The sequence below is a fragment of the Acinetobacter sp. FL genome (assembly GCF_040744925.1).
Classification (GTDB): Bacteria; Pseudomonadota; Gammaproteobacteria; order Pseudomonadales; family Moraxellaceae; genus Acinetobacter; species Acinetobacter radioresistens.
In genome coordinates this window covers 1,672,473-1,730,143 of record NZ_CP160437.1, presented here as the reverse complement: position 1 = coordinate 1,730,143, position 57,671 = coordinate 1,672,473, and the positions used below count along the sequence as shown (strand labels likewise).

The 57,671-nt window shown below is 41.8% G+C and carries 55 protein-coding genes and 1 pseudogene (1 of these 56 only partly in view); 28 read left to right on the top strand and 28 right to left on the bottom strand.

The genetic code is table 11. The features are described from left to right. Positions 1-20: 20 nt before the first annotated feature. From leuE to ABZP31_RS08120, 3 genes are all read right to left on the bottom strand, one after another. Complete coding sequence (gene leuE, locus ABZP31_RS08130) at positions 21-674, bottom strand: leucine efflux protein LeuE (RefSeq protein WP_075040676.1); 654 nt, start codon at positions 672-674, stop codon at positions 21-23. 78 nt (positions 675-752) lie between these two features. Then, positions 753-1,742 (bottom strand): transaldolase, encoded by a 990-nt coding sequence (tal, locus tag ABZP31_RS08125; protein WP_248134523.1) that lies wholly within the window; start codon positions 1,740-1,742, stop codon positions 753-755. Positions 1,743-1,834: 92 nt separating this feature from the next. After that, positions 1,835-2,722, bottom strand: a complete 888-nt coding sequence (locus ABZP31_RS08120; protein WP_248134525.1) for a LysR family transcriptional regulator — start codon at positions 2,720-2,722, stop codon at positions 1,835-1,837. 87 nt (positions 2,723-2,809) lie between these two features. On the opposite strand from ABZP31_RS08120, the gene aceI reads away from it, so the two are divergent. Beyond that, positions 2,810-3,232, top strand: a complete 423-nt coding sequence (gene aceI / locus ABZP31_RS08115) for a chlorhexidine efflux PACE transporter AceI (RefSeq protein WP_367156780.1) — start codon at positions 2,810-2,812, stop codon at positions 3,230-3,232. Between the two features lie 231 nt (positions 3,233-3,463). Here aceI and ABZP31_RS08110 read toward each other — a convergent pair whose 3' ends face one another. Continuing rightward, complete coding sequence (locus ABZP31_RS08110; protein ID WP_248134527.1) at positions 3,464-4,954, bottom strand: acetyl-CoA C-acetyltransferase; 1,491 nt, start codon at positions 4,952-4,954, stop codon at positions 3,464-3,466. 239 nt (positions 4,955-5,193) lie between these two features. On the opposite strand from ABZP31_RS08110, the gene ABZP31_RS08105 reads away from it, so the two are divergent. The 5 genes from ABZP31_RS08105 to dnaX all read left to right on the top strand — a co-directional run bounded on the left by ABZP31_RS08105 (position 5,194) and on the right by dnaX (position 12,253). Beyond that, complete coding sequence (locus tag ABZP31_RS08105) at positions 5,194-6,585, top strand: 3-oxoacyl-ACP reductase (RefSeq protein WP_248134529.1); 1,392 nt, start codon at positions 5,194-5,196, stop codon at positions 6,583-6,585. Positions 6,586-6,721: 136 nt separating this feature from the next. Next, entirely contained in the window at positions 6,722-7,576 is an 855-nt protein-coding gene (locus tag ABZP31_RS08100) for a MaoC/PaaZ C-terminal domain-containing protein (RefSeq protein WP_005406250.1), read from the top strand. A gap of 84 nt (positions 7,577-7,660) precedes the next feature. Continuing rightward, complete coding sequence (locus ABZP31_RS08095; RefSeq protein WP_248134531.1) at positions 7,661-8,923, top strand: serine hydrolase; 1,263 nt, start codon at positions 7,661-7,663, stop codon at positions 8,921-8,923. A gap of 25 nt (positions 8,924-8,948) precedes the next feature. After that, complete coding sequence (locus ABZP31_RS08090; protein ID WP_111281447.1) at positions 8,949-9,908, top strand: class I SAM-dependent methyltransferase; 960 nt, start codon at positions 8,949-8,951, stop codon at positions 9,906-9,908. 179 nt (positions 9,909-10,087) lie between these two features. Next, the gene (gene dnaX, locus ABZP31_RS08085) at positions 10,088-12,253 is read left to right on the top strand and encodes a DNA polymerase III subunit gamma/tau (RefSeq protein WP_248134533.1); all 2,166 of its coding nucleotides are present in this window, start codon (positions 10,088-10,090) and stop codon (positions 12,251-12,253) included. Positions 12,254-12,258: 5 nt separating this feature from the next. Here the strand turns inward: dnaX and ABZP31_RS08080 are convergent, their stop codons facing one another. Both ABZP31_RS08080 and ABZP31_RS08075 read right to left on the bottom strand, forming a co-directional pair. Continuing rightward, on the bottom strand, positions 12,259-12,693 hold the full coding sequence (locus tag ABZP31_RS08080; RefSeq protein ID WP_248134535.1) for a thioesterase family protein: 435 nt from the start codon (positions 12,691-12,693) through the stop codon (positions 12,259-12,261). After that, entirely contained in the window at positions 12,690-13,850 is a 1,161-nt protein-coding gene (locus ABZP31_RS08075; RefSeq protein WP_248134537.1) for an iron-containing alcohol dehydrogenase, read from the bottom strand. The genes ABZP31_RS08080 and ABZP31_RS08075 overlap by 4 nt, the downstream gene beginning before the upstream one ends. 116 nt (positions 13,851-13,966) lie before the next feature. Between ABZP31_RS08075 and ABZP31_RS08070 the strand changes: the two genes are divergently transcribed. From ABZP31_RS08070 to ABZP31_RS08055, 4 genes are read left to right on the top strand one after another with little or no spacing between them, the layout of a single operon-like run. Next, the gene (locus ABZP31_RS08070) at positions 13,967-14,476 is read left to right on the top strand and encodes a low molecular weight protein-tyrosine-phosphatase (RefSeq protein ID WP_248134539.1); all 510 of its coding nucleotides are present in this window, start codon (positions 13,967-13,969) and stop codon (positions 14,474-14,476) included. Next, on the top strand, positions 14,448-15,530 hold the full coding sequence (gene murB / locus ABZP31_RS08065) for a UDP-N-acetylmuramate dehydrogenase (protein WP_248134541.1): 1,083 nt from the start codon (positions 14,448-14,450) through the stop codon (positions 15,528-15,530). Before ABZP31_RS08070 ends, murB begins: the two co-directional genes overlap by 29 nt. 7 nt (positions 15,531-15,537) lie before the next feature. Further along, complete coding sequence (locus ABZP31_RS08060) at positions 15,538-16,677, top strand: YdcF family protein (RefSeq protein WP_248134543.1); 1,140 nt, start codon at positions 15,538-15,540, stop codon at positions 16,675-16,677. Then, positions 16,677-17,708, top strand: a complete 1,032-nt coding sequence (locus ABZP31_RS08055; protein WP_005026265.1) for an alpha/beta hydrolase — start codon at positions 16,677-16,679, stop codon at positions 17,706-17,708. Before ABZP31_RS08060 ends, ABZP31_RS08055 begins: the two co-directional genes overlap by 1 nt. 115 nt (positions 17,709-17,823) lie before the next feature. Here the strand turns inward: ABZP31_RS08055 and tehB are convergent, their stop codons facing one another. The 5 genes from tehB to ABZP31_RS08030 form a co-directional block, all read right to left on the bottom strand. Further along, positions 17,824-18,693 (bottom strand): SAM-dependent methyltransferase TehB, encoded by an 870-nt coding sequence (tehB, locus tag ABZP31_RS08050; RefSeq protein WP_248114916.1) that lies wholly within the window; start codon positions 18,691-18,693, stop codon positions 17,824-17,826. A 76-nt stretch (positions 18,694-18,769) separates the two neighbouring features. Beyond that, positions 18,770-20,440, bottom strand: coding sequence for an FMN-binding glutamate synthase family protein (locus ABZP31_RS08045; protein WP_005406265.1), 1,671 nt, complete (start codon positions 20,438-20,440; stop codon positions 18,770-18,772). A gap of 169 nt (positions 20,441-20,609) precedes the next feature. Then, a complete protein-coding gene (locus ABZP31_RS08040) occupies positions 20,610-21,782 on the bottom strand; it encodes a cupin domain-containing protein (protein ID WP_248134545.1) in 1,173 nt (390 codons plus the stop codon). A 31-nt stretch (positions 21,783-21,813) separates the two neighbouring features. Then, the gene (locus ABZP31_RS08035) at positions 21,814-22,407 is read right to left on the bottom strand and encodes a nucleoside triphosphate pyrophosphatase (protein WP_005019983.1); all 594 of its coding nucleotides are present in this window, start codon (positions 22,405-22,407) and stop codon (positions 21,814-21,816) included. Beyond that, complete coding sequence (locus tag ABZP31_RS08030; RefSeq protein ID WP_005026254.1) at positions 22,407-22,790, bottom strand: DUF2237 domain-containing protein; 384 nt, start codon at positions 22,788-22,790, stop codon at positions 22,407-22,409. The genes ABZP31_RS08035 and ABZP31_RS08030 overlap by 1 nt, the downstream gene beginning before the upstream one ends. Positions 22,791-22,929: 139 nt before the next feature. Here ABZP31_RS08030 and ABZP31_RS08025 point away from each other — a divergent pair, with 139 nt between their 5' ends. From ABZP31_RS08025 to ABZP31_RS08005, 5 genes are all read left to right on the top strand, one after another. Continuing rightward, positions 22,930-24,117: a phosphoglycerate kinase gene (locus ABZP31_RS08025; protein ID WP_005019986.1), complete on the top strand. Its 1,188-nt coding sequence runs from the start codon at positions 22,930-22,932 to the stop codon at positions 24,115-24,117. Between the two features lie 139 nt (positions 24,118-24,256). After that, a complete protein-coding gene (locus ABZP31_RS08020) occupies positions 24,257-24,556 on the top strand; it encodes a hypothetical protein (RefSeq protein ID WP_138000759.1) in 300 nt (99 codons plus the stop codon). Between the two features lie 121 nt (positions 24,557-24,677). Beyond that, positions 24,678-25,715 (top strand): class II fructose-bisphosphate aldolase, encoded by a 1,038-nt coding sequence (fba, locus tag ABZP31_RS08015; RefSeq protein ID WP_005019989.1) that lies wholly within the window; start codon positions 24,678-24,680, stop codon positions 25,713-25,715. A gap of 88 nt (positions 25,716-25,803) precedes the next feature. After that, on the top strand, positions 25,804-26,658 hold the full coding sequence (locus ABZP31_RS08010) for a DMT family transporter (protein ID WP_248134547.1): 855 nt from the start codon (positions 25,804-25,806) through the stop codon (positions 26,656-26,658). Between the two features lie 39 nt (positions 26,659-26,697). After that, positions 26,698-26,826, top strand: coding sequence for a hypothetical protein (locus ABZP31_RS08005; protein ID WP_005406365.1), 129 nt, complete (start codon positions 26,698-26,700; stop codon positions 26,824-26,826). A gap of 137 nt (positions 26,827-26,963) precedes the next feature. On the opposite strand, the gene nfsB is transcribed toward ABZP31_RS08005, so the two are convergent. From nfsB to ABZP31_RS07990, 3 genes are all read right to left on the bottom strand, one after another. Continuing rightward, positions 26,964-27,617: an oxygen-insensitive NAD(P)H nitroreductase gene (gene nfsB / locus ABZP31_RS08000; protein WP_005406443.1), complete on the bottom strand. Its 654-nt coding sequence runs from the start codon at positions 27,615-27,617 to the stop codon at positions 26,964-26,966. A 121-nt stretch (positions 27,618-27,738) separates the two neighbouring features. Next, the gene (locus ABZP31_RS07995; RefSeq protein WP_248134549.1) at positions 27,739-28,458 is read right to left on the bottom strand and encodes a UDP-2,3-diacylglucosamine diphosphatase; all 720 of its coding nucleotides are present in this window, start codon (positions 28,456-28,458) and stop codon (positions 27,739-27,741) included. A gap of 18 nt (positions 28,459-28,476) precedes the next feature. After that, positions 28,477-28,986, bottom strand: a complete 510-nt coding sequence (locus ABZP31_RS07990) for a peptidylprolyl isomerase (protein WP_005019994.1) — start codon at positions 28,984-28,986, stop codon at positions 28,477-28,479. A 167-nt stretch (positions 28,987-29,153) separates the two neighbouring features. Here ABZP31_RS07990 and ABZP31_RS07985 point away from each other — a divergent pair, with 167 nt between their 5' ends. Both ABZP31_RS07985 and ABZP31_RS07980 read left to right on the top strand, forming a co-directional pair. Next, positions 29,154-30,878, top strand: a complete 1,725-nt coding sequence (locus ABZP31_RS07985) for a glutamine--tRNA ligase/YqeY domain fusion protein (protein ID WP_248134552.1) — start codon at positions 29,154-29,156, stop codon at positions 30,876-30,878. A gap of 81 nt (positions 30,879-30,959) precedes the next feature. Continuing rightward, the gene (locus ABZP31_RS07980) at positions 30,960-31,703 is read left to right on the top strand and encodes a hypothetical protein (RefSeq protein ID WP_228143414.1); all 744 of its coding nucleotides are present in this window, start codon (positions 30,960-30,962) and stop codon (positions 31,701-31,703) included. Positions 31,704-31,720: 17 nt separating this feature from the next. On the opposite strand, the gene ABZP31_RS07975 is transcribed toward ABZP31_RS07980, so the two are convergent. Next, entirely contained in the window at positions 31,721-32,254 is a 534-nt protein-coding gene (locus tag ABZP31_RS07975; RefSeq protein ID WP_005019997.1) for a lecithin retinol acyltransferase family protein, read from the bottom strand. A gap of 280 nt (positions 32,255-32,534) precedes the next feature. Between ABZP31_RS07975 and rutD the strand changes: the two genes are divergently transcribed. The 8 genes from rutD (at position 32,535) to ABZP31_RS07935 (ending at position 40,030) form a co-directional block, all read left to right on the top strand. Beyond that, on the top strand, positions 32,535-33,317 hold the full coding sequence (gene rutD, locus ABZP31_RS07970; RefSeq protein WP_248134554.1) for a pyrimidine utilization protein D: 783 nt from the start codon (positions 32,535-32,537) through the stop codon (positions 33,315-33,317). Between the two features lie 20 nt (positions 33,318-33,337). Continuing rightward, on the top strand, positions 33,338-33,937 hold the full coding sequence (locus ABZP31_RS07965) for a malonic semialdehyde reductase (protein WP_248134556.1): 600 nt from the start codon (positions 33,338-33,340) through the stop codon (positions 33,935-33,937). A 785-nt stretch (positions 33,938-34,722) separates the two neighbouring features. Next, positions 34,723-35,835 (top strand): pyrimidine utilization protein A, encoded by a 1,113-nt coding sequence (rutA, locus tag ABZP31_RS07960; RefSeq protein ID WP_367156779.1) that lies wholly within the window; start codon positions 34,723-34,725, stop codon positions 35,833-35,835. Beyond that, on the top strand, positions 35,832-36,572 hold the full coding sequence (rutB, locus tag ABZP31_RS07955; protein WP_367156778.1) for a pyrimidine utilization protein B: 741 nt from the start codon (positions 35,832-35,834) through the stop codon (positions 36,570-36,572). The genes rutA and rutB overlap by 4 nt, the downstream gene beginning before the upstream one ends. A gap of 34 nt (positions 36,573-36,606) precedes the next feature. Beyond that, the gene (gene rutC, locus ABZP31_RS07950) at positions 36,607-36,990 is read left to right on the top strand and encodes a pyrimidine utilization protein C (RefSeq protein WP_005020003.1); all 384 of its coding nucleotides are present in this window, start codon (positions 36,607-36,609) and stop codon (positions 36,988-36,990) included. A gap of 156 nt (positions 36,991-37,146) precedes the next feature. Then, positions 37,147-37,674: an NADH-dependent FMN reductase RutF gene (gene rutF / locus ABZP31_RS07945; RefSeq protein ID WP_228127194.1), complete on the top strand. Its 528-nt coding sequence runs from the start codon at positions 37,147-37,149 to the stop codon at positions 37,672-37,674. A 41-nt stretch (positions 37,675-37,715) separates the two neighbouring features. Next, a complete protein-coding gene (locus ABZP31_RS07940) occupies positions 37,716-39,068 on the top strand; it encodes a solute carrier family 23 protein (protein ID WP_248134558.1) in 1,353 nt (450 codons plus the stop codon). A gap of 80 nt (positions 39,069-39,148) precedes the next feature. Next, entirely contained in the window at positions 39,149-40,030 is an 882-nt protein-coding gene (locus ABZP31_RS07935; RefSeq protein ID WP_017400598.1) for an NAD(P)-dependent oxidoreductase, read from the top strand. Between the two features lie 91 nt (positions 40,031-40,121). Here ABZP31_RS07935 and ABZP31_RS07930 read toward each other — a convergent pair whose 3' ends face one another. The 5 genes from ABZP31_RS07930 to ABZP31_RS07910 all read right to left on the bottom strand — a co-directional run bounded on the left by ABZP31_RS07930 (position 40,122) and on the right by ABZP31_RS07910 (position 45,205). Continuing rightward, a complete protein-coding gene (locus ABZP31_RS07930; protein WP_005020007.1) occupies positions 40,122-40,349 on the bottom strand; it encodes a hypothetical protein in 228 nt (75 codons plus the stop codon). A 240-nt stretch (positions 40,350-40,589) separates the two neighbouring features. Beyond that, a complete protein-coding gene (gene trmA / locus ABZP31_RS07925; protein WP_005406291.1) occupies positions 40,590-41,675 on the bottom strand; it encodes a tRNA (uridine(54)-C5)-methyltransferase TrmA in 1,086 nt (361 codons plus the stop codon). A 114-nt stretch (positions 41,676-41,789) separates the two neighbouring features. Next, positions 41,790-43,916 (bottom strand): TonB-dependent receptor, encoded by a 2,127-nt coding sequence (locus tag ABZP31_RS07920; RefSeq protein WP_248134560.1) that lies wholly within the window; start codon positions 43,914-43,916, stop codon positions 41,790-41,792. Between the two features lie 373 nt (positions 43,917-44,289). Then, on the bottom strand, positions 44,290-44,691 hold the full coding sequence (gene uraH / locus ABZP31_RS07915; RefSeq protein ID WP_005020012.1) for a hydroxyisourate hydrolase: 402 nt from the start codon (positions 44,689-44,691) through the stop codon (positions 44,290-44,292). 4 nt (positions 44,692-44,695) lie between these two features. Then, the gene (locus tag ABZP31_RS07910) at positions 44,696-45,205 is read right to left on the bottom strand and encodes a heme-binding protein (protein ID WP_111281409.1); all 510 of its coding nucleotides are present in this window, start codon (positions 45,203-45,205) and stop codon (positions 44,696-44,698) included. A 108-nt stretch (positions 45,206-45,313) separates the two neighbouring features. Here ABZP31_RS07910 and ABZP31_RS07905 point away from each other — a divergent pair, with 108 nt between their 5' ends. Further along, positions 45,314-45,985 (top strand): heavy metal response regulator transcription factor, encoded by a 672-nt coding sequence (locus tag ABZP31_RS07905; RefSeq protein ID WP_248134562.1) that lies wholly within the window; start codon positions 45,314-45,316, stop codon positions 45,983-45,985. Further along, positions 45,982-47,391: a heavy metal sensor histidine kinase gene (locus tag ABZP31_RS07900; RefSeq protein WP_248134564.1), complete on the top strand. Its 1,410-nt coding sequence runs from the start codon at positions 45,982-45,984 to the stop codon at positions 47,389-47,391. The genes ABZP31_RS07905 and ABZP31_RS07900 overlap by 4 nt, the downstream gene beginning before the upstream one ends. Before the next feature lie 19 nt (positions 47,392-47,410). Here the strand turns inward: ABZP31_RS07900 and ABZP31_RS07895 are convergent. Next, a pseudogene (locus ABZP31_RS07895) lies at positions 47,411-48,113 on the bottom strand (NAD-dependent deacetylase). Between the two features lie 75 nt (positions 48,114-48,188). Next, a complete protein-coding gene (locus tag ABZP31_RS07890; RefSeq protein WP_248134566.1) occupies positions 48,189-49,286 on the bottom strand; it encodes a catalase family protein in 1,098 nt (365 codons plus the stop codon). A gap of 247 nt (positions 49,287-49,533) precedes the next feature. Between ABZP31_RS07890 and ABZP31_RS07885 the strand changes: the two genes are divergently transcribed. Then, entirely contained in the window at positions 49,534-50,295 is a 762-nt protein-coding gene (locus tag ABZP31_RS07885; protein ID WP_005026198.1) for an alpha/beta fold hydrolase, read from the top strand. Positions 50,296-50,370: 75 nt separating this feature from the next. Here the strand turns inward: ABZP31_RS07885 and ABZP31_RS07880 are convergent, their stop codons facing one another. The 6 genes from ABZP31_RS07880 to ABZP31_RS07855 form a co-directional block, all read right to left on the bottom strand. Further along, positions 50,371-51,666 carry an MFS transporter gene (locus ABZP31_RS07880; protein ID WP_005406307.1) on the bottom strand — a complete coding sequence of 432 codons (1,296 nt, stop codon included), beginning with the start codon at positions 51,664-51,666 and terminating at the stop codon, positions 50,371-50,373. Between the two features lie 299 nt (positions 51,667-51,965). Continuing rightward, positions 51,966-53,378: an OprD family outer membrane porin gene (locus tag ABZP31_RS07875; RefSeq protein ID WP_248134568.1), complete on the bottom strand. Its 1,413-nt coding sequence runs from the start codon at positions 53,376-53,378 to the stop codon at positions 51,966-51,968. Between the two features lie 18 nt (positions 53,379-53,396). Beyond that, positions 53,397-54,755, bottom strand: a complete 1,359-nt coding sequence (locus ABZP31_RS07870; RefSeq protein WP_248134570.1) for an aromatic acid/H+ symport family MFS transporter — start codon at positions 54,753-54,755, stop codon at positions 53,397-53,399. 327 nt (positions 54,756-55,082) lie between these two features. Beyond that, positions 55,083-55,859 carry a 3-oxoadipate enol-lactonase gene (pcaD, locus tag ABZP31_RS07865; RefSeq protein WP_248134572.1) on the bottom strand — a complete coding sequence of 259 codons (777 nt, stop codon included), beginning with the start codon at positions 55,857-55,859 and terminating at the stop codon, positions 55,083-55,085. Positions 55,860-55,879: 20 nt separating this feature from the next. After that, positions 55,880-57,085, bottom strand: a complete 1,206-nt coding sequence (pcaF, locus tag ABZP31_RS07860) for a 3-oxoadipyl-CoA thiolase (RefSeq protein WP_248134574.1) — start codon at positions 57,083-57,085, stop codon at positions 55,880-55,882. Positions 57,086-57,130: 45 nt separating this feature from the next. Beyond that, positions 57,131-57,671: the 3' portion of a 3-oxoacid CoA-transferase subunit B gene (locus ABZP31_RS07855; RefSeq protein ID WP_248134576.1), read on the bottom strand. 113 nt of this gene lie beyond the right edge of the window; the window shows 541 of its 654 coding nt (coding positions 114-654); its start codon lies off the right edge, out of view; the stop codon is at positions 57,131-57,133.

Sequence of the window (57,671 nt, the reverse complement as noted above, 5' to 3'; positions counted from 1 at the left end):
TTCTCTATATGAGAAAGTGCTCAAGTTAAGCTGCTAGTAGCAAGCTTGATTCCAAAACTGAAAAATAAAAGACCAACCAGAAACACGCTGACAGAACTGATTTTCGGACTCTGCCTAAAAAAGCCTGAAAGTTTTCTACCTGAGAAAATGAGTAAGGTAAGATAACTCATGCTGGTCACCTGTAAAATAATAGCGAGGGTCATAAAACTGAGCGCAGGATGAGGATAATCAGGGTCAATAAACTGAACAAAAAAAGAAAGAAAAAAGAGTATGGCTTTAGGATTGAGCAGGCTAACGGTTAAAGCTGTTCGAAAAGGGCGAATACGGTAAATAGTCTGTAACTCAGCTTCTACTTGGCGGTTATAAACTGCTTTACGCCAAGTACTGATACTCGCTTTAAGGAGTTTAAATCCCAGATAGGTTAAGTATGAGGCTCCCAAAACTTTCACAACTGTAAACACCCATGGAAAAGCCAAAAGTAAGGAGGCTGCGCCGAGTACAGTGCAGAACATAAGAATAACATCGCCTACAAACACACCAAAAGCGCCCTGATATCCGGCTTTAATACCGTAACGGGAAGCAATTGACATAACATATAAGGAGTTAGGACCGGGAAGAAGAATAATTAAGACCGTACCAATAATATAGGTGGTCAGATCAGCAATACCAAACACGGGCGATGCTCTGCAATAAAAAACCGCTTGAGGTTATTATAACCAAAAGCGGACAGTAAAAATGCAGAGAAACAAGATTTAAGGCTTAATTTCAGCCTCCATACCAAACATTTGGCGTAACTGGATACTGAGCTGATGACGTGCACTAATAAAGCCATCAATACCGCCTAGAAGCAGCTGATAAGCCATAAGGTCTTTGTCCAGTTCACTGGCAAAGCTCTCTGAAGTCTGTGCCGGGCGTTCAATCAGTTCGGCCTGTTTTGCTTGTTCAATACTTAGAGCTGTCTGAATTTCACGATCGTCTTCCTCAAGCTGGCTCAGTAAAGAAGGGGCAATAGTAAGCAGGTCACATCCAGCAAGACCTAGCACTTGGTCAATACTGCGGAAACTGGCACCCATAACTTGTGTCTGTATCCCTTGCTGTTTGTAATAGTAATAGATTTTTTTCACAGACTGCACGCCGGGGTCACGCTCAGTTGGATAACTTTCCACGCCTTCAGACTTTTTATACCAGTCCAGAATCCGCCCTACAAATGGTGAAATTAAAGTAACCTTGGCATCTGCACATGCTTGGGCCTGATGCAGGCCAAACAGCAGGGTCAGATTACAGTGAATACCTTCCGCTTCGAGTATTCTGGCAGCCTGTATACCTTCCCAGGTTGAGGCAATCTTGATCAGTACCCGTTTTTTATCAATACCATACTGCTGATAAAGTTCAATCAGTTCATGAGCCTTCTTAACTGTAGCTTCTGTTCTAAATGACAAAGAAGCATCAACTTCCGTAGATACACGACCTTCTACTAGCTTTAAAATTTCAACGCCCAATTTAACTGTTAAAATATCAATCGTACGTTCAATCAGAGCATCTTCAGTAAAATTTTCCTGCTTTGCCTGTTCAAAAGCAGATTCGATTAATGTCCTGTTTTCCGGCTGAGCTGCTGCTGCGGTGATTAACGAAGGATTGGTTGTAGCATCCAGAGGACGAAACTGGCGAATAGCTTCAAGGTCGCCCGTATCTGCCACGACGGTAGTCAAATTTTTTAATTGGTTTAACGCTGAATGTGTCATTGCTATCAAAGTCTAAAATTAAAATAGTTGTGAAATCAGTTATATCACAAAGCCTGACAGGCTAAAGTGAAAATTAATAATCACAATATTTCTTATACATTTAAACGCTTTTCTCGAAGATGCTGGATTAAAAAACGTGCAGCTGCACCCAGTTCAGTTTCCCGGCTCCAGACCAGATCGACATAATATTCAAATTTTGGGGTGAAATCGGCAATTTCCAGAATCTTTAAATCTTTGGCAAGCTGTGCATTCTTATTAAAAATTTCTAGGGGCAAAATTCCCCAACCCAAATTCCGGCTGATCATGGCACAGGCTGAGTAGTGATTGTCGGTACGCCAGTATTGTTTTGAAAAAAGCAGTTCAGGTTTAATCAGATGATCACGACTTGCGACTACAATTTGTCTGCTTTTTAAAATATCCTCAAATGTTACCTGTTTAGAAGCAGCCAAGCGATGAGTATAGGCAGCTACGGGTACGATGACTTCACGCTTGAGTTCAATAAACTGTTCCCGACTATCCAGCTGTTCACGCTCAAACATAAGCGCCAGCTGGGCACTACGATTAATCAGCATCTGCAAAGCATCTTCTTGTGGTGCGGAAATAACATTAATTTGCAGTTCTGGAAACTGTTTTTCAACAATACTGACATAATCAGTCCAATTGGTATAAAGCAGCTCCGACACCACTACAATGGTTAAAGAGGACTCAAGGCCATTGCTTAATGCAAAGGCATGCTGTTTCCATTGATTAATCTCAACCAGTAGCTGTTTAGTTTTTTCATAGAGCACCCAAGCCTGAGAGGTAGGCACAGGCTCACGCCCATTACGTTTGAAGAGTTGAAGATTTAAATCAATTTCCAGATTTGCAATTGACATACTTACAGCCGAGGGGACTTTTCCCAACTTTCGCGCTGCTGCTGAAAAAGAACCTGTTTCAATCACTGTTTTAAAAATAGTGAGCTGTTCTTGATTTATATTCATTTATCAAAAAAAATGAAAGGAGCTAATTAGATTAGTCAATATTATGCACATAAAATAAACTTATCAATAAATTTGTAGGTGAAAGTCATGTTATTGTCCAAGCGCAGGCTGATCCATGCGCTGAGTTATGAAATTATTTTATTAATTATCATTGCGATTGCACTAAGTTTCCTATTTGAAGTACCAATGGAAGTGTCAGGTACACTTGGTGTGGTCATGGCAATTACTTCAGTGATCTGGAATATGATTTTTAATCATTTTTTTGAAAAATTTGAACACAGGCATCAGCTTAAAAGAACAATTAAGGTGAGAATTTGTCATGCAGTTGGTTTTGAAGGCGGTCTAATGCTCGCGACTATTCCAATGGTGGCTTATGCTTTAAATATCGGCTTGGGCCAAGCTATCCTGCTGGACCTTGGTATGACATTATGTATATTGGTATATACTTTTATCTTCCAGTGGTTTTATGACCGCATTGAAATGCGGCTGGGATATGCACCAGATTATTGATAAGTCTCGGACAGGAAGACTGGTGTTAAACAACTTTTTATCATGTTCTGATCTTAAATTGAGAGATAATTAAAATTAAAGATCATTGTAGGTATTATATAAAATTCAGGTTAAATAGCTTAGATAAAATAAAGCGGTAAAAAACCAGCTATTATGAGTTTAAGACAAGGAAATACAAGAAGGCCGCTTAATGATTAAGCGGCCTTCTTGTATTCATTCACAAAGCAGAAATTATTTTTCTACAATTGCTGTAACGCCCTGTCCACCCGCTGCACAGATTGAAATCAGTACCCGGCCAGAACCTTTTTGATTAATCAGTTTTGCAGCAGTAGCCAAAATACGGCCGCCAGTCGCTGCAAATGGATGCCCTGCTGCCAGTGAGGAACCATTAACATTCAATTTAGAGCGATCAATTGACCCAAGTGGCGCTTCCAGTCCTAAACGCTCTTTACAGAAAGCTGGGTCTTCCCATGCTTTTAAGGTAGAAAGTACCTGAGAAGCAAAAGCTTCATGAATTTCATAATAATCAAAATCCTGAAGTTTCAGACCGGCACGTTCAAGCATACGTGGAACTGCATAAGCCGGTGCCATTAGCAGTCCCTCTTTCTTGTTAACAAAATCAACAGCAGCAGTTTCAGTAAAGGTCAAATAAGCCAGTACTTCATGACCGTTAGCTTTTGCCCATTCTTCAGATGCCAGCAATACAACAGATGCACCGTCAGTTAGGGGAGTCGAATTGCCTGCGGTCATAGTAGCTGTCTCACCTTTACCAAAAACAGGTTTCAGTTTTGACAGTTTCTCGACAGATGAATCCGGACGAAGGTTCTGGTCACGTTCAACACCGAGAAAAGGAGTAATCAGGTCATCAAAAAAACCTGTTTCATAAGCTGCAGCCAGCTTATGATGGCTTGATGCAGCCAGTTCATCTTGTGCAGTACGGGAAATTCCCCATTCGAGCGCAGTAATCGCCTGATGTTCACCCATAGACAAGCCGGTACGTGGTTCACCATTTTTAGGCGCATCCAGTAGGTTTTTAACATTAATTTTAGTTAAGGCTTTTAGGCGATCTTTTGCAGTTTTGGCAATATTGAGTTCGAGTAAGGCCTTACGCAAGCCATCCCCAAAAGCGATTGGCGCGTCGGAGGTGGTATCTACACCACCAGCAATGCCTACATCAATCTGGCCTAGGGCAATTTTATTTGCAACCAAAAAGGCAGCCTGTAAACCAGTACCACATGCCTGCTGGATGTCGTAAGCAGGTGTTTCAGGTGCAAGTTGAGTATTAAGTACACATTCGCGTGTCATATTAAAGTCACGGCTATGTTTCAGAACAGCACCAGCAACAACTTCACCAATAAGTTGTCCCTGCAGATTAAAACGCTCAACAAGGCCATTTAATGCTGCGGTTAACATATCAGTATTGGATGCAGTAAAGTAAGGACCATTTGAACGTGCAAATGGAATACGGTTACCACCAATAATTGCAACGCGGCGAACTGTGTTTTGACTCATGTTTTGATCCTGTTGAACAGAAGATGGATTAGACGAAGTAACTTTAGCTGCAGTAGAGACAGTTTTTTTGATACGGCTAGAAGTGGATTTTACTGCTTTAGGAGATTCGGTCGTACTTTTAGCAGTACATGATGCTGTTTTTGATGTATTTGACACGTTTTCCCGAGCAGAATTCTCGACCGCCTGATTTTCTTGAGTTGTTTTAGTCATAAGGCTTTTCCAAGCACGTTTACGATATTCTGATGTGTTACATTAACATATTATAGAATAGCCTGAATTGACTACAATGACATTGCATGGAGCTTTCAGGTCAAGACATCAAAACAGTAACTCAAGTATTATTTTGCTAGAATCCGGTGGACCCTTTGAAATATAACTGTTTGAGATTACTTCTAAAGTCAACAGAACTCCAGGTTCATTCAAATTAAATTGTATGAGAGATAATAAACATGACTGATCAATACCAGGTATTTGCAAAATCTCCAATTGGTAAATTTGTCATCAAGAATCTAGGTTTACCATCGCCAATCCAGCTGGACCGTTTTGAGTCAGCTGCGCCTGTTATTAAAGGAGCAGTACTTTTAGGTGCAGCACCCTCAAGTACATTGTCTGGTGAAATTGCACAGGTTTTAAACAATATCCATGCAAATAGCTATGCAGGTAATAATGCTGAACTACAGCAGGCAGCAGCCCAGACCGGCTTGAACCTCAGTGCTTTTAATGCTGGCGATAAAGAGTCCAAGTTTAAGGCAGTGGTATTTGATGCTTCCGGAATCCAGAACTCTGAGCAGTTAAATGAACTGTATAAATTTTTTAATCCGGTTGCCCGCCAGATTCAGACTTCTGGCAGAGTGATTGTAGTAGGCATTACACCTGAGCATGCCAAAACAGTAAAACAGGCAATTGCCCAGCGCGCATTAGAAGGCTTTGTTAAGTCAGTTGGCAAAGAATTCAAAAAAGGTATTACCGCTCAAGTTGTATATGTAGATGAAGGCGCTGAAGCGAATATTGAATCTACTCTACGTTTTCTGCTTTCACCTCGTTCAGCTTATGTATCTGGTCAGGTAATCCGTGTATCTAAAGCTGAAGTAGTAAATGTTGACTGGGCTAAACCTTTAGATGGCAAAATGGCATTGGTAACTGGCGCCAGCCGTGGTATTGGCGAGGCGATTGCACAGGTACTGGCACGTGATGGTGCTCATGTGATTTGTCTTGATGTGCCACAGCAGCAAGCTGAGCTTGAGCGGGTTGCAGCAAGTATTGGTGGTTCAGTTTTGGCACTGGATATTACCGCAGCTGATGCAGGTGAAAAAATTAAGGCAGCTTCCGCAGAAAAAGGTGGTCTGGATATTATTGTGCATAATGCCGGTGTGACCCGTGACAAGACGCTGGCCAATATGAAGCCTGAACTTTGGGACATGGTACTAAATATCAACCTGTCTGCGGCAGAGCGTATTAATGATTATCTGCTGGAAAATGATGGCTTAAATAACAATGGCCGTATTGTATGCGTATCCTCCATATCAGGTATTGCGGGTAATCTGGGCCAAACTAACTATGCTGCCTCTAAAGCAGGCGTAATCGGTCTGGTTAAATTTACCGCACCACTTCTGAAAAATGGGATTACCATTAATGCAGTTGCCCCGGGTTTTATTGAAACTCAAATGACCGCAGCCATACCATTTGCAATCCGTGAAGCCGGACGCCGTATGAACTCTATGAGTCAGGGTGGTTTACCGGTAGATGTTGCTGAAACGATAGCATGGTTTGCCTCAACTGCATCTACAGGCCTAAATGGCAACGTTGTGCGTGTCTGTGGACAAAGCCTGTTAGGCGCGTAAATTTTTCATAAAAACTCTTTTCCATTAAAGGGAAGAGCAGTATAAAAGGAGAGGTGGATTTAAACCTCTCTGGCCCTCTTCCTGAGCAAGGGAGAGGGAATTTTATTTATAAAAAAGATATTGATGAAGGTTGAGTATGCACACACGTCATTTTAGCCAGTTGCCTAAGCCTTATCTGGCTTATCCAAAAGTTATTCAGGGACTGATTTTTAAAAAGCCTAAAGCTGAGAAAGTATTGCCACAAGTTGAATATGTTGTGGACTCTCTTAAGATCGATCAGAAACATCTGAAAGCCTACAATGAAGTGTGCGGCTTTAAAAATAATGGAGAGGTTCCTGCAATTTATCTGGCAGTACTTTCACAAAGTCTGCAAATGCATATGATGACGCAGGAAGCTTTCCCGTTTGCAATTCTGGGGCTGGTACATATTCGCAATATGGTACGTCAAACCCGTAGCATCAAAACCAGTGAAGAGCTGACGTTGTCTTGTAGGTTTGGTGAACTTAAACCCCATGATAAAGGTATACAATTCGACTTTATCACTACTGCTAAAGCTGGTAACCAGGTCGTGATGGAAGGACTGACTACCTATCTTGTTCGTCAGAAAAGTACAGTAAAAGCGGCTGAAAAGGTAAAGGCTGAACAGGAACCCGAATATCAGTTGAAAGAAAAATGGGATATTTCTGAAAATACCGGACGCCGCTATGCTTTAGTCTCAGGAGACTTCAACCTGATCCATATTCATGCTGTTACAGCCAAGGCATTTGGTTTCAAGCAGGCAATAGCGCATGGTATGTGGAGTAAGGCTCGAGCACTGGCAAGTCTTGAACTACCAGAAGCTTATGAAGCCGATGTGAATTTTAAATTACCTATGTATTTACCTTCCCGGGTAGAGCTTCTCTCTGCCAAGCAAGGCCAAGATACAGTATTCCTGATTTGTAATGCCAAATCGCATAAACCCCATGTTGCGGGTTGTATTAAAGCGTTGTAAGTTTTAAGCCTGAGTTTCATAACTCAGGCTTTTTTATAGTAAGTATTGAATTAAAACATTTAGATTAAAAATAAGAGTAATGATATGTCAGCCATTCAAGAATGGATTCTTCATGGACACCAGCATTATCAGGGTGAATGTCAATCTGAATTCAGAGATTTAGCAAAGCTGTTTAGCCGATTGCAGTCTAACCGTTTAAATAGCGGAGGGGCTGGGTTAGCAGTTTATTTTAAAGGAAAAAAAGTTGTTGATATTTATACTGGCAAAAAATCTGCAACTGAAAACTGGCAAGCCGATACGCTGGCAGTATGCTATTCAACCGGAAAAGGCATATTGTCCACTTTGGCTCATATTCTGGTAAGTGAAGGCTTTCTGGACTATGACACACCCATTGGTCGATATTGGCCTGAATTTGCACAGCAAGGGAAAGACAAGCTGACGCTACGACATATATTGTCTCATCAAAGCGGTTTATATGATATCCGCAACCTGATTAATGACGCTACAGAAATGCTTGAGTGGCAGCATATGTTAACTGTGTTCGAGCAGTCTAAACCACGTTTTTCAGCAGGAGAGGGCGTTGCTTATCAGGCTTTAACCTTTGGCTGGCTGGTCGGTGGGCTACTTGAGAAAGTTACCGGTCAAACTTTATCTCAGTTAATGCAACAATATCTGGTAGAACCACTTGGGTTAGATGGTGCATATTTTGGTCTTCCCTTGACTGAACTGGAGCGTGTAGCTCATCCTTTTGCTGCCTCTAAACCAGTCCGGAAGGAACATAACAATCAAATATCAAAGAAAACAAAAAGAAAAACATCATTGAGTGAAAAGCTGTTTTACTGGAGTGGACAGAACCCTCAAGATTTCCAAGATGCTATGGTTCCTAAAGGAATGAAAAATTTTAGCTTCTTTAATGAGGCCGGCCTGCAGGCCTTGGTTCCCGCAGCCAATGGTGTGTTTAATGCGCATAGTCTGGCAAAAATTTATGCCATGCTGGCTAATCATGGACAGCGGAAAGGTAAAGTCTTGATTAAACCAGAAGTTTTTCAGGAGCTCAGCAGTATTCAGAGTTTTGCTCGCGACCGGGTTATGCCTGTACCCATGAACTGGCGTTTGGGCTATCATCGGATTTTTACGCTGGGTAAGGCCGCCCAACAAGGTTTTGGGCACATGGGATATAACAGTTCAGCGGCTTGGTGTGATCCTGAGCGTAATTTGAGTTTTGCCTATACTCATAATTTCCAGATGGGTTCCATGACTGGAGATTACCGTTTGTGGGCACTTACTCAAGAAGCTTTACGCTGTGCAGATGGCGTACTTACTGGTAGGAAAGGATGGTTCTCTTGAATTAAAATAATATAAAAGGACATATATGGACATAGAGCTTTCAGATTTACAAACCAAGAAGCAGGCTTTACTAGATCTGTTAAAACATCTTAAAGCTAATGCTTATCAGTTTATCAGTGTAACGCCAGAAACGCATTCACGGGTCTTAAGACATGCGGCGGTAGGAGAAACTTTAGCAGATATTTTTGGCTGGAATCGCTGGTTCTATGCAGCAGATCTCAAGGCACCTTTATTTGAACTATTGAAATATCATGATTTGCTTGAACAGCAGGAGCAACTGTTTCGCTGCAAATTTCGTGTTTCAAGTTTAAATGATGAGATTTTTATCCATAGCAGTTACCCTACAACTAGCCAGAATGCTGTTTTTTTAGGACCTGATACTTATCGTTTTAATTTGCATTTAGACTGTTTCCTAAAACAACAGCAGTTCTCTGTGAACAGTATTCTGGAAATGGGCTCGGGTACGGCAGCCACTGCGATTCTAACAACCAAAAAATTTAACCCTCAGCCAGAACTTACATTGGTAGACATTAATCCACACGCTCTATTATTAAGTGAACTTCATGCAGAATTCTCGGGCATTGAAAAGTTTCGTGCAGTAAATAGTCATTTATATCAGGAAATTCATGAGCAATATGATTTGATTATTGCCAATCCTCCTTACCTGGTAGACTCGGAGCGGCGTCAGTATCGGCATGGTGGCTATAAAATGGATGGTGCACAGCTGGCTTTTGATATTGTGCAGCAAGGGGTTACTCATCTTTACAGAAATGGACACTTGTTTTTATATACAGGGGTTGCTATCCGTAATGGTCAAAGCGTATTACAGGAACGAATTGAAGAGTGGTTTAAAGGACAATCAAAATTTACATGGCACTGGCAGGAAATCGATCCGGATATTTTTGGTGAAGAACTCGAACAGCCTTATTATTCAGGTGTGGAGCGAATTGCAGCCATTATTCTATGTGTTCACAAGATTGCCTGATAGTTTAAAAGCACAGAAATTTTAAATATACATAAATGTAAAAGCGTACCTGGTTTCAAAAATTATTTCATATTCAAACGCAAAGTAGTGACTTGTCGTTTTAAAAGCAATTGATGACATCGGCTCATTCACTAAGCTGCAAAAAAACAGTATGCTTATACAGGCAAAAAGGAGCATACATGTATCAAGTACTTGCGCGAAAATATCGTCCACGCAACTTTAATGAGCTGGTCGGGCAAAGCCATGTGTCACGGGCGCTGACCAATGCGTTAGAACGTGGCCGTCTACATCATGCTTATTTATTTACAGGTACACGTGGCGTAGGCAAAACAACAATTGCGCGTATTTTAGCAAAGTGCTTAAACTGTGAAACCGGTGTTACTTCTACACCATGCGAAGTATGTGCTACCTGTAAAGCCGTCAATGAAGGCCGTTTCATTGATCTGATTGAAATTGATGCCGCTTCAAGAACCAAAGTTGAAGATACCCGCGAACTGCTCGACAATGTACCTTATGCACCAACTCAGGGACGCTTTAAGGTTTATCTGATCGATGAAGTGCATATGCTCTCTACCCACTCTTTTAATGCACTCCTGAAAACGCTCGAAGAGCCGCCAGAGCATGTAAAATTTTTATTCGCTACCACAGATCCGCAGAAATTACCTATTACGGTTATTTCACGATGCCTGCAATTTACCTTGCGACCATTAGCAGTTGATGAGATTACTGAACATTTAACCCGAATTTTACAAAAAGAAGAGATTAATGCCGATAGTGACGCCATCTGGCAAATTGGTGAGTCTGCCCAAGGCTCCCTACGTGATGCATTGTCTCTGACAGATCAGGCGATTGCTTATGGTCAGGGTGAGGTACACCATCAGGATGTCAAAGAGATGCTGGGGCTGATTGACCGCACTATCATCTATGACCTGATTCTGGCCATTCATCAGAATAATCAGGCCCGGGTCGGCCAGCTTTTATTACAGTTTAGACATCAGGCACTGGATGTTTCACTTGTTCTGGATCAGCTGATTTCGACCTTACACGAATTGGCTCTATTACAATATTTGCCCGACCTAGGCCTTAAATACAGTGATGAGATTAACCGTAAAATTTTACAGCTCTCACGCCTGATTTCAGCGCAAGACCTGCAACTGTATTATCAAATTGCCTGTAAGGGACGAGCTGACCTGCAACTGTCTGTTACGCAAGAGCAGGGCTTTGAAATGTGTATTTTACGGCTGTTAGCTTTTCGACCTTTGGCACCTGATGAAATATCAATAGACAATTCTGGACCGGCGGTTTCTGATAGTAGCTTTTCAGCATCGGCAGAAGTTAATACAGCACCTCGTTCGTCTGAACCACAGGTAACAGTTTTAGCAGAGAAACTTGAGCCTGAGACAAATTTTATTTCTGAAGAGTTATCATTCGCTGGAGCAGAGCCAGATACTGTGTCTAAAACTACGGCAGACTCTTCTAAACCTTTTGAGAAAAAACCGCTAAAATCAGCTGTTCCGGACAGTAATACTGAGGAAAGTTCAGCAGCAAATGAAATGCTGAGCTTTAATTTAAACTCGGCTGATGGGCTGGTCGGGTTTGATGAGGCAGGTTTAAATATTCAGCCTAAACCGGTAGCGCCTTCTGCTGATCTTTTGGATACTAAATTTCTTGAACCTGATACTGCAGTCATTTCAGAACTGGCAATAAACACCCAATCCGATATACCAAAAGATCTCAGCCAGAGTGAAACAGCGCCTACCATATCTGCGGAAGATTTATTTGTTGAGTTACCTGTAGCCGAGTCCTTTAAAACCGGGGGAAAGAGTGAGCAGGTATCTCATAGTGTTTCTGATGAAAAATTGTCTGATACTAAGCTGGAAAAAGCCGGTATTAGCGCTCAGCAATATGAAAACTCTGGTCACTTGATGCCTCAGGATATTCTAACACTGGCACCTCAGCAGTTAGAGCATGACTGGACTGTAGAAAAATGGGAATACTGGTTTAGGAATAGCGAGTTATCACCTGCCGTTCAAGAGCTGGCCCAGCATGGATTGATGACAGGCACGATTAATGGCCTGTCAGTTTTTCAAATTCCACAACAATATGAAGGAATGCTGTCTCAGCTCCAGCATGCTTTAGAGCAAGCCATGAAAGAGCAATGGCCCGATACACAGTTTCAAGTGGAATACAAAGAAATTGAGCAGATCACACCATATATCATGCAAACGGTACGCAAGGAAAAAGCGTACCAGCGTGCAAAAAAATTACTACAGCAAGAGCCTGCAATTCAAAGTTTAATTCATCTGTTTGATGCTGAGCTGCAAAATATCCAGTTAAAATCATGATTGTTTTATAAACAATAAGTGGCTAGATCCTCCCGCATCTGTTGAGATATGGGAGTACTTTTTCGCGTTTCACGATTTACAAACACATGAACAAAGTGACCTTGTGCAGATGCCTGCTGCTGACCCTGTTTAAAAATCGCTAAACGATATGTTAAAGAAGATTGGCCGATCCGTTCAATTGCTACGCCAACCTCAATTATTTCAGGAAAAGACAGTTCCTGAAAAAAGCTACAAGCAGAATCAACTACCAGCCCAATTACAGGGGATTGATGAATGTTAAACCCTGCTTTCTGAATCAGCAGCGAATTAGCCGCCGTGTCAAAATAGCTATAATAGGTTACGTTATTGACGTGCCCGTATATATCGTTATCTGCCCAGCGAGTCTGAATCGGCAAGAAAAATTTAAAATGCTTGCGTTCGGTAATTATAGGCTTATTCATGAATAAATGGCTCGATATATATTGAGGGCATCCTCATAACCCAGCTCACGGGGGTTATTCTGTAATAGCCGGGTTTGTAATATTGCATCTTGTGCCAGCTGTTCTAAAGCCTGCTCAGGTATGGCGAGTGATTGCAAAGTCAAGGGTAAACCAGTGATGTCCAGATAATTTTGCATATGATCAATAAAGAGATCACTGAGGCCTTCTACTGAGCCACTACTTTTAGGTTCAATATGTAACATCAATTCAGCATAGTGCTGCTTGGCATGAGTCAGGTTAAATTTTAAGACTTCAGTAAAAACCAGAGCATTGCTATGCCCATGTGAAATATGGAAGTGTCCACCAAGCGGATAAGCCAGCGCATGTACCGCACCTACTGGCGAGTTGGCAAAGGCCTGCCCGGCAAGCATAGAACCGACCAGCATATTCTGCCGGGCTTCCATATTGTGGCCATCTTCAAGTACCGGTCTTAAATTTGTATAAAGAATCTGGAGCGCTTTAACTGCGAGTAAATCCGCATAGAAATTTTTTTTAATTTTAGATGTATAGGCTTCGACAGCATGCACCATCGCATCAATACCGGTCGCTGCAGTAATATGACGTGGTAAATTTCGGGTGAAATTTGCATCGAGTATAGTAGTATCTGCAAAAAGCACAGGTGATACTATTCCACTTTTTGTTGTTTCCCCAGTGGTTACTATCGAAATAGGCGTGACTTCGGAGCCGGTACCAGCAGTGGTAGGAATTAAAATTAATTTCAATCGTGCGCCTTGGACCTGATTTACACCATACATCTCCTGGAGCTTTTGCTGTTGTTCAGGATGCGCAAGCAGGGCAATAATCTTGGCAACGTCCATAGAGCTGCCGCCACCAAAGCCTAAAATAATGTCTGCTTTTTCTTCTCGGGCAAAACCAGCGGCTGCCAGGACTACGTCTTCTGGTGGATCAGCCTGTACATCAGCATAAATACTATATTCAAGTCCAATGCTATGTAAAATATCTAAAACAGGTTGATGAAGCTGCTGAGCCAGCATTCCCGGATCGGTAACCAATAACAGTTTTTTGGACTTCTGCTCTATCAAGATTTGCTTGAGTCTCTCAATTGAGCCTAGCCCAGCAATAATATTGGGAACGGTTTGAAACTGAAATTGACCCATACGTTTTCCTTAATTCTTTAAAAAATTGAACATTATTGTTTTGCAGTTCTATAGGATTCATCCTGTAAATAACTTAACATAAGACTCTTCAAAAGAAAGCTGTACTTGAGGTCGTTATGTCGTCCAAAGCGCCGTATAAGGTGTTGTGTGTCTGTTTAGGAAATATTTGCCGCTCTCCCACAGCGGAAATTGTCCTGAGGCATTATTGTGACGAGCATCAGTTAAATGTAATCGTTGATTCAGCTGGCACCAGTAATTATCATCCAGGTAAAGCACCTGACCAACGGAGTCAGAAGCATGCCAAAAAACGTGGTTATGATCTCTCAATGTTAAGAGCTCGTCAGTTAAAGGCTCAGGATTTTCTTGATTTTGACTTGATTCTGGCAATGGATCATCAGAATCTTGAAGATATACAAGCAGTAATGCATCAAGCTGGTCTTGAATATGGCGAAACATGCCTGCGTGCAAAAGTTGCTCTGATGAGTGAGCATGACCCTGAATATTCCAAGCAGGCTTTACCCGATCCGTATTATGGCGGACTTGATGGTTTTGAGCGGGTATTGGATCAGTGTGAATCAAGCAGTCGTGCCTGGATAAATGTATTTAAAAATCAGTTTGGTCAGTAATTTAAAAGGTTTAGATGTGATTCAGATTCAAAATAATATTCAACTTAAACCTTTTAACAGTTTAAAGCTTAACAGTGTCGCTTCCCATTACATTCACATTGAACAGACTCGGCAGATTCCGGCTGCGGTTCAATATGCTATCCAGAATCAGCTGAATATTCTTGTACTTGCTGGTGGCAGTAACCTGCTTCTACCTGAAAAGATTAATGCACTGGTCATGCATATTGATATTCAAGGTATTGAGTATTTAGATGAAGATGAACAAAGCCGCAGCCTGAGGGTGGGTGCCGGTCAGGTCTGGCATGAGTTTGTACTCTATACCACCACAAAACGCTTGTATGGCTTACAGAACCTGGCTTTAATTCCAGGACGAGTTGGCGCGTCACCTGTACAGAATATTGGTGCTTATGGGGTAGAAGCTGGGGATTTTATTGAATCGGTACAAGTATATGACCGTGAAACTGGCCAGTTTGACTCGATCTGTGCTAAAGATTGCGGTTTTTCATACCGGCACAGTATTTTTAAAGATCAGCCAAATCGCTACATTATTACCCATGTAACATTCAGGTTATTAAAAACACCGCAGCTCAAGCTGAACTATGGCGATCTGAAACTGGCTATGGCAGGTGATCAGAGTGCCGAAAACCTGCAACAGCAGGTTATTCATATTCGACAAAGTAAGTTACCTGACCCGGCACAATATCCTAATGCCGGCAGTTTTTTTAAAAATCCTGTGATTAGTAATGAGGCTTATCAGAAACTTGCAGTGCGATTCCCGAGACTACCGCATTACCCCCAGTTGACTGGTCAGGCCAAGATTGCAGCCGGCTGGCTGATTGAGCAGGCAGGATGGAAGGGCAAGCGTCTGGGTCAGGTAGGCATGTTTGAAAAACAGGCACTGGTCCTGGTCAACTATGCTGAAGCGTCATTAGAAGATATCAAAGCTACATACGGCGCGGTACAGCACGATGTTTATCAGAAATTTAACATCATGCTCGAGCCGGAACCGGTACTCTATAATGAAATAGCCCAGATTTGCTCACATACGGAATAAACAGTTTATGGCTCAGTATCATTGGATGGTGCGTTTAGTACAGCTTGCCGCAGGCATATTTGTACTGCTCGGCTGTTTGATGGTTTTTATCTATACCCCTTTTTATTCGCAGCTGGTGGTCAAGGCTCTTAATACTTTTGTGCCAGTAGAAGTCAACCAGGTGGCAGCAAAAAGTCAGGAAATGGCCGCCCTGAGCGAATATGAGGAACTAGAGCCTGGTTCAAATCTCTGGATTGCCCGTCAGGCATATTTAAAACTGATGGAGCAGTCTATGCAAAACCAGAATGCACAGGATTTGCCTACGCTACAGGCCCGTTATAAAGCATTGCAAAAAATTATTATTGAAGAACAGGAAAAAGAAGAAAACGATAAGGACGACCAACCGGTTATTCCATTACTGGTACCATCTGTTGATAAAAAAGGACAGGAACAAGAACAGCCAGTCTCCGATTCGGTTGAAGACATGCGTGAGCTTCTGCAATTGAATAGCGCAGAGAATAAGGTGTTAATGGAGCAATATATAGATTTCCTGATGACACATCCAGTTGAACAGCAAGAGGCATTAGAAAGCGAAATTTATCAGGATATTGCCCAAATACAAAAAGAAAAAAATGAACCAGTCTATCCGGCAAGTTCCAGCAAACCTTATGCAATTGTTGTTTTAGGTGGCGGATTGACTTTAGCTGATAACCAGAAAGATATTGTAGTGAATAAATATACCCGCTTGCGGCTCGAGAAAACCCTGGAAGTCGAAAAACAATACCATTTACCCATTGTTTTAAGCGGGGTAGAAGCCCCTTATATGCAGGCTTGGCTAAAAGAAAGAAATGTAGAAGCAAAATTACTGGAAAACCGCAGTATGAATACCTGTGAGAATTCACGGTTCAGTTCATTGCTTTTACAGAAAAAAGGTGGGGCACCTACAGTAATCTTGATCACGGATGTTTATCATATGCCACGTACACGCCGTTTATTTGCACTAAACGGTATAGAAACTATACCGGTTGAAGCGCCTATGCCTTCAAAATTAACAGACTGGCGTCCAAGCCGGCAGAATTATGATCACAGTCGCCGCGCCAATTACGAAATGTTGGCCACAATTCGCGATATCCTATTTGGCTCAAGTGGCTGCCGGGAGGTACCTTAATGTCAGATATCCCGTTTTTAAATCCGAATGTACTTACCCAGCTTGACTTGCCTATACCTAGCCGTGAAATTACTTCACAGCTTCTAGAACCATTAAATCTTAACCGCCCGTATGAGCCCTCAGTTGATATTTTAGCTTATCGCAAACTTTATGGTTTAAATCTGCTGGACTGTGACCAATGGCAGGGTTATGTTCCCATGCCACTTTTTCGATTACATGTACAGGTTTTTAAACCGAGAGTTGCTGAAATTAAAGGTACGGTCTGTTTGCTGCATGGTTATCTTGAACACAGTGGCATTTACCAGCCAATCATCCGTGAAATACTTGAACAGGGCTTCAGCGTAATAACATATGACTTGCCGGGGCATGGCTTAAGTGACGGTTCGCCGGCCAATATCCAGAATTTTGATCATTATCAGCAAGTTTTACTGGCCGTATATCAGTATGTCCGTCAGGCGGACCAGTTGCCGCAACCATGGTTAGGTATTGGACAGAGTACGGGAGGCGCAATCTGGATGCATCATTTGCTCGAATATGCTGAGCAGCGCCGTAATCCGATTGTTGATCGTATTTTGCTTTTATCTCCACTCATTCGACCTGCAAAAACAGCATGGTGGCATAACCCGGTTGGCCTCGGTATTATCCGGCGTATCAAGCGGCAAGTGCCTCGACATTTCCGGCGTAATAACCATAATCCGGAATTTCTGCGCTTTATTCGCTTAAAAGATCCCTTACAGCCCCGTATGATGGGTATGGACTGGATTCTGGCGATGTCGCGGTGGATGCAGGAAATGGAGCAGAGACCGGCTTGCCGAATACCCGTCTGGCTTGCTCAGGGAGCACTGGACCAGACGGTAGACTGGCGTTATAACATTGAATTTATCCGGCGAAAATTCCGGTTACAGACCCTGCTTATGCTTGAAGAGGGTTCGCATCAACTCATTAATGAGCGGGCTGATATTCGGGCTGCACTTACCGGGCTGATTCCGGCATTTCTACATGCTAGACCTTCAAAATACTATTATGAATAAATAAGCTCATGATCTGGCATTAAGTACTAATAAAACTTAGCGTCATATAATCTTCTGAAAAAGCCAGAGTAATGATCTGGCTTTGTAGTTTTTATTGAATAGTATGCTTTTATATTCAAGCCTGTTTTTTTGCCAGTAATGTAGCAAAACGCAATTTTATCCGGCGACCATGCTCATCGAGCCGATGTAGCTCACCAACATCTTCATTATATTGTAAGATATTCCAACCCGTATAATAACGAATGAGCTCTCCTTCTTTAAAGGTGAAGGGGAAATCAACATTACATGGATAGTCTGGTGTATCCATAGCCGCAACAATCAGATTATAACCTTCAGGCAGAGTTGCTTTTTGCATTTCTTCTATAAGTCGGGGAATAGTAGCGGGCTGTAAAAACATCAGCACAACCGTTGAAAAGATAAAGTTATAGCGTTTTTCAATAATGGGATTCTGGTTCAGGTCACGTATTTCAGTGTGAATATGATCAATTTTCTCTGTATCAATAATTTCATTAAGCTTATTGATGCTAGCTTCATTAATATCCCATGCATCGACCTCAAAACCTTTTTCACTGAGAAAAAGTGTATTGCGGCCACTACCACAACCAAGATCAAGTGCGGTACCTGCACTGTGCAGAATTTTACTCGCCATACGTATTTCGGAATGCGTTGGTATGAGTCCATATTTCTTTTCAAAGTAACGCTCAGGCTCACAGAAAAATTCAAGTTGGCAGGCAATATCGGAACTGGCAGAGACAATTTTGTGCCATGTTTGAGGTGAGACTAAGGAAGGTTGATGACTAGCATTAAAAGTTTCTTCAGAAATTATTTCACCATTTTCTGATAGCATGGCAAATACCAGTTCGCCCTGCAATATTGTCAATTTAGCCCAAGTCCCTTCTTGAGTATTATGTTTCTCGCGGAAATTCTGAGGAAGGGTTTTATTAGACCATACAGGCATTTGTTTATAACAGCGCAAGTTACTCATCGTGTTTTCCTCAGATAGAGTTTTATGGTGATCAAGTTAGCCAAGTGAAGAATGTATGTACTCAGCTTTTTACAGATCAGAATTTTTGAGCACTGGCCATTTGCCACATGCGGTAATAAAAATTTTCTTTATCCTGAAGCTGGTTATTAATAAGCGCATTTTCTTCCATAAAATAATGCAACTGGGCATAATTTTTAATTTCCCGGTCATTAATCCGTTGTGCCAGATGGTGTGCATCCAGTTCCGAAGGATGACGCAAGCCTGCTGCTGCTATCATATCTGCCAAGGCATGCAAAGTGTTTTTATGGAAATTAAAAACCCGCTCAGCTTTGGTGGGCACATGTAAAGCTTTTTGTCGGTCACGGTCCTGTGTAGCTACCCCAACCGGGCACTGATTGGTATGGCAGCTTTGTGCCTGTATACAGCCAATTGCAAACATGAACCCCCGACCTGAATTCACCCAGTCTGCGCCCAGTGCAAATGTACTGGCAATATCAAATGCACTGACGATTTTACCCGCTGCTCCAATCTTGATCTGATCACGTAAACCGGTACCCACCAAGGTATTATGTACAAAGCGTAAGCCTTCACGCAGAGGTGTACCAATGTAATCACTAAATTCAATTGGTGCTGCACCTGTACCACCCTCTGAGCCATCGACTACAATAAAATCCGGTACAATTTTGGTTTCCAGCATAGCTTTTACAATACTCATAAATTGCCATGGATGCCCAATACAGAGCTTAAAGCCTACTGGTTTACCACCAGAAAGATCACGTAATTTTTGCAGAAAGTGCATCATCTGGATCGGTGTACGAAAAGCAGAGTGGGTAGCAGGAGAGATGCAGTCACGATCACGACTTACTCCCCGAATCAGGGCAATTTCTTCAGAAATTTTATGCTTTGGCAAAATACCGCCATGACCCGGTTTAGCGCCTTGGGACAGTTTGAGTTCAATCATTTTAACCTGTTCAAGTTGCGCCTGTTTGGCAAACTTTCCTTCATCAAACTGTCCATCAAGCGTCCGGCAGCCAAAATAACCACTGGCAATTTGCCAGACCAAATCGCCACCATTCTCCAGATGATAAGGGCTGATACTGCCTTCTCCTGTGTCATGGTAAAAGTTACCCATCTTGGCACCCTGATTTAACGCCAGAATTGCATTGGCGCTGAGACTGCCAAAACTCATGCCAGAGATATTGAAAATTGAAGCGCTATAAGGCTGAGTACATTGCTCATTACCAATTTGAATACGAAAAGTGGCCGGATCTGCTGGTGAGCAAGGTGCCAGGGAGTGAGTAATAAAACGATAATCTGCCTGATAGACATCTAAAATTGAGCCAAAGGGTTTATCTGAATTTTCATTTTTCGCACGCTGATATACCAGACTGCGCTGTACCCGTGAAAATGGCAGTGCATCATGATCCGATTCAATAAAATACTGCCGGATCTCTGGACGAAAATCTTCAAAGATATAGCGAAAGTGCCCCATAATCGGATAGTTTTTTAAGATCGAGTGACGATTCTGCAAAACATCATAGAGACCCAGCAGGCTGAGCAAAGCTGTGATTAACCAGACACTGTTAAGCAAGGTATCTGAAACGAAGTAATAAATATAATGTGGCTCATAGAATAGCCTAAGCATGGTAATACCTAATGCGATCAGAATGCACAGGAACCAGACTGAATGTCTTGAGAAAAATGTATTGAGGAGCTTATGACGTATTGTTTGTGCTGGGCTTGCCATTATATTCAGCTTTCCTTTTAATATTTTTCAATAGATTCAACTTGCCAAGCCGGGCTGTATTTCTCAATGACAGTTTTGTTCATTCTCAGTCACATGAGAAGATAACTGGGATAATTTTTCAGATAAAAAAATAACCAGAACAGGTCTGGCTATTTTTTATAAATAAATATTAGTTCTGCTCTTCTTCTGGTGGAAGCAGCATCAAAATAGAGTCAGTCAATAGTTGTGCGATATCTTCAAGTATTTCTTCATCATTTAAATTCTGATCAAGAACCAGAATTTCACCATCAGCAAGGCGCTTTAAATAGGCTGCAAAGCTTTCAGAAATATATAGTGCTTCACCATTTGCCCAAAAAAGTAGCTGGTTGTCTTCATCTGTATAAAGCAGGCGTGAAGCAGGTTCCAGCATTAGCATGTAACCCTGATCCAAAGCTTCTTCCAGATCACCTGTACCGATCTCTTCCGCTTCAGGAATATTCTCCGGATACTTCGGTTCCGACATCAAGCTGATAATAGCATCATCAAGTACAGTAGAGTTTTGCAGACGGGCAAGCAGTTCTGTTTTAAGGTACTCAAGTTCAACAGGTGTAATCTCACCTGCTGCTGTAGCTTGGTCACGCAGAATATCGGTTAGCGGATTTCTGAGTAACTGGTCTTCAGAAAATTTATCACTCACACGATCCATCATATCTGCAATATTAGGCATGCGAAAACCAAAGGAAAAGGTCAGGCAGTCATCTTCTGCTATGCCATAGTGAGATAGACCGGGTGGAACATATAACAGATCACCTGGAGCCAGTACTTCATCAAAATTTACCTCCATGTCTGGTAGCAGTTTAAGAGGCTGACCTGGAACAAAAGCCGTGTCTGCATCGCACATCTGCCCAAGCTGCCAGCGACGGTGACCGTAACCTTGCACCAAGAATACATCATAAAAGTCAAAATGCTTGCCAACTGAACCGCCTTTAGGTGCATAAGACACCATAATATCATCACGGCGCCACTGTGGAATAAAGGGAAATTTTTTCCATAGGGCTGCCAGGTCAAATGAATAGTGGTCAACCGCCTGAACCAGCAAGGTCCATAATTTTGGCATTTTCTGGAAATCGCCTTTAATCAGGGGAGAAGATTTCACTGACCACTGATTAGAATCTTTATCTTTTTGCTTGATTAAACGGGCAGTAACATTTTCTTCAAGCGCAAGTTCTTTAACATCGTTCGGTTCAAGAATATTGATAATTTCGGGTAGGGCATTACGGACCAGTAGCGGTTTTTTTTGCCAATATTCACTTAAAAATTGTTCGGCAGTTATACCGCCTAAGACAGCTAGAGGTTGGGACATAGAAAAAACCTGTAAATATTAAAAAAATTAGCTAGGGAATCTGGAAGTCGAGTTGGCGCAAAATCTGGCATAGCTGAATCATGGGTAGGCCCATTAAAGTTGTCTGGTCATTACCCGTCATCTTTTCAAACAGACTAATGCCCAGACTTTCACATTTAAAGCTACCTGCACAGTGAAGTGGTTGATCCAGTTCGATGTATCGCTCAATTTCAGCCAGATTTAATGTGCGGAATTTTACCTGATAATGCTCTACCAGTGTGTGCTGAAAACCTGTGGAATGCTGCTGTACACTCAGCCCCGTACTAAAATAGACCGTTTTCCCGGAATTGGCCTGCAACTGTTGCACTGCCTTTTCAACTGTTAAGGGCTTACCTATAAAATCATCGGGTGTATGTTCCCGCCATGCTACCTGATCGGAACCAATCACTACTGCTTCAGGGTAAAGTCTGGCAACAATATGAGCTTTGTCAAAAGCCAGTCTCCTTGCAAGTTCATCTGCATGTGTCTCACCTTGGGGTAGTTCATCAATATCTGGTGAAATACATCGATACTGCAAGCCTAAACGATTCAACAGCGCTTTACGGGTCTCACTACTGGAGGCCAGAATAAGAGGAGGCTGCTTCATCAAATTGCATAATCCATTAAAATATCTAAAGGTACATAACTGAGTACTGCCTGATGGCAGGCATGAATTTTTACAGGCGGGGCCATATCAGCCTGATAGGCTTCAACCCAGCGCGTTACGCAGATACACCAGAAGTCACCAGGTTTTAGACCGGGAAAACCCACTTCCGGTAAGGGCGTAATCAGGTCATTACCCAGTTTTTGAGAAAAACTTAGAAATTCAGATGTCATCTGTGCACAAACAGTATGCTGGCCCAGATCAGTAGCAGCAGTATGGCAAAAACCATTACGGAAATATCCGGTAATAGGATCATAGCAACAGCTTGCCAAGGGTTCACCTAATACATTTAAGCGGTTAATCTTCGGATCAGGATGAAAAGACATAAGTACTCGGAAATAGACGGGCTTTATCTATCATAACAAATCTTTGGCAAACGTTAGCTTTTATGCAAAAGAAGCTAACCTTTTTAAGTATAATCATTTAAAATCGATGGCATTTTTAAATACATAAAGAGAGTATTACATGAATTTTCAGCGTATGACTGACCTTGACCTGACAGGCAAACGTGTCCTTATTCGTGAAGACTTAAACGTTCCTGTAAAAAATGGTGAGATTACGAGCGATGCACGTCTACGCGCTGCATTACCGACAATTCAGGCTGCGCTGGAAAAAGGTGCAGCAGTGATAGTATGTTCTCATCTGGGTCGTCCGGTAGAGGGTGAACCTAAACCGGAACAGTCACTCGCTCCTGTTGCGGCTTATCTGTCTCAGGCACTGGGTCAGGAAGTCCAGTTGGTTACAGAGTACTTGGATGGCGTTGAAGTTCAGGCCGGCCAGGTAGTTTTACTGGAAAATGTACGCTTCAATGCAGGTGAAAAGAAGAATAATCCTGAGCTGGCACAAAAATATGCTGCATTGTGTGATGTCTTTGTTATGGATGCATTTGGTACTGCGCATCGTGCAGAAGCATCTACAGAAGGTGTAGCGCGCTTTGCCAAGGTTGCAGCAGCAGGGCCGCTGCTTGCAGCAGAACTGGATGCACTGGGCCGTGCACTAAAAACACCTGAAAAGCCGATGGTAGCAATTGTTGCAGGTTCTAAAGTCTCTACTAAACTCGACGTTTTAAATTCTTTATCCACACTTTGTGACCAGTTAATTGTTGGCGGCGGTATTGCCAATACTTTCTTGGCGGCCGCCGGTTATAACGTGGGTAAATCGCTTTTTGAAGCAGACCTGGTCGACACTGCAAAAGCGATTGCTGCGAAAGTTTCTGTCCCTTTGCCAACTGACGTGGTTGTTGCTAATGCATCTGAAATTAACTTTGAAGATTTCTTGGGTTCATTGGCAAAAGCTCAAGCTGTAGTCAAGAAAGTATCAGAAGTTTCGGAAAATGATATGATTCTGGATGTTGGTCCAGAAACAGCTCAGGCATTTGCAGAGATTCTTAAAAATTCAAAAACTATTTTATGGAATGGTCCGGTCGGTGTATTTGAAGTTGACCAGTTTGGAGAGGGTACCAAAACGCTTTCTCAGGCAATTGCAGAGTCTGCCGGTTTCTCGATAGCAGGCGGTGGAGATACATTGGCAGCTATTGATAAATATGAAGTCGCTGGCAAAATTGGCTATATCTCGACTGGTGGAGGGGCTTTCCTTGAGTTTGTAGAAGGCAAAACCTTGCCAGCAGTAGCCGTGCTACTAGAGCGTGCCTAGTAGACTCTTCTGATTCTATAATTTTTTAAGTTTAAACAGGTTGGCTTGGTCCAGCCTGTTTTCATTTTAGATTCATATAACTGTCATATTTGTGCAATAACATAATCTGCATTAGATCTTCTTTGTTTGGGTAAAGGTAATGAAGTTAAAATTTATGCTTGTGATCTCGCTGGTCGCACCACTGGTACTAACTGCATGTGCAAAGAAAGAAGAAGCAGCTGCAACTGATCAGGGGCAAAATGCACCTGCTGCAGAAGAAAAAATAACTCCTGAACAACAAGCTGCAATTGATGCAATCGACAAGCCAGTCATGGATGAAAATAATACAGATATTTCGCCTGAACAAGCGAATGCACCAGCTGAAGATTCTATGACTCCAGCAGCAGAAACGCCTGCACCAGAAGCTGAAACAGCTACTACAGGCACAGCCATACAGTAAATTGTAGGCTTTTGTTTAAAAGTCCCTGCAAATGCAGGGATTTTTTTTTAAATCATGTGTTTTGTTGCTGAATTGAAATAAATGACAGGGTAGAATAGGCCGCATTACCTGGGAGGATATTATGGCACTTATTTCGATGCGCCAGCTCTTGGACCACGCCGCAGAACATAGCTACGGCGTACCAGCGTTCAATGTAAACAATTTAGAACAAATGCGCGCAATCATGCTGGCTGCAGACGCAACCAATTCACCTGTGATCGTACAAGCTTCAGCGGGGGCCCGTAAGTATGCAGGGGCGCCGTTCTTGCGTCATCTTATTCTGGCTGCTATTGAAGAATGGCCACACATTCCGGTAGTTATGCACCAAGATCATGGTACCAGCCCAGATGTTTGCCAACGTTCAATTCAGCTTGGCTTTAGCTCGGTGATGATGGATGGTTCATTAGGTGAAGATGGTAAAACACCAACTTCCTATGAATACAATGTTGATGTGACTCGTCGTACTGTACAAATGGCACATGCTTGTGGTGTTTCAGTAGAAGGTGAAATTGGCTGTCTGGGTTCACTTGAAACCGGTATGGCTGGTGAAGAAGATGGCGTAGGTGCAGAAGGGATACTTGACCATTCTCAGCTGTTGACTTCTGTAGAAGAAGCACGCAGTTTTGTGGCTGATACCAATGTTGATGCGCTGGCAATTGCTGTAGGTACTTCACATGGTGCGTATAAATTCACCCGTCCACCAACGGGGGACATCCTGGCAATTGACCGTATTAAAGAAATTCATGCGGCTCTACCAAATACACACCTGGTTATGCATGGCTCAAGTTCAGTTCCACAAGAATGGTTAGCTATTATTAACCAGTACGGCGGCGATATCAAAGAAACTTATGGTGTGCCAGTTGAGCAGTTAGTAGAAGCGATCAAACATGGTGTACGCAAAATTAACATCGATACAGACTTACGTCTGGCTTCTACCGGTGCAATGCGCCGTATGATGGCTGAGCAGCCAAGTGAATTTGATCCGCGTAAATTCTTTGCAAAGACTATTGATGCAATGAAACAGATCTGTGTAGATCGTTATGAAGCATTTGGTACGGCAGGCCATGCAGATAAAATCCGTCCGATTTCACTGGAAAAAATGGTTGATCGTTATAAATAACTCACTACGTGATGTTTTATAATATTTAAAAGCCCACAGATGTGGGCTTTTTCTATAAGCTCAAGTAAAACAAGCTAAGAGTGGCAAGATGGAACTGATTTTTGGGGCGGCCTTATGCAGTGTGGCAGTGTCTATATTCTTAAAATGGGGCAAATCACACGGTTTCGATGCTCTGCAAATGATTACTGTCAATTATGCAGTTGCCAGTGTGCTTTGCTATATATGGTTTAAACCGGATTTTTCTCATGTTTCTTTAAGTACCACTCCGTGGTGGCTGATTTTTATTTTAGGTATGCTATTGCCTGGTATATTTCTATGTTTGGCCAGATCACTACAATACGCAGGAATCCTGAAAACCGAAATTGCGCAGCGCCTGTCTGTTGTATTATCTCTACTGGCTGCTTTTTCTATATTTCAAGAACAGTTCAGTATTAGTAAACTGCTGGGTATAGGTCTAGGAATAGTCGCAGTAATCAGTTTATTATTCGGTCAACATTTTCAGGAAAAAACGACTTCCGATCATAAAAAAGGTCTGGTTTTTCTATTGAGTGTATGGATAGGCTACGCGTTGGTGGATATTCTTTTAAAATACACCACAGGCTTAGGCTTACAATTTGCACTGGCCTTAAATCTGGCCTTTCTCTTTTCTTTTGTACTCTCAAGCGGTTTTCTGGTTCTACAAAAAAACCGGTGGTCACAAAAAAATATATTAGCTGGTTCAGGTTTGGGCTTGCTTAATTTTTGTAATATTGCTCTGTACATTAAAGCCCATATGCTACTTAAAGATAGCCCGGCTATTGTATTTGCTGGAATGAATATTCTGGTGGTATTACTGGGCCTGATGAGTGGTTTGCTGTACTTTAAAGAAAAACTGAATCTCCCGACATTAATCGGCTTAATTTTAGGATTGACTGGAGTAATCTGTCTGGCATATGCCATGTAATATGCTTTAAGGTAAGTAAGTTTTTATCACTGCTACCGGATGAAGCAAGTAATCCAGTTTATTGACACTACCAAGTATCTGGCCTGGCTGCTGGCAATTTGGGCATGCTGGATAGGAAAGCATATGCCGTCTATTTATTTGTTCTATGTACATGCTGCCGCAACCTAGACATTTAAATTTAAGCAGACGTTTGGGAATAGGTAACATTGTTTTTTGTTTCCGGTTTTTGAATGATTTTAAAATTTTTATATAAAATTATGATGACAATTATAAAAGGAGAGATATCCTCTCCTCAATTTAGAATTTTATAGCTTGGTAAAAATCTGTTCTCTGTCCAAGCGTGATTTAGGTAACTTGGCATTAAAATCGCTTGCACTGCGGTAGCCTAATGTAAGTAATACTGATGGAACTAAGCCTAATTCAGTTAAGCCTAATTCTGCACTGATAATATCTTCATTAAATCCACCAATAGGGGTAGCGTCCACACCTTCAATACCTGCTGCCAATAGCATTTGCCCAAGAGCAATAAAAGTCTGATTTTCAGCCCAACGCTGGACATTACCTTTTTCATTGCGGTAATAATCAACATAACCACTACGGCTGTCTTTCTGACCTTGTTTGGCTGTTTCATCCTTGAAGCGCCCACTTGCTGCATCTTGATTTAACAAATGCTCAAGATGTTCTTCAGTAATATCGGCTTTAGTACAAAATAAAATAGTATGGGAAGAGTCTAATACTTTAGGTGCGTTATAACTGTACTTGCCCACCAGAGCTTTCGCAATACGCTGTTTGGCAGATTCATGATCAGCGATAAAGAAATGCCAAGGCTGAATGTTAATTGATGAAGGAGTATAACGAAGTATTTCCAGGAAGCGTTCAAACTGCTCCTGTGAAATTTTCTTGGTTGGGTCATAAGCTTTAGTCGTATAGCGGTTATGTACGATATCAAGCAGATCCATATATGTACTCCATCACTGCATTTAGGTTCAAATCATTGAGATTGATCATACGATATTTTTTAAATAATACTCGTAAATTCAATCAATTTTTATCTTAAAGAAGCAGGATTATATTGTTTGTTTAATAATTCCAGCTTATCAACTTTAACTCTGTTTGCTCTGCTAGCAGATTTATCTCCAGAATTTGAGCAGAACGCTCTCTCCAGTCACCTAGCACGATACGCTTTTTATTATATATTTCATGAATTGCAGGGCGATGTGTATGGCCGTGAATCAAAATATCGGAATTTTCCAGAACCTGCTCAACTGTATGCTGGTTAACATCCATAATTTCATAAGCTTTGGTCTGCTTGGTCTCAGCACTTTTTTGACGGAATCCATTGGCCAGCTTTTGTCTAAGACCGAGTGGTAGACGTTTTAGAAAGCCCAGCAAAAGCGGGTTGCGAATTATTTTTTTAAAGCGTTGATAAGATATATCATCAGTACAAAGTGCATCTCCATGTTCTAGCCGGAACGCTAAAGCACCAATACTCAACTGATATATATCTGGCAATAGAACACCGTGAAACTGGTCCAAGAATTTTTGGCCTAAGGCAAAGTCACGATTTCCGGCCTGAAAATATATAGTGTTACCAGCTTGATGGAACTGCTGTAAAGCCTGAACAATTTCATCCAGCCAAGGCGCAGAATAATCATCACCGATCCAGGCATTAAACCAGTCTCCTAAAATATAGAGCTGGGTATGCTGGTTTGCATAATGTTTTAATAAGTCTAAAAACCCCCGAACAAGTCGAGGGTGTTCAGGTGACAAATGTAAATCTGAAATAAACAGATAGGTCACAAGGTGTCCTGCATAAAATTATTCAGAGATAATTTTAGCAGATTCGATTACAACATTTTCCAGAGGAACATCGGCATGGTAACCACGGTTACCAGTACGGACATTTTTAATCTCATTAACAACGTCCATACCTTCAACAACCTTACCGAACACTGCATAACCCCAACCTTGAGCAGTTTTACCTGTATGGTTAAGGAAAGAGTTATTTTTCACGTTAATGAAAAACTGGGCAGATGCAGAGTGAGGAGCCTGGGTACGTGCCATTGCAATCGTACCTTCGTCATTGCTCAGGCCGTTATCTGCTTCATTTTCGATTGCATCGCGAGTTGCTTTTTCTTTAAAGTTTTCGTCGAAGCCACCACCTTGGATCATGAAACCGTCAATCACACGGTGAAAGATAACGCCGTCATAAAAGCCGTCACGAACATATTGCAGGAAGTTTTCAGCAGTTTTAGGTGCTTTTTCAGTATTAAGCTCAAGAACAATACGACCTTTATTGGTGTTTAATTCGACTTGAGGAAAACTCATTGGTTAATCTCCTGAACATGGACAAAAATGCCATGGGTTTTTTGGTTGAGAGAAGCATAAGCAAACTGTAAACTACAAGGCAAGTAAAAACGTTATTTTCTTTGTTAAAAAAACTGAATAGCGTTTTAATTATCCTCATTTTTTGATTTAGAAGTGAATTATCTATTATGAAGCCCAATGATGTTGTTTCATCCCTGCCAAATAACCCGACACCAAATAATGAAGCCACAGTCGATCAAGCGCAGCAACAACAACAGGCAGGCTTAGACTTTATCCGTCAGGTCATTAGTGATGATCTGGCTGCCGGGCGTACCCAGAAAGTAATCACCCGCTTCCCACCAGAGCCGAATGGCTATTTGCATATTGGTCATGTGAAGGCTATCTGTCTGAACTTTGGAATTGCAGAAGAATATCAGGGTGCATGTAACTTGCGTTTTGACGACACCAATCCAGACGCCGAAGAGCAGGAATATGTAGATGGCATTGCTAATGATGTGAAATGGCTTGGATTTCAGTGGGAAGGTGAGCCGCGTTATGCATCAAGCTACTTTGATCAGCTCTATACATGGGCGCTTCAGTTGATTCAGCAGGGCGATGCCTATGTAGACTTGCAGACTCCAGAACAGATTAAGTTAAATCGTGGCTCTTTTGTAGAGCCAGGCAAAAACTCACCTTATCGTGATGCAAGTGTTGAAGAGAATCTGACACGCTTTGAGCAGATGCGTAATGGTGAACTGAGTGAAGGTGAAGCGGTACTCCGCGCTAAAATTGATATGGCTTCACCAAATGTCCACATGCGTGATCCGATTCTGTATCGTGTATTGCATTCTGAGCATCATCAAACAGGCAATAAATGGAAAATCTACCCGATGTATGATTATGCCCATCCATTGTCTGATGCGATTGAAGGCATCACACATTCACTTTGTACTCTGGAATTCCAGGACCACCGTCCGTTTTATGATTGGGTCGTCGAGAAAGTCGACTCATCCGCTGTACCGCGCCAGTACGAATCTAGCCGTCTGAATGTCGATTATACTATTACTTCAAAACGTAAACTGCGTAAGCTAGTAGAAGGTGGGCATGTACATGGCTGGGATGATCCTCGAATGCCAACAGTTGTGGGTATGCGCCGTCGCGGTTTTACTCCAGAAGGATTGCGTGATTTTTGCAAGCGAGTAGGTGTTTCGAAAACTGACGGTATTGTTGATGTGGCAATGCTGGAGTTCTGCATCCGTCAGTCACTGGAAAATAGTGCAGCACGTGGTATGGCAGTACTAAATCCACTTAAAGTAACTTTAACTAATCTGGCAGAAGCCATGGATCTGGTTCATGCGCGCCATCCAAATGTAGATATGGGTGAGCGGAGCATTCCGCTGACATCCGAAATCTATATTGACCGTAAAGATTTTGAAGAAGTGCCGCCAAAAGGTTTTAAACGCCTCATACCAGACGGTGAAGTTCGTTTACGTCATGCCTATGTCATTAAATGCGATGAAGTTATTAAAGATGAAGGCGGTGAGGTAGTAGAACTGAAATGTTCAATTGATACAGAAACTCTGGGTAAAAATCCGGAAGGGCGTAAAGTAAAAGGTGTTATCCACTGGGTTTCTGCAACTCAAGGTATACCGGCAGAAGTCCGTATTTATGATCGCCTGTTTACTGAAGCAGATCCGGAAACTGGAGATGACTTCTTGGCTAACCTCAATCCTGAATCACTCAAAGTGCTTCAGGCTGTAATTGAACCTGCACTGGCACAAGCTCAACCGGAAGACCGTTTCCAGTTCGAGCGTGAAGGTTATTTTGTGGCCGATCGTTATGACCATTCTCCTGAAAAACCGGTATTTAATAGAATTCTCGATTTGAGAGACAGTTTTAAACCGGGTAAATAAACTTAAAAGAAGCCTCTTGTGAAAGAGGCTTCTTTTTTTAAAGGGCATAATATAAATATGATATGGTTAAAGCTGCTAATAGTGCCTGCTTTTATCTTACTGGTCAGTCTGGCCGGTCGGCGCTGGGGAACAACGGTTGCCGGCATATTGGCCGGTATGCCGGTAGTTGCTGGTCCGATAGTGGTGCTGGTTGCTTTAGAGCAGGGGGTTGGGTTTGGTATATATACTGCGACAGCAGCTGTTACCGGTGTAATTGCCTTACTGAGTTTTGGGATAGCTTATTGCTGGTTAAGTCTGAAACTTAACTGGTGGATGACTTTTCTTCTGGCAACGCTGGTTTGGAGTGTTATTTCTAGCTTTCTGGTACTTTTACCACAAAATATTTATCTTGCCCTTTGTATAGCATTACTCGGTTTGATCTTCACACCGTACTTATTACCTCGGAAAAATTGGGTGTATCGACCTGCAGCTCATGCAAAAGATCTGCCGGTACGAATGTTAGCAGGTGGTGTATTCACGCTGATAGTTACACAGGCTGCTGATCTGGTGGGTGGAACATGGAGTGGATTACTGGCAGTTTTTCCAATTATTGGTTCGATTCTGGCAGTTTTTACGCATATCACACAAGGTGCCGATGCGGTTACTACTCTATATCGAGGTACAGTACGGGGCTTATATTCGCTTGTACTTTTCTTTTTTATATTGGTAATGGCATGGCCATATATGAGTTTCTGGTTTGCGCTTATCCTTGCCATAATTGCAGCAATCATTCTGCAATTGCTATTTCAATATGCAATGAAACCACTTATTTTATTTAAACAATAAAACCCGTTAGCGTTAGACTACTTTTTTTCTTCCTGTTTATAGATGAGATAAGAAGGAATCTGCATTTTTGCCTTATCCCGCAGTTTTTTCTTGATATACAATACTAGCGCAAAGGATGTGGTAGCCACGGTAATCATCATGCTGTTCATATAGCTCATGATTGAACTGACATAACCGATAGTTGTCAGACGATTCATCATCTTCACCACTTGCGGGCTGCTCTCGACCCCGGTAATGGCCCAGCTACATAAATGCTCACAGTTGTTAATAATAAGATGATACTGATTCTCATGCATGCGGGAACGCATACGTCTAACTACCGTGCGGCCACTATATTTTGGAGCTTCATAGTGGCGTACAGAAATTTTCTTGCCATGAGAAAAGTTCTTGAGTGAGGTCATTTCGATAGGATGTTTTTTAAATAAATGGGCAAAACCAGAATAATGAATCACACGACCACGCCCGGCATAAATACCATGGTGAGTATAGCCAAAATGTTTAACAATTAAATGCGCTCCAACAGTGAAGCGTTTTACGCGTCGTGACTGCATATTGTTTTTATTCCAATAAATCGTTGGGATTACTTTATTGAAAGCAGGGTCAAGATTATACCTAAAATTAGTGTAGGCTGTCACAATATAGCGCGTTTTAATACTTTTATTGAATATTCAGATTTTTTAGAAAATATAAAAAACTGTTAAGGGGGGCTTGTACAATTCTTTTAAAATAAAAATACTTTTCATTTAACGCTTCATGGAAAATTGACCGTTTGGTCAAAACTGGTATGTTTTTTGCTGGGAATAAAACAATTCAACTAAAGCAGATGAGTGTATGACTGTTGAAATTTATCTTTGTAAAAACCATTCTGTTCAGACAGTGGTGCTCAGTTCGGGCCTAGGTGGCCACGCGAATTTTTGGCAGCCGCAGATTGAAGCATTAAGAGAATATTTTCAGGTTATTTGCTATGACCATGAAGGTATAGGATCGCAGAGTCCAGAATTACCGGAAAATTATTCCATACAGCATCTGGCAGAACAGCTGGCAAAAATTTTAAAACAGCACCAGCAGCAAAACTGTCATTTTATAGGACATGCCCTAGGTGGGTTTATAGGCATGGAACTTGTGCGGCTCTATCCTGAGCTGGTCAATAGACTGGTCCTGATTAATGCTTGGGACCGGCTCGATCCGCATACTGAAAAGTGTTTTAGTACCCGTATTGCTTTACTTCGGTATGCAGGTATTGAAGCTTATATACGGGCTCAGGCCTTATTTTTATATCCGCCTGCCTGGATTTCCGCACATTCACTGCAATTGAATGAACAGGAAAACAAAATGATCGGTATTTTTGCACCTCTAGAAAATGTCTTTAAACGGCTTCATGCATTACAGAATTATCAACCTTTTGAAGTGGCGCGTCAGATTCAAAATCCTACTCTGGTGTTAACCAATCAGGATGACTTTCTGGTGCCATGGCAACGGGGGCTAGTACTTGCCAAGCTGATTAAAAATGCTGAACTGGAATTAATGCCAAATGGCGGTCATGCCAGTACCATAACCCAAGCTCAAAGCGTAAATGAGATACTAATTAAATTTTTAACTAAAACAACAGATTAATCTGATATAGGGAGTAGAAAATGACAATTTATCAGCAAGGCCTAGAGCAGGATGTACTCAAGCAGTTATTTACTGAAGCACGTACCTATAATGCATGGCAGGAACGTGATGTAAGCGATGAGCAGCTTATGCAGATTTACGATCTGGTGAAAATGGCTCCCACTTCGGCAAACTGTTCACCTGCGCGGTTTTTGTTTATCAGATCTGCCGAAGCCAAAGCCAAACTTAAACCGGCCTTATCATCTGGGAATCTGGAAAAGACAATGAGCGCGCCTGTAACAGTGGTAGTAGCTTATGACGCAGAATTTTATGAGCAGCTGCCTGAACTTTTCCCACATGGAGATGCTCGGTCATGGTTTACTTCAAGTCTAGAACTGGCATATGAAACGGCTTTTCGTAACAGTTCCATGCAAGCAGCTTATCTGATTTTGGCCTGTCGGAGCTTGGGTCTAGATACCGGTCCAATGTCCGGTTTTAATCCAGCTTTAATTGATGAAACTTTTTTTGCAGGTACCAGTTGGAAATCTAACCTGCTGATTAATATTGGCTATGGAGCTACAGAAAAACTGTTTGAGCGGTTACCTCGACTAAATTTTGAAAAAACCTGCAAAATACTCTAAAGCCTATCGAGCAGGAACATACGGGTTGTTGCTGCTCGAGTAATTCTAAAAAATCAAAATACTAAATCTTAAATAAATTATTAATAGTTAAAAAATTAGCTTTGAATAGATTTCTGCTGCGATTAATCAAGGATGCTTATACTGCTGTTCCTGATGCACTATCTAATTAAAAATACTACTCTTGAGCCCTTATCTAATTTATATTTATTAGTATGCTTCGATTATTTTCTTGAGAAACTTATATTTCATAAAAAGCTTAACAAAGCCACTGTTGCAGTGGTATTGCGTTTTAAAGCACAGATTACTCCTTTTATTCACAGTATTTATATTTAATAGAACTGCCCTAATTCTGATTTTTAATAATTTTCTCTATATTTATACAACTCAAGATAGATCTTAAAAATAATTTTAATACCTTTGCGAGTAATGTACCGCTGTTTTTTACGTCATGGTGCGCTTGATATTTAAACTTGGTTTAACTCTGTTATTCATTTCTATTCTGGATAGAGCCAGTCTAAGATTCTATGAAAGCTACTCATCTTATTAGTTATTTTCAAAAGCCTTTAAATTTTGCACTGTATGCACATATTTTGTGCGCGTGATACTTTTTGATACACCTATTTAGACTAAATGGTAAAAAAAATAATACCTCAATTTTTTATTAATATGTTGATATTAAAGAATAAAAAATATTGGCATATACCTTGCATTAATAAAAATACAAGCAAGAAGAACTGATGTACTTGGTCCTTTTACTCGAGAAGTTTTAAAAGAGAGGTACGAATATGAAAGTCGGCGTTTTTTGTCCAATTGGTAATAACGGATGGTTGCTCTCGAAAACAGCACCACAATATCAACCAAGTTTTGAAATGAATAAAGAAATCGTACAGCGTGCTGAACATTACGGTTTTGACTTTGCTTTATCCATGATCAAGTTGCGCGGTTTCGGGGGGGAGACTGAATTTTGGGATTATAACCTGGAAACATTTACATTAATGGCTGGCTTGGCTGCGGTTACGTCCAAAATCCAGATTTATGCAACAGCTGCTACATTAGTTATGCCACCGGCAATTGTAGCAAGAATGGCTTCCACAATTGATTCTATTTCTAATGGCCGCTTTGGTCTGAATGTAGTAACTGGCTGGCAAAAGCCAGAATATAGCCAGATGGGTATGTGGCCGGGAGACGAGTACTTTGGTAAACGTTATGAATATCTTTCAGAATATGTGCAGGTATTAAGAGAGTTATGGGCAACGGGCCACTCTGACTTTAAAGGTGATTTTTTCAAGATGGATGACTGCCAGGTGAAGCCAGTGCCTCAGGCAGACATGAAAATTATCTGTGCAGGCCAGTCTGATGAAGGACTGGCATTCTCGGCAAAGTATGCTGATTATAATTTCGTTTTTGGTAAGGGCTTAAATACTCCAACGGCCTATGCCGGTATTAATGAACGTCTAAAAACACAGACAGATAAGACAGGCCGTGATGTTTCGACTTATGTACTGTTTATGATCATTGCTGATGAAACTGATGAGAAGGCTCAGGCAAAATGGCAAAACTATAATAATGGGGCTGACATGCAAGCTATCCAGTGGTTACAGGACCAAGGCGGAAAAGACAAGATTTCGGGTAATGACACCAATATACGGCACATGGCTTCCAGTGTATCTCCAGTCAATATCAATATGGGTACTCTGGTAGGCTCATATGAAAAAGTGGCTGCCATGCTTGATGAAATTGCAGAAGTTCAAGGTACAGACGGTATTCTTCTGACTTTTGATGATTTTATAAAAGGTATAGAAGATTTCGGAACCCGAATTCAGCCACTGATGAAAAGTCGTATTGAAGTAGATAGCCCTGTACCAAGCCAGGTCACTGCACTGGAGAAAAGCGCATGAATATGAAATCAGCAATATGTGCCGACTTTACTTCAGATTCTGCACCAATTTTGAATGCTGCTCCTGAAGCAATCAAGCTCGATCCCAAACAGACAGCATTGATTATTGTGGATATGCAAAATGCATATGCCAGTTCAGGTGGTTATCTGGACTTGGCCGGTTTTGATGTATCTACTACACAACCAGTCATTGAGCAAATTAAAAAAGCTGTGGATATTGCCCATCAGGCAGGTATTCAGGTGATTTATTTCAGAAATGGCTGGGACCAGCATTATGTAGAAGCTGGCGGAGCAGGTTCGCCAAATTTTCATAAGTCAAATGCCCTGAAAACCATGCGTAAGCAGCCGGAGCTACAGGGAAAATTACTGGCTAAAGGCGGCTGGGACTATGAGCTGGTTGATGAGCTACAGCCTGTAACGGGTGATATTGTTATCGATAAACCTCGTTATAGCGGTTTTTTTAATACTAGTCTGGACAGTGTGCTGCGTGCACGCGGTATCCGTAATTTATTATTCACCGGAATTGCGACCAATGTCTGCGTAGAGTCCACCTTAAGAGATGGCTTCTTCCTGGAATACTTCGGTGTATTACTTGATGATGCCTGCTATCAGGCTGGTCCGCGTGAAGCGCATGAAGCCACTTTATATAACGTTGAAACCTTTTTTGGCTGGGTTTCTGATGTAGCCAGCATGCAACAGTGTTTTAGTCAAAAACAGTCCCAGAGCTCAGCAGCATAAGTTATTTTTTAAATAAAAAATTGGAAGAAGAAACATGGCAAAAACAGTAATTATACCAGAAGGTACCGGTACGCCTTTGGCGCCTTACGTTCCAGCAACCTTGGCCGACAATATTGTATATGTATCCGGTACCTTACCCTTAGACACAAATAATGAGGTGGTCTTTGTAGGAGATGCTGCTGCCCAGACCCGACATGTACTTAGTACTATTCAGAATGTCATCGAGACAGCGGGCGGTACGATGGATGATGTGACCTTTAATTCCATATTTTTAAAAGACTGGGCAGATTATGCTGCCATCAATACTGTCTATAGAGAATTTTTCCCAAATGAAAAACCAGCCCGTTTCTGTATCCAATGCGGGCTGGTGAAACCCGAAGCTCTGATTGAAATTGCTTCGGTTGCTCATATTGGCTAATCGCATCATGGACCATATTGAGAAAGATGCTAGAACAGATTAAAGGCTAAAAAATTCCGCACGAACCTGGCATCTTTCTACTATTGAGGAGAATTACACATGAATTCAGTTGTAGCAAAAGATCTGGCAATGAGTACAAAACTTTCGGCATCTCTGATGAAATTAAAAGAGTCATCAGCCTCAGAAAAACCGGTTTTAAATGAAACCCAGCAGTTATTTAGGAACGCCATGAGCAATCTGGCGGCAGCAGTCAATATTATCAGTACCGACGGACCAGCGGGACGTGCGGGCTTTACTGCATCTGCTGTATGTAGTGTAACCGATACGCCACCTACATTATTGGTCTGCCTGAACCGTAATGCATCAGTCTATGAAACTTTCAAGCAGAATCAGGTGTTATGTGTTAACACGCTCGCTTTGGAGCATAAAAATCTGAGTAATCTGTTCGGCGGCAAAACACCAATGGCAGAGCGTTTTGCACAGGGCGAATGGCAAACCCTGACGACTGGTTCACCGGTATTGCAAGACGCCATGCTGGCTTTTGACTGTCAGGTTAAACAGATCAGTAGCGTAGGTACACATGATATTTTTTTCTGTGAAGTACTAAGTATTCAACAAAAATCAGGAGCTCGCAGTCTGGTTTATTTTGACCGCGCCTATCACCAGCTTACTCAACACCACTAAATCTATTGCAGAAATAAAAATAAACTTTGGGGGTAGTAGACATGAAAGAACGTTGGTTTGTCAGATGGCGTCCCTATCGGGGAAATCTTGAAAAAACGCCTGTAGCAATGAATGAATATCTGCCAGTAGGGCAAAGCATGGTACTGGGCGCCCAGCATGCTTTTGCCATGTTTGGAGCAACTATTCTGGCCCCTCTATTGATGGGTTTTGATCCGAGCCTGACGATGCTCATTACGGGTATCGGTACGATTTTATTTTTCCTCATTACAGGCGGCCATGTGCCGAGTTATCTGGGATCAAGTTTTGCATTCATTGGCGCCGTAGCTGCAGCCACTGGCTATGCTGGAGCTGGCAGTAATCCCAATATCGCGCTTGCTTTAGGCGGAACAATTGTATGTGGAGTTTTATATGCAGTTGTAGGTTTAATGGTCATGCGAACTGGTACTCAGTGGATTGAGAAACTGATGCCACCTGTAGTAACCGGTACAATTGTCATGATTATCGGGTTAAATCTTGCCCCGGTTACCATTAAAAGTGTTTCAGCCAATAATTTTGATGCATGGATGGCACTTGTAACTATTTTATGTATTGGTACGATTGCCGTTTTTACCCGAGGCATGATTCGTCGTCTATTATTACTGATCGGTCTGGTCATGTCCTACGCAATATACTTTGTCTGCGCCAATGTCATGAGTTTAGGCAAACCAATCGATTTTAACGCTATTTCTAGTGCGGCCTGGTTCGGTTTACCTGCTTTTCATCAGCCGGTATTCCAGCTGAATGCCATTTTATTGATCGCACCTGTGTTTATCATTTTAATTGCTGAAAACCTCGGCCACTTTAAGGCGGTCAGTGCGATGACCGGGCAAAATATCTCTCCATATATGGGAAGGGCTTTCTTTGCAGATGGTTTATGTACCACACTTTCAGCTTCAGTAGGTGGTACAGGCATGACGACTTATGCTGAAAATATTGGGGTAATGGCAGCCACTAAAATTTATTCTACTGTTGTCTTTGTTATTGCTGGTGTTTTTGCAATCCTATTAGGTTTATCCCCAAAATTCGGTAGTCTGATCAGCACCATTCCAGTAGCAATTCTGGGCGGCGCTTCAATTGTAGTTTTTGGTCTAATTACGATCGCAGGAGCACGTATCTGGATTAGTAATCAGGTAGATTTTAGCAAGAATGGCAATATGATCGTCGCTGCGATCGCTCTAATTATGGGTGCAGGTAATTATTCACTGCATATTGGCAACTTTGATTTAGGCGGAATTGGTACTGCAACCTTTGCTGCAATTCTGATGAATCTGGTTTTTAATCGTGAAACACGGACTCTTAAAACTGGTTCAGGTACAACACCTTTAACTTCACCTGCCATGCCCGTCAAAGAATAAATCTAGAACAGTACAGATACAAAGTAGTTGATAAAAAATTTATCACTTTTTAAAAAACCTTATCTTTTATGGAAGTAACTATGACAATAAAATCTGTAGCATTCATTGGCTTGGGTGCAATGGGCTGGCATATGGCAGGCCATTTGACCAAAGCATATACAGATGTCCGGGTCTGGAACCGTACTGCCAGCAAGGCCAAAGAACATGCCAGAGTGTTCGCAACACAAGCTACCAGTCTTAAAGAAGCGGGACAGGCCGATATTATTTTTTCCTGTTTACCTACCAGTAAGCAGGTTGAGGAGATTATTCAACAGGCACAACCTAAAACGGGTAGTATCTGGGTAGATTGTACCAGTGGAGAGCCACAATCAGCACAGCGGCTACAACAACAATTAAAAGAGCAGGGCGTAACCTATCTTGATGCGCCAGTTTCAGGACAGACTATAGGGGCAGAAAAAGGCACCTTAACCGTTATGGTTGGTGGAGACCCGAATATGCTAGAGCAGGCAAACCCGGCCATTCAAACTTTTGCCGGTCTGATTCAGCATGTAGGCGACAGTGGTTCGGGATTTGCAGTAAAAGCGGTAAACAATATTTTGATGGCAGCAAATTTATGGGCGTTGGCTGAAGGTATGTGTAATTTAAAAAGCCAAGGGGTCGAACTGGATGCAGCCCTAAAATGTATTAATGCCTCAAGCGGTCAAAGTAATATGTCTCATCACATTTTTGCACAACGCGTGTTGAGTCGTGAATTTCCTTTAACTTTTGCATTAAACCTGCTTGCGAAAGATGCCACTATTGCTACACAGCTTGCAGGCACTACTCAAACTATAATGCCGGTTTTGCAGTTAACACAGCAGCTGTATCGTTCTGCCAGTAATAATTTACCCTCAGAAAGTGACTTTTCCAGTGTGGTACAGCAGCTGGAGCAATGGAATAATCTAACCCTGCAATCTGCCTGAATAAATCTTGTTGTTCTATATAATTAGATATTTGTTAATAAAAAGTCCTGTATAAACAGGACTTTTTTAAGATTATTTCCAGCAAGGTATTTTACTGAATTGGATGATGAGAAATTTCACTCAATTCTTTTCGGCTATAACCACGTGATACCAATACCCGGGTAATCCCTGCGATGACATCTTCATTGGTGGCTTTCGCCAACGCTTCCAAAAGTTGTGCATTGCTTTTACATGCACAATCATTTTCGACACAAACAACCTGGTTTTTATGTGCGTTCTGTTGCTGGTCTGCGGAGAACAGCTTTTGCCAAAAACTCATAAATTTATATTAATCAACCTAACATATGCGGAAATATAGCCAAATTAAAATAAAATACAAGTCATCCTAAGTCTTAAAAGATGAGCTCAACAGTTAAAACTTTTAATTTTACCGTTACGAATTAACAGTTTTATGACAGAGGATATATCTTATAATTTACAACTATATGTATTAGTTATATTTTTTATAAAATAAAAAGAGATTATAAAAATAATCTCTTTTACATATGATACAAATTGTTTAAATCTTTTCCAGCAAAATACCTGTCTCCACATGATGGGTATATGGAAACTGGTCAAACATGGCAAACTTTAAAATTTTGTGGCTTTCTAATAAGATTTTAAGATTATCATGCAGGGTGTCAGGATTACAGGAAATATAGATAATCCGGTCAAAGCGTTGTAATAATTTTAAAGTATCCAGATCGATTCCTGCACGTGGCGGATCAACAAAAACGGTATCGAATTCATAACTCTGAATGTCAATTTCTGCTTCCTGCAAACGTCTGAATTCACGTTCACCATTGAAAGCTTGGGTAAACTCTTCAGCTGAGAGGCGGGCCACCTGAATATTGTCAATTCCATTTTGCTCAATATTCCATTGCGCTGCATAAACTGAACTTTTGGCCAGCTCGGTTGCCAGCACCCGCTCAAATTTTAAAGAGAGCGGTAGCGTAAAATTACCATTACCGCAATAGAGTTCCAAAAGATGCTTTTGTGATGCCTCGGCAGCTTTACATGCCCATTCAAGCATTTTCTGGCAGACAATTGCATTAGGCTGAGTAAAACCACCTTCAATCTGTTTATATTTAAATTTTTGTTCTAATACCTGTAATTCTTCTACAACAAAGTCATCAGTTAATACCAGCTTTTGACCACGGCTCCGCCCAATAATTTTAATATTTAACTTTTCTGCCAGAGTTCTTGCTGCCTTTTCCCACTCATTGTCGAGTTTACGGTGATAAATCAGTGTAACCAGCATCTCATCGCTTAAAGTAGCTAGGAAATCAACCTCGAACAGACGTTTTTCAAGGAGAGGGTTTGCTTTGAGTTCTGCAAGTAAAACCGGCATAAGCTGGTTAATGCTGTGGTCTGCAATTGGGAATTCATCTACACGAATAACTGTTTTTTGCTGGTCTTCAGGATTACGTTCAAACATGGCATAAAACATATCCTGATCGGTATGCCAGATACGGAATTCAGCACGCATCCGGAAATGCTGTTCAGGTGATTCAAATACTTCCAGGGCAGGCGGGTTAAATTCGGCAAATTGAGTAGAAATACGCTGAATTTTTGCTTCAAGTTGGGCTTGATAGGTCGCGGTCATAAAGAATCAACAAAAACAGGTGAAAATCGATGCCGCATCTTAACAAAGATTGGCAGGAATAAAAATCAGTCCTGCCTTTTAACGTGCTGTGCTTTTGCCGGTCTTTATACAGTACTAGAAGGATCGGATCATTTTTAAACCAGCACTCCAGTTGCGGCCATCTGCGGGTTCGAAGAAACGTTTGTTCCCATCATTTACTATTACTGAACCTACATAATCTTTATCAAGCAAGTTATCTACCCGGGCAAAAGTATTGATTTTCCAGTCAGCATTTTTCCATACATAGCCAATATTTGCAGCCATAACTGTATAACTTGGTGCAGTATCAGAGTTAATATCGTCTACATAAATTTTATCATTGTAGCGAACATCAAGTCCTGCCTGAAAGCCGGTTTCGGGTTGCCAGTTTAAAGCGATATAGGCCTGATTTTTGGCAATTCCCGGTATGATATTGCCTTTATATACGGTTGCACGGCTGTCTGAGCCAGGAATATCTGCATCAAACTTGGCATTTAGATAACTATAACTTGCCTGTGCATAAAGCTCCTGCCACAAGTTTTTATTCCAGTACAACTCAATACCTTCACGCTGGGTGCGTTTGGCATTTTGAAAAGTATTACGGCCATTATTACTCTCTGCCGAGACAATATCATTGCGAGTCTGAGTATGGAAAATGGCCGTACTGAAATCGCCCCAATTATTCTGAGTTTTGAAACCAAGCTCATAACTGTCACTGCTGGCTGGTTTCAAATCAAAATTAATCCCCGAAGTTCCTGAGGTAGGGTAAGCCATTTCTGTAAAGGTCGGTGTTTCAAAGCCTTTAGCATAGCTAATATAAAGTGTTGAATCCGGTATGATATTCCAGCTTAATGCAATTGAGGGAAGAAGCTTCTGATAGTCTGTCTGTCCACTGTCATCCTCATTGGTACCCTTAATATATTTATCTTTAGATTCATAATGCACATTGCTATAACGCAGACCACTGTCTACCCGCCAGTCTGGCAGGAATTGCCAAGAAGCCTGAATATAGGGGTCAATATTCCATAAAGTATTTTTCTCATCACGACGCAAGTTACCTTTTACGCCATATTGTGGTGTATTGTTATTCAGTACAAAATTTTCATAACCCTGCCGGTCTTCATCCATTGCATCGAGTGTCATACCAATACTTAGGGTAGTATTTGGCAGTAGCTCTTTACCGGTCCAGCGCAAATCCGTACCGTAATACATACGTTCAAAATCGATTACACCGCCGGCATGTCGAGGGTTGGCCTGTGCAGTATTTGGAATGGACTGGTATTGAATTACATGGCGCTGGCCAAGATAAGCCATGCCATAAAGTTCATGCTGATCATTAATTGGCTTTGACCACGTTACTCCTGTTTGAGTCTGCTGAATTTCCTTACGTGTATCAAACTGTCGAATAAAGCTGGCCTGCTGTCTCGGGTCATCCTTCCATTGTTGACGGGTTAAACCGCCTGGGTCATCAGCGTTGATATCTACATGGTTAACTACCCAGTTAACTTGAGAACCATCTTCCAGATTCCAGCTCAGCTTTGCATTGTTTAGGACTTTACGTGCTGCACTATGTTCCCGAAAGCCGTCAGTGTCAAAGTAAGATGAACTGATGATATAGCTTGGTTCACCTGCTTTATCTGCACCACCTTGTAAAACCAGACTGGTTTTGTTTTTATGATGGCTGCCTCCGGCATAACCCAATTCAACAGAATCACGACCTTTGCCTTTACGTGTCGTGGTAAGAATAGTCCCGCCAGATGAATTTCCATACAGGGAAGAGAATGGACCACTTAATACTTCTATATGGTCGAGACTGCCCAAATCAATATTTGAGGTCTGACCTTGACCATCCGGCATGGTGGCAGGAATACCATCAACATATAAGCGTATACCGCGTACCCCGAATGTTGAACGTGCACCAAAGCCACGCATGGAAATTTGCAGATCTTGCGCATAGTTTTCACGGTTATTAATCTGCAGCCCTGGAACACCTTTTAGGGTTTCTGACAGATTCACATCCAGATTATTCTGATTTTGTGGCTGTTCTATACGATAGACAGATGCCGGTGTTTCAAGCCAGCTCGTATCGGTACGTGTAGCTTCAAGCGTAATTGGTGCAAGCTGTACAACTTCTTGTGCTTGAGCCCAGCTTGCCTGAAGAATGCAGGCACTCAGAAGAAGTTTTTTATATGGAAAGGCAGATAGGGAAGCAGAGCTTTTCATAAGTATCCTGGACTGGTAAATACTAATAGCCTAAGAATTTAAGACTAGATTCTTAAGGTAAAAAAGCTGAGTTTTTAAAAGATCAGACCATGTTTATTCATATATAAAACAATGAAAGTATAAGGGAAAGATTTGTTATAAGAATAAGTTAAAGCTCCCCTATGACTCTAAACCTGATTTCAGATAAAAACTCAGCATTAGAAGCGTATTAAAATGGAAATAAATGCAGCTGACCAGAATTTATCTGTAGTATCTTGGTATAAAAGTCGTAGAATAACTTGAGAAATAAGATTATTTATATTTTTAAAATTCAAAGAGATCAATAAAAAGCCAGCGGCTTAAACTATAGCGCCGGCTAATATTTTAGTACTGATTAGTTTCCACGATAAGTAGAATATCCATAAGGGCTGAGTAGGAGTGGAATATGATAGTGGGGTACAGTGCCCTTCACTTCAAAAATGACCGGAATTTCGGGAAAAAAAGTATCCTGTTTCTGTGTTTTAAACCAGTCACCTGTTTTAAAGGTAACTTTATAAAGCCCCTGATGAAAATTCTTGTTTTCTGGATAAAGTGCAGTAATACGGCCATTTTCATTGGTTTTAGACTGACTGATCTGAACCCATTTTCCTTTAATCTGTTCTTCAAGCGTGACCTCAACATTAGATGAAGGCAAGCCTGTTTCTAGGTTAAGTACATGCACACTGAGCGGATTAGCTGCAGCAAAACTGAATTGGGCTGCACATAGACTTAAACCGGCAATAATGAGTTTTTTCATGTTTTTACTCCTGTGATAAACTTTTTTGGACACCCTGTTCGGCGCATGCTTCATCTTGTGCTGCACCACCTCCACCTGCGACTCCTACTGCACCAATCACTTCATTTTTATAGGTTACTGGAATACCGCCACCGAGTAGCAACAGTTCATTTAGGGTGTTCAAATTACTGGCTTCAGGGTTATTTTGAGCATTACGGTTCAGGACAGAAGTCCGTGTTTTGGTAGACAGTGCAGTATAAGCCTTGCGCTGTGCCGCAAGGGCATTATGTGGACCAACACTTTCGTGACGTTTGAGTACCAGTATATTGCCACCCCGGTCCAGTACCGCGACTGCAATATTCTTTTGCTGGGCATGACAGGCAGTAATGGTATGATCAGCTAAATGTTCAGCAAGCTTTAGACTTAAATTATATTGCTGTATTGGTTCAGGTGTTTTCGCAGACAATGTCGTGATAAAACCTGAAGCTAAAAAAAAGCTTGCCGTCAGAACAGGCCAGTAAGATGGCTTTAACATGAGTATCTCCTTAAATCCTGAAAACATAATAAAAAGAGATGTGGTCTTGTTGGATGACAAGTAGATTACAGATTTGTCATTTAGGCGTAATGGAAAAATGGTTGTGAAATGAATATCTTGATTATTGAAGATGAACAGAAAATAGCGCGCTATCTGGCCAAGGGTCTGACTGAGTCAGGTTATCGGATATGGCTTGCACATGACGGACGGGAAGGTCTTATGCTATTTGAACAGCATGCAATTGACTTGGTTATCCTAGATGTGATGTTACCAGAGCTTGATGGCTGGCAGGTGATTCAGACCTTGCGCCAGTTTTCGGAAGTTCCGGTATTATTCCTGACCGCCCGTGACAGTGTTTTGGACCGGGTCAAAGGTCTGGAACTGGGTGCTGACGACTATCTGGTAAAACCTTTTTCCTATATTGAGTTACTGGCAAGAGTTAAAACCTTGTTACGGCGTTCATCTACTAAAGTAGTCGAACAGTTACAGGTCGAGAATCTGAAAATCGACTTGCTCGAACACAAGGTTTACCGTGACCGGGACCTTATTGAATTAACCAACAAAGAATATGCTTTACTCAGATTTCTGGCTGAGCATCAGGGCGAAATCATGACACGTACCCAAATTGCTTCCCAAGTCTGGAATATCAATTTTGATACTGACACCAATGTGGTTGATGTAGCAGTACGTCGCCTGCGTGCTAAGATTGATGATGCTTATCAGCCTAAACTGATTCATACCATACGTGGTATGGGCTACAAACTTGATACAAACACATGAGTATATTCCGGCATTCGCTTGCAGTTCGGCTGAGCTTATCATTTATCGGTATTGCCTGTGCAGTGTTTTTAGCGATAGGTCTACTGGCTTACAATGGTATGGATCAGGTATTAAAGCGCCAGCAGGATGAAGCATTGCGAGCCAGGGTAGAGCGGCTGGAACTCCTGATTCAAAATTCTAGCGATTTAAATAGCCTGATTCAGCGGCCCAAACTTTATGAAAATATGCTCGGAAATCAGGATAATCTGCTTATATTAAAAAATCAGAACGGAACTGCTCTGATCTATATTAATCCCTTACAGATTCATATACCCATTTTGCCTAAAGCCGAACAAACCTGGCTCATTAATAATAAGAAACAGCAGGCCACTACAAGGTTGGCATGGAAAACAATCAATTATCAGGGACAGCAGTATTTACTGATTGCAGGTAAGCAGTTCGATGAGCGAGAGCAGGTCCTTTATAGCTTTGCCTTAAAGCTTGCAGGTTACATTGGGCTAGGAATCTTGACGGTATGTATATTGAGTGCTTTAGTCAGTTATTATGGCCTTGCACCACTAAGAGATTTAAGTGAGCAGACCCGGTTAATCAATATTCAAAAGCTGAACCAGCGTGTCAGCGAAACCAGTCAAAGTGACGAAATCAGACTACTCTCTACCGCCATGAACAGTATGCTGGAGCGGATTGAGCAAGGTTATCAGCAACTGAGCCGCTTTTCTGAAGATATGGCACATGAGTTTCGGACGCCTTTAAATAATCTGATTGGACAGACGCAGATTCTGCTTAGTCAAGACCGTGAAAAGGCCGATTATCAGGATTTGTTATTTTCCCATTTGGAAGAATATGAACGTCTGAAACGGATGGTTGAAAATATGCTATTTCTGGCACGTGCTGATCATTCTCAAAATAGCCTAAGCATTATAGAGATCAACCTAAAAAGTAGTCTGAATGAACTGTTGGCATATTTCGAATTAATCGCTGAAGAAAAAAATTTGCAGATTAACAGTCGCCTTAAGATTACATTTATCCATGCTGACTATTTATTGTTTCAAAGAGCAGTTTCCAACCTTTTAAACAATGCGATTGAATATAGTACAGAGAATGGTCATATTTCTATAATAGCTGAACGGATAACACTGGCAGGTAAAATATATAATGCAATTCATGTTTTGACACATAATGTAGATATTGCTGAACAACATTTGCCACATTTGTTTGAACGCTTTTATCAATGTGATCCGGCCAGACACCAGCAAGGACGTTCTGGCGGTTTAGGGCTTGCAATTGTTCAGTCAATTATGAGTGTTCATGAAGGGATAACAGAAGTTAAAAATATGCCGGAAGGGGTCCGGTTTAGTCTGTATTTTCCTGAACATTTAGCTGGCAATTCAGTAAATAGAAAATAAAAACATTCTTATAACCGTTTTAATTTTCTGTTAAATACCGCACTCCTTCCGTGGCAGTCATGGAAAGTAACTGGTACTGTTCAGGGAGCTGCACATGATCGGCTTTTGGGTCAATATAGTAAGCTTCACAATGAGCAGGAATCTCATTAACCAGAGCTGCAACAGGATATACTGACAGTGTTGAACCTATCACAATAAAAATATCAGCCTGTCTTGCAAGTTTAATGGCCTGTTCATAAGCAGGCACAGCTTCACCAAACCAGACAGACCACATGGGGCCGTAAAGGATAATCTTGCCGACATTTATGTTGCTGAAGGTCAAGCTCCCAGCCGTCAACCGGATAAAACTCTTCAGTATATTGAGCGTCCGGGCCTGATGTCTTTGCCAGGCGAATATTCCCGTGTAAATGTAATACCCGCTTACTTCCTGCGCGCTCGTGTAGATCATCAATGTTCTGGGTAATCACCTCGACATTAAAATTATCTTCTAAACTGGCAATAGCCTGATGTGCAGCATTCGGCTCGGCATCAAGAATATTTTTACGCCGTTCATTATAAAATCGTTGTACCAGTTCAGGATTTTTGGACCAGGCTTCAGGCGTAGCGACTTCCTCAATACGGTATTGCTCCCAAAGTCCATTGCTGTCGCGAAAGGTATTAATTCCACTTTCTGCACTCATACCTGCACCAGAAAAAACAACCAGTTTTTTCATAGCTATTATGCTCTATTGCTTAAGGCTTATTTCTAATATAATTAATTTAAATCAACATATTAAAGCTTTAGCTAGAAGATTATCTCAGTCAGGCATCTCATCAATATTTCGCGGTTCAGCTCGGGGCTGTACATTCATGCGATGGCGAAATGATGAGGAATGTTCATAAGCCTGAATTCGTACCCGCATAATCGACCCTAATGGCTGATGTTCACGAATTCCATGCCAAGGATTAAAAGAAAGGACATCATCTGAATATACCCGTCGGGCCGGACCAAAAGTATCCTGCTGGGGAAAATGCAGAATACCAATATTCTGATGTGGAGATTCTTCTTCACGCCATAAAACTGCTGCATCCTCAACTGGCATCCGTTCAAGATCAGTACAAAGTTGCGCACGTATTACGTAATCAGCAGTATTATGTTTAAAAAAATCCCTGACCAGATCACGGATGGTGGACTCGGATTCAATCTGCATCTGTTGTCCTGTAAGTGTTTTTACTGAATCGGACTCAGGGGCAACACTAATCTTGGTAATATAATCGCCATAGCGTAACGCAGCCATTGTATGATAGGTCTCACCTAATATGTGGTTCTGGCTGCGAGCCAGACCTTGCAAAGTTGCAGGCGCGGGAACTCCTGCAGATTCTACTAACTGATTAACGCCACGTAATACTGAACGCATACCGCGCATCATACTCTCAGGTGCCTGCTCGCCTTGGGTAATGAAAGGCAGCACCTGTTTGTATTTTCGTACTGTCCCGAAAGCCAGTACCGGTATATTGACCATTAAAAAATCCTGATTATGACCATCACTGGGATCATCAGGAAGTAACCGGTGTCCGGGAACATTTAAAATTTTAAGAGCAAAGCCATGAGGTGCCGGAATCTTATCGCTACGCAAATCTCCCGGGGCAGCAGAAAGACGCACCATAACATCATAATGGCCAGGGTGAGCGAACAGGCCTTGGCGCAAATGTTCAGGCAAATTTTCAGGAACCTTCAAAATTCCTTTTAAGAATCCATGTGATTTTGCATGAGCATCACGGACAGCATGACGGTGTTTATCAAAGACTTTACAGTTTGTTTCAGCCATCTGCTCGACAATTTCCTGAATCAAACGGTCCTCATCTGGCTGTTTTTGTTCTACTCCGGGATAGTAGCGCACATAGCGTTTCGGCATGACAAGGCTCCTTTATTATTTGAATATGACTAAATTTAAAAATAAGAAAATAATTTGGTACTAATCTAGCCAACTCTAAAGCAATGAAATATGCAACTTGGTAAACAATTCGAGTGTATTTGGTAAATATAAAGTGCTGGCTTGAAACCTAGAGGGGGACTATTGTAGAAACATTTTTTGCCACATGAGCTTACAGTCAGGCATGTTATGCTTGAACTTATTGTTCAGCCATTCAAAGGATAGTTTCGTGCAATTACATCATCATATACAAACTGCTTCTGAGGCCACTACACAAACTCCAGTTGTATTGTTGCATGGTTTATTTGGTAGTTACAGTAATTTGAATATGCTGGCGCGGGGTATAAAAGACCGTGATATTTTTCAGCTAGATCTGAGGAATCATGGACAGTCTGGTCATTCGGCCGAACATAATTACGAACTGATGGCACAAGATGTAATCGAAACTTTAGAACCCTTTAAACTGGAGAAAGTCATTCTGATCGGGCACTCTATGGGCGGAAAAGTTGTGATGAAAATTGCGGCTTTAAGACCGGAGTGGGTAGAAAAGTTGATCGTACTGGATATTTCACCTGTGCATAGTAATCATGGTGAACATGAGCAGATTTTTAAGGCATTAAAAGCGGTAGAAGCCAGTGATGTACAAACCCGACCTGAAGCAATGACAATTATGCGTGAATACCTTCAGGAAGAAATGGTTATACAGTTCCTGATGAAATCCTTTAAGGCTGGGCACTGGCTGTTTAATGTCGACGCTCTGGCGAACAATTACCCGAATATTCTGGCATGGGAAACTATTGAGCCCTCATCCATTCCAACCTTATTCATCAAAGGTAGCAAGTCACCTTATATTTCCAAAGAAAAACATTTTCAGGCAATTCACCAGCAGTTTCCATTTGCACGGATTGAAGAGGTTGAGGCAGGCCACTGGTTACATGCAGAGAAAACAGAACAGGTTATGGCACTCATCTTAAATATGCTGTATACCTGAGCCTTATAGTTTTCTAGACTTCATATCTTAAAATATAAAAAACCTGTCATTAGACAGGTTTTTTATATTTATTAATTAGTGGTCATGATGAAGATATTCTGGTTCTTTTGGTAGTGCAAAACTACACAGGAAACAGATAACAAGCATGACAATAACATAAACGAAGAAAGTATTTTCAAACCCTGCTTCTTTAAATTTTAAAGCAACGGCAGGAGCCGAGCCTCCAAATAATGCATTACCTACTGCATAAGAGAAACCGACACCAAGTGCACGAACATGGGTCGGGAACATTTCTGCTTTAACCAGGCCACTAATAGACGTATAGAAACTCAGCAACATCATCAGGAAAATAAGCAGGAGCGTTACGATTACAGGTGAATAGCTGAAGTGTCGCATCCCGACAACCATTACTGGATAGATAAAGATAGCACTGGTGGCACTAAACAGCAGCATAGATGCCCGTCGTCCAATCCGGTCGGAAATCATACCGAATATCGGCTGCGCCAGCATAAATACAAATAGGGCACAGGTCATCATAAAACCGACAGTCTTGCCATCAATACCGATATTGGTTAGGTAGGTTTTTGAATAAACAGTAATAACATAGAAAGTTAATGAACCTGCCGAGGTATAGCCAACCACCAGTAAAAAGGTTTTCCAGTGTTTTTGAAATAATGCACGCAGGCTACCAGACTCTTTACGCTCACTGTCTTCATGTGACAGAGTTTCTTCAAGACGGCTACGGGCCAGTAAGGAAATAATGGCGGTAATACCCCCGATGACGAACGGAATGCGCCAGCCGCCGTCCATTAACTGCTGTTCACTCATAAAAGCAAGCAGGATCACACCTAGCAGACTCGCTAGAAGTTGACCGCCGGAGAGGGTGACATACTGAAAAGAAGCATAAAAACCACGCTGGCCTTTTAATGCAATCTCGCTCATATAGGTTGCAACCGCTCCGTACTCGCCCCCAACCGATAAACCTTGTAACAGTCGAACCAGTAATAATAAAAATGGAGCTGCCATACCTACCTGTTCATATGTAGGCAGTAAGGCGAAAAGGAAGGAACTGATAGCCATCAAACTGATAGAAATAACCATCGACTGTTTACGGCCCCGGGTATCAGCAATACGGCCAAAAAGCCAGCTACCGATTGGACGCATAAAGAAACTTGCCGCAAATACTCCCCAGACATAAATACCCTGTGCGGTAGAAGTCATATCTGGTGCAGTAAGTGCATGCTGGAAATACATGGCAAAAACAGCATAAATATAAAAATCGAACCATTCCACCAGGTTACCGGAGGAAGCCCCGACAATTCCCAAGACCCGTTTCCGTTTTTCTTCTTTCGTATATATGACTTCACTCATCTAGATATCCTTATGGCTATGCCAGTTGTACTATTTGCTAGATAATCATTATTTAAAATATATAAATGATCGTATTTTCTCTTCTTCTATATAGGAAGAAGATATACACAGTAGTTAGCATTGGCAATTATAGGGATTAAATATTAAAAAGTAGCCATATGAGAAATTTTAGTAAATATATGGGCATTAATTCGGCATTTTTATTATAAATATAAAAAGACTTTTAATTACAGGTAAAAAAACAAGCCCTAAAATATGAAATTTCAGGGCTTCTGGCTTTGAAGTATATTTAAGCAAGCTTAAAATTTCTTGGTGTAATTTACAAAGAACCGGTTCTCGGTAAAGTCATTACCGTATTTGACGTCGTAATTAATCAGAATATATTGCAGAGCTACACCCTTCAGCGCAGGCTGCTGGAATGCATAATTTACAATAATATTTGACTCACTTTCCTTGTTTTCTCGGCCATCTGCGGTTTTAAAGTCATTGCCATATACATACTTCAGTGTCGTATTCAGGCCCGGTACATGGTCTTTAAAATCATAACCGTAGATAAAGTGATATGACTTTTCATCTTGCTTGAAGAAACCGGTGGTATTCCAGTTAATAAAATAAGTTTCTGGCAAGAAACCGTCTGGAAGCGGATAAGCAGACTCACCAATAATTTGCTGATAACCGATACCAAAGCTATGGTTTTTAATCTTGAGAGTTTCCAGTAGACCTACATTTTGTGCATCTATGTCAAAATTATTTCCGGTATCTTGAGCATTAAAATATTTAAAGCGTGAGTTAACTGAAAACTCTGGCTGTTTCCAGGTATGATCCAGACCAAGGTAATGCTTGTTATATAGATTTTCCAGATTACCAAAATAATATTCTGCTTTAAGATTTGGCATGATCTGATAACGCAGGTCAATATAGTTTAAGCCATCAGAAAATTCGGTTATGCCGTTTGAAGTAAATGAAAACTTGCGGAAGTCTTCTTCATTGCGTGGCGAAACTTTAGTAATACGGCCAATTTCCAGATTTAACTGGTCGGTCAGTTGTGATTTAAGATTAGCTCCCCAATAGGACGTTAATAGTTGCCGGCTGGCATCTACGGCAGTAACCGGTAAATCCAGCCATAACTCACCCAAACTGAGCAATGTTCTGTCATAACCCAGTTTTAAGGTAGCGCCATATTTTAAAAAGTCGCGTGCTTGCGTTTGAGTTACCGGATCAAAAGGTAGAACAGTATCGGCAACGTGTTTGTCTGAACTTAAACGTACCGCGTACTGTACTGAGGCATCTGCACCAATTTTGACTGGCAGTCCTGCAATCTCAAGTGGGGTGTCAATCATTCTGGATTTATAGAACAAAGAAGCAGACTGTGACCAGCTGCCGGTATCTTTTAAATCGGAACGTTCAAAGTTACGATCAATATATGCATTTTTTAAGGTAAATTTCCATTCATCTTCAACTGGAAAAAGTACAGGTAAACTTGGAGCAGCAGTAGAAGCTTTGTTTTGCTGTACGGGACTTCCTGCAATATTCTCTGGAAGCGGTGTACTCTGATGAACTGCTGTATCCTGATTACCTAGCGGAGATTCAGCTGCCCAAAGCGGTAGAGATGCCGTAAATGCTGCCAGCATAACCCCTGAAGAAACTGCAAGATGTTTAGTTTTTAATTCATTCATAGAGTTTAGTTCCATTTCTTGAAATAATGTGCCCATCCTGGGCACATAGATAAGTTAAGTATTTAATGAGGTCGTTGTATTTAAAGGTGGAGCAGGGGTAGCGGTTACAGATACTTTTAAATTGACCAGAAAAATTGCTAGGGCAGCAATAATACCGGGAATAGCAATCGCTAAAAAATTCATCTGATGTGGTAATTCCAGTGTAAGTAAGGCGCCCGTTAATACAGGTCCAACAATTGCACCAATCCTGCCTATACCGGATGCCCATCCCAAACCAGTTGAACGTACAGCTGTTGGATAAAACTGTGCGACAAAAGTATAAAGTAGAATTTGCGATCCGATGGTTGCCGCGCCAGCAATCGCGATCAAGCTATACAGCACAAATTGCGGGCTGTTGAAACCTAGTAAGATCAGGGCAAGAGCACCTAATATAAACATGGTAGTAATGACAGGTTTCAGATGGAATCTGTCTGCCAGTACTCCACCACCAATTGCTCCTACCATTCCCCCAATATTTAAGGCAAACAGAAACAGCATGCTGGCACCTAGTGAATAGCCCGCTTGCAACATCAGTTTTGGCAGCCAGCTTCCTAAAGCGTAGACCATCAATAGACACATGAAAAAGGCTATCCAGAACATGAATGTACTGAAAGTACGTCCACGCTGAAATAAGGCACGAACAGGTGCACCCTGATGATCAATGTTTTCATTTAAATAAAGTTCAGTCTCAGACCCTACAGCTAGCTGAGGAGATAATTTCTGAACAATATTTTTAGCTTGTTGCTCGTCTTGGGACTTGATCAGGAATGCAAGAGATTCAGGCAGAATTTTCCAGAGTAAAGGTAAAAACAGTAAAGGAATACCCGCTATGTAAAACATAATCTGCCAACCATGATCTTTGACTAACCAGGCACCAAGTAAGGCAGATACCATACCGCCAATGGCATAGCCACTAAACATGATTGCGACTAAAGTACTGCGAATTTTCTTTGGTGCATATTCTGTCATAAGGGCTACAACATTTGGCATAACCCCCCCGATACCTAGCCCGGCAATAAAGCGTAATATTGCAAATTCGACAGGACCACTGGCAAAAGCGCCTATAAAAGTAAAACCACTAAACAGTGAAACACAGATTAAAATAGTTTTCTTGCGGCCCAGTTTGTCAGATAGCGTGCCAAAAATCATGGCGCCAAACATCATTCCAAATAATGCAGTACTGGCCAGTAAGCCTGCTTGTACTGCCGATAATGACCATTGCTGCATTAATAGCGGTAGTGCGACCCCATAAATAACCAAATCATAACCATCAAAGATAATAATGATCAGACATAAAATTAATACCTTCCAATGAAAAGGCGTAAATTTCGCATAGTCTATAAGATCATGAATATTGATCTGACTTTTATTCATTCTTCACCTCCAATCTGTGAAGTACTGAGTAATTATGCTGATAAATTAGGCTGTAGCTTGTATTAAGTCAAAAACTTAATCAGTATATATTTATGTAATAAAGGTATGACTAAAAGTTATTATTTAATTATTTGATCTTAAAAATATTTATTATATTAAGGAAAATAGAAATTTATATATTATTTTTATAGTTATATAAAAAATATTTTATATATAGAGTAAAATAAAAATGTAGAAGATTATTTTAACTTAATAAAAATTTTAATAAAAAACCGGATAAATTAATTTATCCGGTTTTGAAATTTAAAAAGAAAATGAGATTTTAAATTATCTTATAAAATCTGAGATTATCTGATTAAATATTTCAGGCTGTTCAATATTTGAAATATGAGAAGCATTTATTTTAACAAGTTGAGCATTTGGAATACGCTCAAGCATAAATTCAGCATCTTCTACGGTAGTGACCGGATCTGCTGTACCTGCAACAATTAATACTGGCACTTTAATCTCTTTAAGCTGATCACGTAAATCCGCTTTAGCCAGAGCCTCACAACAGCTTGCATAACCTTCGGAGCTGCCAGCTGCCAGGTCGTTACTCAAATGCTTTACAATTGCTGTTTGGCTCTGGATAAAGGGTTCGGTAAACCAGCGTGAAGCAGCAGTTGCAGCAATAGGCTTTAAGCCCTGTTCACGGACCAAACTGGCGCGTTCCCGCCAAGCCTGTTCCTGTCCAATTTTTGCTGCTGTATTGCATACTATAACGTGATTAAAGCGTTCAGGATAATGGATCGCAAGCCATTGTCCTGTCAGGCCGCCCATGGAAATTCCACAAAAGCTGGCAGTCTGTATTTTAAGGTGGTCAAGCAGGTGAATAACATCCAGACCTAATTGTTCAAGCGTATAAGGACCTTGAGGTGCAGAGGTGCTGCCATGGCCGCGTGTGTCATAGCATATGACAAAAAAGTGAGCTTTGAAGTAATCTAGTTGCTGCTGCCACATATTCAAATTAGTTCCAAGCGAGTTGGAAAAAATCAGTGCCGGCTTGTCTGTATCGCCAAAAGTCTGATAGTGCAGGGCAATATCATTTAAAGTAAATGTTGCCATTATAATTTCCTTGAAATTGTTTAAACCCGTTCAATAATCATAGCAATACCCTGACCAACCCCGATACACATCGAACACAGCGCATAACGGCCATTACTCTGCTCCAGCTGATTGAGTGCAGTGGTCACCAGCCGCGCTCCCGAAGCACCCAGTGGATGACCTAGCGCAATTGCACCCCCATTCGGATTCACCTTGATACTGTCATCCGGCAATCCTAAATCCCGGGTGCAGGCCAGTGCCTGTGCCGCAAATGCTTCATTCAGCTCGATCACATCCATCTGCTCAAGACTCATGCCCGTCTGGTCCAGCAGTCTACGGATGGCCGGAGCCGGGGCAAAGCCCATAATCCGGGGTTCAACGCCTACCGTGGTCGCCGCAATAATTCTGGCACGCGGCTTGAGCTGGTACCGGGCAACAGCCTCATCTGAAGCCACCAGTACTGCGGCTGCACCATCATTAATTCCTGAAGCATTGCCCGCAGTGACCGTGCCTTCTGCCTTGACTACAGGTTTAAGCCGGGTCAGGCCCTCAAGCGTGGTTGAGGCACGTGGATGTTCATCGCTATCAACCACTACTGCTTCCCCCTTACGCTGCGGTATCGTTACCGGGGTCAGCTCGTGTGCGAAGAAACCTCGCTGCTGGGCGGCAGCCGTGCGCTGCTGGCTGGTCAGGGCAAAGCGATCCTGGTCTGCCCGGTTAATGCCAAACTGCTCAGCGACATTCTCGGCAGTTTGTGGCATGGTTTCAACACCATACATTTCTTTCAACTTGGGATTGATAAACCGCCAGCCCATGGTGGTGTCTTCAATCTTCTGGCTGCGGCTAAAAGCCGATTCAGCCTTGCCCATGACAAAGGGCGCACGGGTCATGCTTTCTACCCCACCGGCAATGACCAGATGGGCTTCTCCGGCCTTGATGGCACGCGCTGCCATGGCGATGGCATCCATGGACGAGCCACACAGCCGGTTAACCGTCGTGGCTGGTACCTGATATGGCAGGCCTGCCAGCAGGGCTGACATGCGGCCGACATTACGGTTGTCTTCACCCGCCTGATTGGCACAACCATAGATCACATCATCGAGCTGGTTCCAGTCCACGCCCGGGTTACGCTGCATCAAGGCCTGAATCGGCACGGCACCGAGGTCATCAGCACGGACGGCTGCCAGACCGCCGCCATAACGGCCAAAGGGAGTACGGATGGCATCAACAATATAAGCATTCTTCATGGGTTCTGACCTTCTATTCTCTGCTGCATGGGGACAGTGAATCTATCAATTTGAGGTGGCATCAAGCAGGCGGGCACCGGTCAGTGACTGCAGCTCGTCAAAAGACAGCCCGTCGACTTTCTCGATGACCTTCAGACCTTCCGCGCTGACATCAATCACGCACAGGTCGGTATAGATACGGTCGACACATTTCAGGCCGGTTGCCGGGTAGCTGAGCTCGGCTACAATTTTCGGTTCACCTTTTTTGGTGACATGGTCCGTGGTTACAAATACTTTCTTGGCACCTACAGCCAGGTCCATCGCCCCACCAACTGCCGGGATGGCATCTGCTGCTCCGGTATGCCAGTTGGCCAGATCACCATTTTCAGCCACCTGAAAAGCGCCGAGTACACAAATATCCAGATGACCACCACGCATCATGGCAAACGAGTCACCGTGATGAAAGAAGGCACCGCCTTGCAGCATGGTGACGTATTCCTTGCCGGCATTGATCAGTTCCGGATCTTCTTCACCCGCTGCCGGTGGCGGACCAAAGGCCAGCAGGCCATTTTCCGAGTGCAGGAATACATCCTTGTCTTCTGGCAGG

Excerpts from the sequence above, each read along its gene's own strand:
- trmA (WP_005406291.1), bottom strand. The coding sequence starts at position 41,675 with ATGACCGCGACCTATCAAGCCCAACTTGAAGCAAAAATTCAGCGTATT.
- rutA (WP_367156779.1), top strand. The coding sequence starts at position 34,723 with ATGAAAGTCGGCGTTTTTTGTCCAATTGGTAATAACGGATGGTTGCTC.
- ABZP31_RS08100 (WP_005406250.1), top strand. The coding sequence starts at position 6,722 with ATGCACACACGTCATTTTAGCCAGTTGCCTAAGCCTTATCTGGCTTAT.
- ABZP31_RS08095 (WP_248134531.1), top strand. The coding sequence starts at position 7,661 with ATGTCAGCCATTCAAGAATGGATTCTTCATGGACACCAGCATTATCAG.
- ABZP31_RS08035 (WP_005019983.1), bottom strand. The coding sequence starts at position 22,407 with ATGAAGCAGCCTCCTCTTATTCTGGCCTCCAGTAGTGAGACCCGTAAA.
- ABZP31_RS07920 (WP_248134560.1), bottom strand. The coding sequence starts at position 43,916 with ATGAAAAGCTCTGCTTCCCTATCTGCCTTTCCATATAAAAAACTTCTT.
- ABZP31_RS08105 (WP_248134529.1), top strand. The coding sequence starts at position 5,194 with ATGACTGATCAATACCAGGTATTTGCAAAATCTCCAATTGGTAAATTT.
- ABZP31_RS08030 (WP_005026254.1), bottom strand. The coding sequence starts at position 22,790 with ATGTCTTTTCATCCTGATCCGAAGATTAACCGCTTAAATGTATTAGGT.
- ABZP31_RS08055 (WP_005026265.1), top strand. The coding sequence starts at position 16,677 with ATGTCAGATATCCCGTTTTTAAATCCGAATGTACTTACCCAGCTTGAC.
- rutD (WP_248134554.1), top strand. The coding sequence starts at position 32,535 with ATGACTGTTGAAATTTATCTTTGTAAAAACCATTCTGTTCAGACAGTG.
- ABZP31_RS07965 (WP_248134556.1), top strand. The coding sequence starts at position 33,338 with ATGACAATTTATCAGCAAGGCCTAGAGCAGGATGTACTCAAGCAGTTA.
- nfsB (WP_005406443.1), bottom strand. The coding sequence starts at position 27,617 with ATGGATCTGCTTGATATCGTACATAACCGCTATACGACTAAAGCTTAT.
- dnaX (WP_248134533.1), top strand. The coding sequence starts at position 10,088 with ATGTATCAAGTACTTGCGCGAAAATATCGTCCACGCAACTTTAATGAG.
- ABZP31_RS07940 (WP_248134558.1), top strand. The coding sequence starts at position 37,716 with ATGAAAGAACGTTGGTTTGTCAGATGGCGTCCCTATCGGGGAAATCTT.
- ABZP31_RS07890 (WP_248134566.1), bottom strand. The coding sequence starts at position 49,286 with ATGCCGAAACGCTATGTGCGCTACTATCCCGGAGTAGAACAAAAACAG.
- rutB (WP_367156778.1), top strand. The coding sequence starts at position 35,832 with ATGAATATGAAATCAGCAATATGTGCCGACTTTACTTCAGATTCTGCA.
- ABZP31_RS07930 (WP_005020007.1), bottom strand. The coding sequence starts at position 40,349 with ATGAGTTTTTGGCAAAAGCTGTTCTCCGCAGACCAGCAACAGAACGCA.
- rutF (WP_228127194.1), top strand. The coding sequence starts at position 37,147 with ATGAAATTAAAAGAGTCATCAGCCTCAGAAAAACCGGTTTTAAATGAA.
- ABZP31_RS07905 (WP_248134562.1), top strand. The coding sequence starts at position 45,314 with ATGAATATCTTGATTATTGAAGATGAACAGAAAATAGCGCGCTATCTG.
- uraH (WP_005020012.1), bottom strand. The coding sequence starts at position 44,691 with ATGAAAAAACTCATTATTGCCGGTTTAAGTCTATGTGCAGCCCAATTC.
- ABZP31_RS08025 (WP_005019986.1), top strand. The coding sequence starts at position 22,930 with ATGAATTTTCAGCGTATGACTGACCTTGACCTGACAGGCAAACGTGTC.
- ABZP31_RS07880 (WP_005406307.1), bottom strand. The coding sequence starts at position 51,666 with ATGAGTGAAGTCATATATACGAAAGAAGAAAAACGGAAACGGGTCTTG.
- ABZP31_RS08010 (WP_248134547.1), top strand. The coding sequence starts at position 25,804 with ATGGAACTGATTTTTGGGGCGGCCTTATGCAGTGTGGCAGTGTCTATA.
- ABZP31_RS07990 (WP_005019994.1), bottom strand. The coding sequence starts at position 28,986 with ATGAGTTTTCCTCAAGTCGAATTAAACACCAATAAAGGTCGTATTGTT.
- rutC (WP_005020003.1), top strand. The coding sequence starts at position 36,607 with ATGGCAAAAACAGTAATTATACCAGAAGGTACCGGTACGCCTTTGGCG.
- ABZP31_RS07935 (WP_017400598.1), top strand. The coding sequence starts at position 39,149 with ATGACAATAAAATCTGTAGCATTCATTGGCTTGGGTGCAATGGGCTGG.
- ABZP31_RS08090 (WP_111281447.1), top strand. The coding sequence starts at position 8,949 with ATGGACATAGAGCTTTCAGATTTACAAACCAAGAAGCAGGCTTTACTA.
- ABZP31_RS08070 (WP_248134539.1), top strand. The coding sequence starts at position 13,967 with ATGTCGTCCAAAGCGCCGTATAAGGTGTTGTGTGTCTGTTTAGGAAAT.
- ABZP31_RS08060 (WP_248134543.1), top strand. The coding sequence starts at position 15,538 with ATGGCTCAGTATCATTGGATGGTGCGTTTAGTACAGCTTGCCGCAGGC.
- ABZP31_RS07910 (WP_111281409.1), bottom strand. The coding sequence starts at position 45,205 with ATGTTAAAGCCATCTTACTGGCCTGTTCTGACGGCAAGCTTTTTTTTA.
- ABZP31_RS08110 (WP_248134527.1), bottom strand. The coding sequence starts at position 4,954 with ATGACTAAAACAACTCAAGAAAATCAGGCGGTCGAGAATTCTGCTCGG.
- ABZP31_RS08045 (WP_005406265.1), bottom strand. The coding sequence starts at position 20,440 with ATGGCAAGCCCAGCACAAACAATACGTCATAAGCTCCTCAATACATTT.
- ABZP31_RS08005 (WP_005406365.1), top strand. The coding sequence starts at position 26,698 with ATGAAGCAAGTAATCCAGTTTATTGACACTACCAAGTATCTGGCCTGG.
- murB (WP_248134541.1), top strand. The coding sequence starts at position 14,448 with ATGTATTTAAAAATCAGTTTGGTCAGTAATTTAAAAGGTTTAGATGTG.
- ABZP31_RS07875 (WP_248134568.1), bottom strand. The coding sequence starts at position 53,378 with ATGGGCACATTATTTCAAGAAATGGAACTAAACTCTATGAATGAATTA.
- ABZP31_RS07870 (WP_248134570.1), bottom strand. The coding sequence starts at position 54,755 with ATGAATAAAAGTCAGATCAATATTCATGATCTTATAGACTATGCGAAA.
- pcaF (WP_248134574.1), bottom strand. The coding sequence starts at position 57,085 with ATGAAGAATGCTTATATTGTTGATGCCATCCGTACTCCCTTTGGCCGT.
- ABZP31_RS08080 (WP_248134535.1), bottom strand. The coding sequence starts at position 12,693 with ATGAATAAGCCTATAATTACCGAACGCAAGCATTTTAAATTTTTCTTG.
- ABZP31_RS08120 (WP_248134525.1), bottom strand. The coding sequence starts at position 2,722 with ATGAATATAAATCAAGAACAGCTCACTATTTTTAAAACAGTGATTGAA.
- ABZP31_RS07900 (WP_248134564.1), top strand. The coding sequence starts at position 45,982 with ATGAGTATATTCCGGCATTCGCTTGCAGTTCGGCTGAGCTTATCATTT.
- ABZP31_RS08040 (WP_248134545.1), bottom strand. The coding sequence starts at position 21,782 with ATGTCCCAACCTCTAGCTGTCTTAGGCGGTATAACTGCCGAACAATTT.
- tal (WP_248134523.1), bottom strand. The coding sequence starts at position 1,742 with ATGACACATTCAGCGTTAAACCAATTAAAAAATTTGACTACCGTCGTG.
- fba (WP_005019989.1), top strand. The coding sequence starts at position 24,678 with ATGGCACTTATTTCGATGCGCCAGCTCTTGGACCACGCCGCAGAACAT.
- pcaD (WP_248134572.1), bottom strand. The coding sequence starts at position 55,859 with ATGGCAACATTTACTTTAAATGATATTGCCCTGCACTATCAGACTTTT.
- ABZP31_RS07985 (WP_248134552.1), top strand. The coding sequence starts at position 29,154 with ATGAAGCCCAATGATGTTGTTTCATCCCTGCCAAATAACCCGACACCA.
- tehB (WP_248114916.1), bottom strand. The coding sequence starts at position 18,693 with ATGAGTAACTTGCGCTGTTATAAACAAATGCCTGTATGGTCTAATAAA.
- aceI (WP_367156780.1), top strand. The coding sequence starts at position 2,810 with ATGTTATTGTCCAAGCGCAGGCTGATCCATGCGCTGAGTTATGAAATT.
- ABZP31_RS08020 (WP_138000759.1), top strand. The coding sequence starts at position 24,257 with ATGAAGTTAAAATTTATGCTTGTGATCTCGCTGGTCGCACCACTGGTA.
- ABZP31_RS08075 (WP_248134537.1), bottom strand. The coding sequence starts at position 13,850 with ATGGGTCAATTTCAGTTTCAAACCGTTCCCAATATTATTGCTGGGCTA.
- ABZP31_RS07975 (WP_005019997.1), bottom strand. The coding sequence starts at position 32,254 with ATGCAGTCACGACGCGTAAAACGCTTCACTGTTGGAGCGCATTTAATT.